Here is a 47,867-nt window from a genome sequence, read left to right on the forward strand (position 1 = left end):
TGCACGGGGTCGCCACGCCGGTCAACGAGACCCTCCAGCGGCTCGCCGACGCGTTCGCGGCACAGGGCCGCGCCGCCGGCTCCCTGCCGGCGGCCGAGCTGCGCGCCGAGGCCGACCGCTCGGCAGCGCCCGCCGCGGCGCGGCCCTGACCCGGACCGTACCGGCCGCCGGGGCTCAGGCGGAGCGCGGCACCGGGACGGGTACGCGCCCGAACGGGGCGGCGGCCAGGTGCGCCGCGGCCTGCTCGTAGCGGGCGAGCAGCAGCCGCGCCACCTCGGGCGCGGCCCCCAGCACGGGCGCGAGGACGTCGGCGCCCCCGGCCAGCGCCCCCTCGGCGATCCGGTCGGGCAGCCGGCCGGGTGCGAGCACATAGGGCGCCACGGCGACCCGGCGCGCGCCCGCGGCCCGCAGCTCCCGCACCGCGTCCTCGGTGCGGGGCGGGGACGCGGAGGCGAACGCGGGCCGCACCGCGAGCCAGCCCGCCCGCCGCCACTCCCGCGCGACCCCGGCGATCACCGCCCCCGCCTCCGGGTCGGAGGAGCCGGCCGACGCCAGGACCACCCCCGTCGAGGGGCGGTCGGCCGCGGAGAGGCCCGCCTCCGTGAGCCGCCGGTCGAGCCCTCGCAGCAGCAGCGGCGAGGGCCCGAGCACCGGGGCCTGGAGGATCCGCAGCAGCGGATGGCGCGCCGACGCCTCCCGCAGCACGGCAGGCAGGTCCGTCTTGGCGTGGAACGCCCGCGTCAGCAGCAGCGGCGACGCCACCACGGCGCGCGGCGCGCCGCGCTCGCGCGCCCCGGCCGCGAGCCGGTCGAGGAGCCCGGGGACCGAGGGCGCGTTGAAGTCGAGGAAGGCCGTCTCCACCCGCAGCTCGGGCCGCAGCGACCTGACGCGCTCTGCGAGCGCGTGCACGCTCGCCGCGTGCCGCGGATCGCGGCTGCCGTGGGCGACGAGGAGCAGGACGGGACGTGCGCGGTACATGGAGGCGATCAACCCTTGACGGCGAGGCCGCGGCTGCGGAGTACCCACCGCTCCAGCGGACTGAAGACCAGCAGGTCCACCGCGATCCCGACGATCAGGATCAGGAAGATCGCCAGGAACACCATCGACATGCTGCTGTTGGTCCGGCCGTTCTCCAGCAGCTGGCCGAGGCCGATGCCGAGGTCGGGGGAGGACGCGATGATCTCCGCGGCCATCAGGGACCGCCAGGAGAACGCCCAGCCCTGCTTCAACCCCGCCAGATAGCCGGGCAGCGCGGCGGGCAGCACGATGTGCCAGGTGCCCCGCAGACCGGTCGCGCCGAGCGTACGCCCGGCCCGCAGGTACAGCGGCGGCACCTGGTCCACGCCGGAGACCAGGCCGTTCGCGATCGAGGGGACCGCGCCGAGCAGGATCACCGCGTACATCATGCGGTCGTTGAGGCCGAGCCAGATCACCGCGGGCGGCACCCACGCCACCGAGGGCAGCGACTGGAGGCCCGACAGGATGGGGCCGATCGCCGCACGCACCGGCCTGATCCGGGCGACCACGAGGCCCAGCGGGGTGCCGATGACCAGCGCGAGCAGGAAGCCCAGCAGGCCGCGCTCCACGCTCGTCCAGATGTAGCCGAGCAGGGTGCCCTGCTCCCAGGCGCCGGTCACCTCGCCCCACACGGCGCCGGGCGAGGGCAGCTTGTAGGCGGGTGCGACGTGCGCGAGGACGAGCAGTTCCCACACCACGAGCACCAGGACGACCGCGACGGCCGGCGGCAGCACCTTGTCCACCAGGGTGCGGCGCAGCGGCGCCCTGGCGGGGCCCGCGCTGCCGAGCGCGTCGAGACCCGCTTCGAGGCCCGCCAGGTCCTGCCCGGCGGGGGCGGGGCCCGCCGCGTCGGGCCGTGTCGTGTCAGTGCTGGCCATGGCGGCGGATCTCCCCACGGAGTTGTTCGGTGATCTCGACGGACAGGGCGGCCACGTCAGGGTCCTCGATGCGGCGCGGGTGCGGGATGCCGACCTGCCACTCGCGGGCCACCCGGCCGGGCCGCGACGACAGCAGGACGACCCGCTGGGCGAGCCGCACCGCCTCGCGCACGTTGTGCGTGACGAACAGGACCGACACGTCGGTCTCCTGCCAGATCCTCGTCAGCTCGTCGTGCAGGACGTCCCGGGTGATGGCGTCGAGCGCCGCGAACGGCTCGTCCATCAGCAGGAGCCTGCTGTCCTGGGCGAGCGCCCGCGCCAGCGCGACGCGCTGGCGCATGCCGCCCGACAGCTCGTGGACGCGCTTGCCGTACGCGCCGCCGAGGCGCACCAGGTCGAGCAGCCGCTCCGCCTCCGGGCGCCGCTCGGCGCGCGGCACCCCGCGCAGCCTGAGCGCGAGTTCGATGTTCTTGCCCGCGGTCAGCCAGGGGAAGAGGGCGTGTTCCTGGAACATCAGGGCGGGCCTGCCCCCGGTGGACACGGACCCGGCCGAGGGCTCGTCGAGCCCCGCGACAAGACCGAGCAGGGTGGACTTGCCGCACCCGGACGCCCCCAGGAGGGTGACGAACTCGCCGGGCGCGACGTCGAGCGTGATGTCGTCCAGGACGAGCTGGCGGCCTGCGGCCGTACCGAAGGCCTTCGAGACGTGGTCGAGCCGTGCGGCGGGCTCCACCGCCGTGGTCTCGTCGGCGGCCTTGACGAGCGGGGACGCCATGGTCGTCACCTCCAGGGAGCGGATGCGGGGAAGGGGCTGGGGAGCGGGGGCGCGGACACGACCTAGCGGGCGCCGAGCCCCGCGTCGGACACGGTGGGCCGCCCCTCGGACGCGAGGACCTTGTTCAGCGGGTCCAGGTCGTAGATGCCCTTGAGGTCCGGCTTCTTCAGCAGGCCCGCCTTGACGGCGTGGTCCGCCTCCGCCTGGAGCGTGGACGCCAGCGGATCGTCGGTGATCTTGATGGAGGGCCAGGCCGAGTCCAGCACGGAGGGCTTGAGCGCCTTGCCGGACAGCGACTTCAGCGCGGCGTTCGCGGACGCCTTCGCCCGGTCCGGGTTGGCGTTGATCCACTTGTTGGTGTCGACCGAGCCCTTCAGGACGGCCTCGACCACGTCCGGGTGCGCCTTCAGGAACGACTGCGACACCACGATGTTGGTGATCACGAACTTCTTGTCCGGCCACAGGTCCGACTCGTCGATCAGGGTCTTGCCGCCCTCGTCGAGGAGTTGCGACGCGGTCGGCTCCGGCACCCAGGCGCCGTCGATCTGCCCGGTCCTGAAGGCGTCCACGGTGACGCTGTTGTCCTCGCGCACCACCGACACGTCGCCCTTGCCCGACTGCGGGTCGACCTTCCAGCCCTTGCCGCTGAGCCAGTTGAGGAACGCAACGTCCTGCGTGTTGCCGAGCTGCGGGGTGGCTATCTTCTTGCCCTTGAGCGCGGCCACGGATGCGATCTTCTTCGGGTTCACCACCAGCTTCACCCCGCCGGAGGCCGAACCCCCGATGATGCGCAGGCTCTTGCCCCCCGACTGGGTGTAGCCGTTGATGGCGGGGGAGGGGCCGATGAAGCCGATGTCGACGCTGCCCGCGTTGAGCGCCTCGATCTCCGAGGGCCCGGCGTTGAACGTGGTGGTCTTCACCCGGGTGCCGCCCAGGTCCTTCTGGAAGATGCCACGCTGCACTCCCACGAGGGCGGTGGCGTGCGTCAGGTTCGGGAAGTAGCCGATCCTGACCTGGTCCGCGGAGAGCTTCTTGCCGCCCCCGCTCGAAGCGGGCGCGGCGGAGGCGCCCTTGTCGGCCTTGGAGCCGTAGCCGCACGACGTGAGCAGCAGCGCGGTCAGGGGCAGGGCGGCGGCGACGGCGAGGCGGCGGCGCGCGGAGGTACGGAGAACGGACATCGGGAGGCTGGTCCTCTCGGTGGCCCGGAACGCGCGCCGTCCGTCAGTGCGGAGGGCGCGGCCGGTACGGCGGCGGATGGAGGTCGGTCGGTTCTGGGCGCGGTACGGCGTGGGCGCGCGGGCAGTGCGCGTACGTCACCGCACACATCGGGCCACGCCGCCGGTGCCGGAGCCGAGTGTGCCGCTGCCCACCCGGCCGCCTTCCTTGGCGAACGTCCCGAAGACGTCGCGCGCCGCCTGCCCCATCAGAAGTCCCAGCCCTCGTCGGCCGCCCCTGCGGCGCTCTCCGCCGCCCCCGCCGCCCGCTCGGCGAAGGCGGAGCCCGCCATGCCGGCCGTCAGCGTGGTGCCGTCCGCCGGGTCGATCAGCAGGAAAGAGCCGGTACGGCGTGAGTCGGCGTACGCGTCCAGCGCGAGCGGTTCCGCGGTGCGCACCACGACCCGGCCGATGTCGTTCGCCACCAGCTGTCCGGGCGCGGGGTGCTGGGAGAGGTCCGCGAGGGTCAGCCGCGACGGGATGTCCTTGACGATCGCCTTCACCGTGCGCGTGGTGTGCTTGAGCAGCACGCGCTGCCCCACCACCAGCGGGCGGTCCGCGACATGGCACACCGTCGCCTCCACGTCCCTGGTGGTGGCGGGCGCGTCCGCGCTCGGCGCGATCAGGTCGCCGCGCGACACGTCGATGTCGTCGGCGAGCCGCACCGTCACCGACCGCGGCGCCCAGGCCGCCTGCACGCTCTCGCCGAGCGCGTCGATGCCCTCGATCACCGAGGTGCGGCCGGACGGCAGCACCGTCACGGCGTCCCCGACGCGCAGCACGCCCGAGGCGATCTGGCCCGCGTAGCCCCGGTAGTCGGGGTGCTCGGCCGACTGCGGCCTGATCACGTACTGCACGGGCAGGCGGGCGGGGCAGTCGGCGAGGTCATGGCTGACCGGCACGGTCTCCAGGTGTTCGAGTACCGTGGGCCCGCCGTACCAGTCCATGTGCGCGGACGCCTCCACCACGTTGTCCCCGGCGAGCGCGGAGATCGGGATCGCCGTCACCTCGGGCACGCCGAGCGACTCGGCGTACGCGGTGAACTCGGCGGCGATCCGCGCGAACACGGGCTCCGCGTACTCCACCAGGTCCATCTTGTTGACGGCGAGCACCACGTGCGGCACCCGCAGCAGCGCGGCGACCGCGGCGTGCCTGCGGGTCTGCTCCACGACGCCGTTGCGCGCGTCCACCAGCACCACGGCGAGCTCGGCGGTCGAGGCGCCCGTCACCATGTTGCGGGTGTACTGCACGTGCCCCGGCGTGTCCGCGAGGATGAACCGCCGCCGCGCGGTGGCGAAGTAGCGGTACGCCACGTCGATGGTGATGCCCTGCTCGCGCTCGGCGCGCAGGCCGTCGGTGAGCAGCGCCAGGTCGGGCGCGTCCTTGCCGCGGCTGCGCGAGGCGTGCTCCACGGCCTCCAGCTGGTCGGTCAGCACCGACTTGGAGTCGTGCAGCAGCCGGCCCACGAGTGTGGACTTGCCGTCGTCCACGGAGCCCGCGGTGGCGAAGCGCAGCAGTGTCGTCGCGGACAGCTGCCCGGTAGCGGTCGTCATGGCTAGAAGTACCCCTCGCGCTTGCGGTCTTCCATGGCCGCCTCGGACAGCTTGTCGTCGGCGCGGGTCGCGCCCCGCTCGGTCAGGCGGGCGGTCGCGACCTCGGCGATCACGGCGTCCAGCGTGGCGGCGTCGGAGTCGACCGCGCCGGTGCAGGACATGTCGCCGACCGTGCGGTAGCGCACCAGGCGCCGTTCCACGGGCTCCCCCTCCTTCGGGCCGCCCCACTCGCCCGCCGTCAGCCACATGCCGCCCCGCCTGAACACCTCGCGCTCGTGCGCGAAGTAGATCCCCGGCAGGTCGATGTGCTCGCGGGCGATGTACTGCCACACGTCGAGCTCGGTCCAGTTGGACAGCGGGAACACCCGCACGTGCTCGCCCGGGGCATGCCGGCCGTTGTACAGCTGCCACAGCTCGGGGCGCTGGCGGCGCGGGTCCCACTGCGAGAACTCGTCACGCAGCGAGAACACCCGCTCCTTCGCGCGGGCCTTCTCCTCGTCGCGCCGCCCGCCGCCGAACACCGCGTCGAACCGCTCCGACTGGATGCGCTCGGTCAGCGGCAGCGTCTGGAGCGGGTTGCGGGTGCCGTCGGGGCGCTCGCGCAGGGTGCCCGCGTCGATGTACTCCTGCACGGACGCGACGTGCAGCCGCAGCCCGTGCTCGGCGACCACCCGGTCCCTGAAGGCCAGCACCTCGGGGAAGTTGTGCCCGGTGTCGACGTGCAGCAGCGCGAACGGCACCGGCGCGGGCGTGAACGCCTTGAGCGCCAGGTGCAGCATGACGATCGAGTCCTTGCCGCCGGAGAAGAGGATCACAGGGCGCTCGAACTCGCCGGCCACCTCGCGGATGATGTGCACCGCCTCGGACTCCAGCGCGTCCAGGTGGCTGAGTGCGTACGGCGCGCCGGTCCCCTCCTGCGCGCCTCGTACGGTCGTCGTCACGCCAGGCCCCTCTCGGTGAGCAGCGTGTGCAGCGCCGCCGCGGACTCCTGCACGGACTGGGTGTGGGACGCGATGCGCAGATCCGGCGCCGAGGGCTCCTCGTACGGGTCGTCGACCCCGGTGAGGCCCGCTATCTCGCCCGCCGCCTGCTTCGCGTACAGGCCCTTCACGTCGCGCGCGGAGCAGACCTCGACGGGCGTGGCGACGTGCACCTCCAGATAGGGGGTGTCCTCGGCCTCGTGCCGCTTGCGCACCGCCTCGCGGCTGTCCGCGTACGGCGCGATGACCGGCACGAGCGCCTTCACGCCGTGCGACGCGAGGAGTTCGGCGACGAACCCGATGCGCTGCACGTTCGTGTGCCGGTCCGCGCGGCTGAAGCCGAGGCCCGCGGTGAGGAACGCGCGGATCTCGTCGCCGTCCAGTACCTCGACGCGGTGCCCTTCGGCGGCGAGCCGCCCGGCGAGCTCTCTCGCGATGGTGGTCTTGCCCGCGCTGGGCAGGCCGGTGAGCCAGACCGTGGCGCCCTGGTCCGTCACGCTCAACTGGGTCTCCTGGTGGTGGTCGGTGTCGTCGGTACGGTGGCCGCCGTGCCGCGGGCCGGGACGCTCTGCGGTCATCCGTGGATGCCGCATTCCGTCTTGCCGAGCCCCGACCAGCGTCCGGCGCGGCTGTCCTCGCCCTCCAGCAGCCGGCGGGTACAGGGCGCACAGCCGATCGAGCCGTAGCCGTCCATGAGCAGCGGATTGGTCAGCACCCCGTGCTCGGCCACGTACTGTTCCACGTCTTCCTGTGTCCACCGGGCGATCGGAGCAATCTTGACCTTGCCCCGCTTCTCGTCGAAGCCGACGACGGGCGTGCCCGCCCGTGTGGGGGACTCGTCGCGGCGCAGCCCGGTGGCCCAGGCGTCGTACCCCGCGAGGGCCTGGTCGAGAGGGGCCACCTTGCGCAGCGCGCAGCACAGGTCGGGGTCGCGGTCGTGCAGCCGGGGCCCGTACGCGGCGTCCTGCTCCGCGACGCTCTGGCGCGGGGTCAGCGTGACGACGTTCACGTCCAGCACGGCGGCGACCGCGTCCCGGGTGCCGATCGTCTCGGGGAAGTGGTAGCCGGTGTCCAGGAAGACCACGTCGACGCCGGGCAGGGCGCGGGACGCGAGGTGGGCGACGACGGCGTCCTCCATGGAGGAGGTCACGCAGAAGCGCCTGCCGAAGGTGGCGGCGGCCCAGTCGAGGATCTCGGCCGCGGACGCGTCCTCCAGGTCGCGGCCCGCCTGCTCGGCGAGGCCCCTGAGCCGGTCCGTCTCGGTCGCCGTGGTCATGTCCTGTCCCCTCCGCTCGTCTTCCGTCCGTCGCGTGCGGCTGCCCCGCGGGCGAGCAGCCCGGTGAAGCTGAGCCGGAACGCGCGGCTGCACGCCGTGCACTCCCAGGCCCCGTGGCCCTCCTCGCCGGGGCGCAGGTCCTCCTCGCCGCAGTAGGGGCAGTAGAACGGCGCGGCACGGCCCGTCACGACAGGGCTTCCTCGCCGGCCCGCGCCGCCCAGGCGGCGAAGCGCTCGCCGTTCTCACGCTCCTTCGTGTAGCGGGTCAGCACCCGCTCGACGTAGTCGGGCAGTTCGGACGCGGTGACCTTGAGGCCCCGCACCTTGCGGCCGAAGCCGGCGTCGAGGCCGAGCGCGCCGCCGAGGTGCACCTGGAAGCCCTCGACCTGGTTGCCGTCGTCGTCCAGCACCAGCTGGCCCTTGAGGCCGATGTCCGCGACCTGGATACGGGCGCAGGCGTTCGGGCAGCCGTTCACGTTGATGCTGATCGGCTCGTCGAAGTCCGGGAGCCTGCGCTCCAGTTCCTCGATGAGGTCCATGCCGCGCCGCTTCGTCTCGACGATCGCGAGCTTGCAGAACTCGATGCCCGTGCAGGCCATCACGCCGCGCCTGAACGGCGAGGGGCGGACCTGGAGTCCGAGCGCGTCGAGCCCGTCGACCAGCGACTCGACCCGGTCCTCGGCGACGTCGAGGATGAGCATCTTCTGCTCGACCGTGGTGCGCAGCCGGTCGGAGCCGTGCGCGGCCGCCAGGTCGGCGACCTTCGTCAGGGTCGCGCCGTCGACGCGGCCCACGCGCGGCGCGAAGCCGACGTAGAAGCGGCCGTCCTTCTGCGGGTGCACGCCGATGTGGTCGCGCCAGCGGGAGACGGGCTCGGCCGGGGCCGGGCCGTCGAGCAGCGCGCGCCCCAGGTACTCCTCCTCCAGCACGCGGCGGAACTCCTCCGGGCCCCAGTCGGCGACCAGGAACTTCAGGCGGGCGCGGGTGCGCAGCCTGCGGTAGCCGTAGTCGCGGAAGATGCCGACGACGCCGGCCCAGACCTCGGGCACCTCGGCGAGGGGCACCCAGGCGCCCAGCCGTACGCCGATGCGCGGGTTGGTGGACAGGCCGCCACCGACCCACAGGTCGAAGCCGGGGCCGTGCTCGGGGTGCTCGACGCCGACGAAGGCGATGTCGTTGATCTCGTGGACCACGTCGAGGACGGGCGAGCCGGAGATCGCGGTCTTGAACTTGCGGGGAAGGTTCGAGAACTCCTTGGAGCCGATGTACCGCTCGGTGATCTCGTCGATCGCGGGCGTGCCGTCGATGATCTCGTCGTCCGCGACCCCGGCGACGGGGGAGCCGAGGATCACCCTGGGCACGTCGCCGCAGGCCTCGGTGGTGCTCAGGCCGACGCCTTCGAGGCGGCGCCAGATCTCCGGCACGTCCTCGATCCCGATCCAGTGCAGCTGGATGTTCTGCCGGTCGGTGAGGTCCGCGGTCCCGCGCGCGAACTCCTGGGAGATCCCGCCGATGACGCGCAGCTGCTCGGCCGTCAGGCGCCCGCCGTCGATCCGCACGCGCATCATGAAGTAGCGGTCGTCCAGCTCCTCCGGTTCGAGGATCGCGGTCTTGCCGCCGTCGATACCGGGTTTGCGCTGGGTGTACAGGCCCCACCAGCGCATGCGGCCGCGCAGGTCCGCGGGGTCGATCGAGTCGAATCCGGCGTGGGCGTAAATCGTCTCAATGCGTGTCCGCACATTGAGACCGTCGTCGTCCTTCTTGCTCTGCTCGTTGCCGTTGAGCGGAGTGAAGTGGCCCTTGGCCCACTGGCCCTCGCCGCGGTGGCGGCTCGCCTTGCGGCGCGGGCGTGCTGGGGAGGGCTTTTCCGGCATGGCGGCCATGGCGATTACGTCCTTCGGGACTGCGGGAGGGCGGCTCTCAGCCGGACGCGCGCGCTGGTGCGCGGCTGCGCGCGGCCGGGGTAGGGCGTGGCGGTCGGAAGCGGGTGCGCTGGGACTCTCAGCCCGCCGAACAGATGGCGCTGGACATGCGTCCGAGGTCGACGTGGAGCCGACTCACCAGGGCGGTACCAGCACGAGACATGGAGAAAGCGTGTCATGGCGCGATCCGGCGAGTCCACCATTATCCGCGATGTGGACTCATGAGTACCGCATTGTGAGACGCTCTGTTCGGGGTCACACACCTTCCGAGGGCCGTGCGAAGGCGCCGGGCCACGGCCCGGGAGCCGCCGCGTCCCGCTCCTCGGCGACCCGGGTGTCGTACAGGGAGAAGCCGCGCCGCAGGTAGTTGGCCTTCGCGTGAGGGCCGTCCTGCGAGCAGGTGTGGAGCCACACCGTCCGGGTGGCGCCGAGCCCCGGCCACCGCTCGCCCAGGTCCCAGGCGCGCGCCGTCGCGTACGACAGGAGACGGCCGCCGATGCGCCGGCCGCGGAACGCGGGCAGCAGCCCGAAGTAGACGATCTCCACCGCACCCTCGGCCCCGGCCGCGAGCTCCGCGTACCCGGCGGGCGTGCCGTCCTCGTAGGCGACCCACGTCTCCGTGCCGGGGGCGGAGAGCAGCGCGCGCCACTCCTCGTAGCCGAGTCCGAGGCGGTCCGTCCAGCGCACGTCACCGCCGACCGCCGTGTAGAGGAAGCGGCTGAACTCGGGCGACGGCACGCCCGAGCGCACGATCCGCACGTCCCCGGCGGGCGCCGCTGCCGGGCGCAGGTCGGCGGGGGAGGTCTGCCGCAGGAACCAGGTGGTCACGGTGGTCGTGCTCATGGCGCAAGACAATCACGCCGCGCGCCGAGCACCGCGGGCGCGGTCGAGTGCGGCAGCAGGTCCGAGGGGTCGGCGGGCGCCACCACCTCCACCTCGACTTCCTCGCGGAAGCGGTACGGACGGTGGTCGAGCACCCCGGACAGGTGCCTGCGCACCCGCGACATCTCCGCCCGCACCGTCACCGCGCGCGAGGGGTCCCCGAACACGTCCGCGGCCAGCTCCGCCGCCGTACGCCCCGACCGGTGCAGGGCGAGCACGTACAGCAGCTCCGCGTGGCGCGGTGTGAGCTCCTTGCGCCAGCCGCCCGCCGACCCCGACACCGCGACCCAGCAGCGCCGCGCCCCGCTCACGTCGAGGACCACCCGGCTCGCCGCCTCCCGCGGCCGCTCGGCCGCCAGCCGCAGCAGCCAGCCGCCCGGCAGCGGCTCCGCCGTGCACACCCCCAGCACCGGGTGCCACAGCCGGCCCGCGCCGAACGACTTCGGCAGCACGACCCGGTCCACCGGCGCCATGCCCGTCACCGCCGCGGTCCAGCCGTGCGGGTCCACCACCACGGCGCGCCCGCGCACCCGGCTCAGCAGCGGCGCGGCCACCGACCGCAGCCGCTCCACCGCGGCCCGGTGCCGCTCCCGCAGGTCGCTCTCGGCGAGCCGCGCCACCGAGGCGACGAGCGGCAGCGTCGACGGGTGGAAGCCGCGGGCGGGACCCGACACGTCGACCGTGCCGAGCAGCCGCCCGTCGCGCGGGTCGCGTACCGGCGCCGCCGCGCACGTCCAGCCGGCCAGCGCCGCCACGAAGTGCTCGGCCGCGTGCACCCGGAGCGCCTTGCCGGCCGCGATCGCCGTGCCGATCGCGTTGGTGCCCGTGGCGTGCTCGGCCCACACCGCCCCCTCCTCAAGGCGTATCCCCTCGGCCCTGCGCAGCACGCCCGCGTCGCCGGTGCGCCACAGCACCGTGCCCTCCGCGTCGGTGACCGCGACCATCTGCGCCGTCGTCTCGGCCAGTTCGGTCAGGGCCGCCTCCACGGTCGGCATCGCGCCGCCGAGCGCCGAGGAACGCCTGCGGTGCTCCAGCTCCTCGATCCCCACCTCAAGACGCTCGCCCTGCCGGTCGGGCCGCACGCCGAGCCGCGCCATGCGCTCCCACGAGGCGCCGATCTCGGGCCGGGGGGCGACCGGCGGACGCTCGCCGGCGAGTTCGGCCTCCCGCACCCGGTGCAGCAGGCGCAGGGCGTGCCCGGCGTCCTGGGCGACGAGCCTGGCCAGATCGAGCGGTGCGTCCTTCATCATGTCCCCTCGACGGATGACTACACGGCCGGGCGGCAGGCCGCGGAGCACCTCCGCGGCGCACGCGTACGTACCGGTAACGATTTCCATGCTGCAACGGTGTGCAACCCTGGCGTACCCGGGTCCCGGTGTAAGAGAGTTGAGGGTGCGTCAGGGGTGGTGCCGTGTCGGCGCGGCACCACCCCTGACGCGCCCGGCCGCTCAACTCGCCGCGGGAGCCGCCCGGTCCACCACCGACGCCAGGTCGAGGCCGTGCGGCAGGGTGCCGAACGCCGCGCCCCCCTCGCCGCCGAGGCGTGCCGCGCAGAACGCGTCGGAGACCGCGGGCGGCGCCCACCGCACGAGCAGCGAGCCCTGGAGCACCAGCGCCATCCGCTCCACCACGCGCCGCGCCCGGCCCTCCACACCCTCCAGGTCGCCGAGTTCGCCGAGCATGTCCTTGACCGCGGCGTCCAGCCGGTGGTCGCCGCCGCGCGCCGCGCCCAGCTCCGTCAGGAACGCGTCGAGCGCCCCGGGCTCCCGCTGCACCGCCCGCAGCACGTCGAGCGCCTGCACGTTGCCCGAGCCCTCCCAGATCGAGTTGAGCGGCGACTCGCGCAGCAGCCGCGGCATGCCCGACTCCTCCACATAGCCGTTGCCGCCGAGGCACTCAAGGGCCTCCGCGACCAGCGGCGTACAGCGCTTCGTCACCCAGTACTTGGCGACCGGCACCGCGATCCGCAGGAACGCGCGCGCCCCGGCAGCCTCCGGCCCGTCCGAGTGCGCCGTGTCGTAGGCCGCCGCGAGCCGCAGCGCGAGCACCGTCGCCGCCTCCGACTCGACCGCGAGGTCCGCCAGCACGTTGCGCATCAGCGGCTTGTCGACCAGCTCGCCGCCGAACGCCCGCCGGTGGGTGGCGTGGTGGACGGCCTGCGCGACCGCCTGCCGCATCACAGCGGCCGAACCCAGCACGCAGTCGAGGCGGGTGGCCGCCACCATCTCGATGATGGTGCGCACGCCCCGGCCCTCCTCGCCGACCCGGCGCGCCCACGTGTCCTCGAACTCCACCTCGGACGAGGCGTTGGACCGGTTGCCCAGCTTGTCCTTGAGCCGCTGGATACGGAACACGTTGCGCGCCCCGTCCGGCAGGACCCGGGGCACCAGGAAGCACGTCAGGCCGTCCCCGGCCTGCGCGAGCACCAGGAACCCGTCGCTCATCGGCGCCGAGCAGAACCACTTGTGGCCCGTGAGGAGGTACTCGCCCGCCGCGTCCAGCGGCCTGGCCGCCGTGGTGTTCGCCCGGACGTCGCTGCCGCCCTGCTTCTCCGTCATCCCCATCCCGAACAGCGCGCCCGGCTTGCGCTCCGCGGGCGCGAGCCCCGGCTCGTACGTGTGGGCCGTCAGCCGCGGCTCCCACACGGCCGCGAGCTCCGGCTCCGCGCGCAGCGCGGGCACCGCCGCGTGCGTCATCGACACCGGGCAGCCGTGGCCCTGTTCGGCCTGCGACCAGACGAAGAACCCGGCCGCGCGGCGCACGTGCCCCGCGGGCCTGCCCCAGGCGTCGGTGAGCCCGGCGGAGACCGCGTGCCCGAGCAGCCGGTGGTACGAGGGGTGGTAGGCGACCTCGTCGATCCGGTGGCCGTAGCGGTCGTGGGTGCGCAGCACGGGCGGGTTGCCGTTCGCCTCCGCGGCCCACTCCTGGGCCTGCGCGGAGCCCGCGGCCACGCCGAGCGCTCCGAGCTCCTCGCGCACTTCGCCGAGGAGGTCCGCGGGGGTGTGCCGCTCGACCGCGTCGGCCAGCGCGCGGTCCGTGCCGAACACGTCGTACCCCACCAGGAGCGGAACCTGGTTGGTCACTGTGTGGGTGCTGGGTGCCATACGGATACGGTAAGTAGGTGCAGGCAGCAAAAGAAACACCCGAGCCGCCATCCGGGCGGCTGCGCCGGGCCCGTGTGCTCTACCGCAATGTGCCGAAGCGGAAGATGGCCTGGCATCTCCTCAAGGACACGGTCAACTCCTGCATGGAGTACCGGATCCTGGGGCTCGCGGCGGAGGCGGCGTTCTGGACGCTGCTGTCGTTGCCGCCGCTGTTGCTGGCGCTGATCGGTCTGCTCGGCTATGTCGACGCGTGGACCGACACCCACACCGTGGCGTCGATCGACAAGAACATCCTCACCGCCGTCGGCACGGTCCTCTCCGACCGGGGCGTCAACCAGATCGCCAAGCCGCTGCTCCAGGACGTCACCGAGGGCGGCAGGCCGGACGTCGTCTCGATCGGCTTCGCGATCTCCCTGTGGTCGGGCTCCCGCGCGGTCAACGTCTTCGTCGACACCATCACCGTCATGTACGGGCTCGACGGCAGGCGCGGCATCGTCGCGACCCGCATCCTCTCCTTCCTGCTCTATCTGGCGGGACTGGTCATCGGGGCGATCGTGCTGCCGCTCGCGGTGGTCGGCCCCGACCGGCTCGTCGAGCTGCTGCCGTGGGGCACCGAGGTCATCAGCGTCCTGTACTGGCCCGTGGTGATCGTCCTGTCGATCGCCTTCCTCACAACGCTCTACCACGTGTCCGTGCCGGTCAGGGCGCCGTGGATCGAGGACGTGCCGGGCGCGCTGATCGCGCTCGCCATGTGGGTGCTCGGCAGCTTCGTCCTGCGGATCTACGTCACCAGCCAGATCGAGGGCCCCACCATCTACGGCTCGCTCGCCGCGCCCATCGCGGTGCTGCTGTGGATCGGTGTGTCCGCGTTCGCGGTCCTGGTGGGCGCCGCGGTGAACGCGGCGGTCGACCGGGTCTGGCCGTCCCTGGCCACCGCCGCGGCCCGCGCCTCGAACGAGCGGCTGCGCGCCGCCCAGTCCGCCGAGCTGATCTCCCGGGCCGCCGCCGCCTCGGCCCGCGCCCAGGACGCGAGCGACCCCGACATGCCTTCGGAGTTCCCCGAGCGCTGGTCGCGCTTCCTGCCGCCCGACGACCTCAAGAGCCGGCTGCGCGCCCAGGACAGGGACAAGGACCGCGAGCGGGACAGGCAGCACGGCCGCCACCGCGACCGCGGCGACCCGGACGGCTGACCGGCTGACCGCCGGGGCCGGGCCACGTGCGGGCGCCGGGGTCCGGGTCCGCGCCGCCCGGCCCGGCGGGGCGTACGTCACCGATACGTAAGGGGCGGCGCGGACCTGCGGGCCCCCGCCTGCGGGGACACTGGAGGGATGCACACCATCCTCGTCGTCGACGACGACCCGACCGTCGCCGAGGTCGTCACCGCCTACCTGGAGCGCGCCGGGTTCCTCGTCGACCGCGCGGCGGACGGCCCCGAGGCGCTGCGCCTGGCCGCGGCGAACGAGCCCGCGCTCGTCGTCCTCGACCTGATGCTGCCCGGCATGGACGGCCTCGACGTCTGCCGCAGGCTGCGTGAGCGCGGCCCGGTGCCGGTGATCATGCTGACCGCGCGCGGCGACGAGGACGACCGGATCCTCGGCCTTGAGATCGGCGCCGACGACTACGTCACCAAGCCGTTCAGCCCCCGCGAGCTGGTCCTGCGGGTCGAGTCGGTCCTGCGCAGGCGCCACGGCGAGCCACCGCAGGGGTCGGAGGGCGTGCTGCGCCTCGCGGGGCTCACCCTCGACAGGTCCGCGCGCAGCGCGGCCAAGAACGGCCGCCCGCTCACGCTGACCCTGCGCGAGTTCGACCTGCTCGCGCACCTGATGCGCCACCCCGGCGTCGCCATCGGCAGGGAGCAGCTGATGCGCGACGTGTGGGGCTGGGAGTTCGGGGACCTGTCCACCGTCACGGTCCATGTGCGCAGGCTGCGCGGCAAGGTCGAGGACGACCCCGCGAGCCCCCGGCTGATCAGGACGGTCTGGGGCGTGGGCTACCGCTTCGACGTGCCGTACGACACGGTCGGGGACGCCAGGCCCGGTGCGGGGCCGCTGGGAGCGGGGCCGTCGTGAGCATGCTGGTCATCGCCGGGTACGCCTTCTGCGGCGCGGCAGCGGCGGGGCTGCTCGGGGCGCTCGCGCTGCGGCTGCTGCGCGGCCGCAGCGTCGCGGTCGCGCTCACCGTCGTCGCCGCGGTCGCCGTCACGGCGATGCTCGCGGGCACGCTCGCCGTGGCGGAGGCGATGTTCCTCTCCGGGCACGACCTGTCCGTCGTCACCACCGTAGCGGCGATGGCCGCCGTCGTGTCGATGGCGACGGCGCTGCTCCTCGGCCGCTGGGTGGTCGCCCGCAGCCGTGAACTGACGCTCGCCGCCCGGTCCTTCGGGGAGGGCGGCTCCTTCGCCGCGCCCGGCGGCGCGTCCACGGCGGAACTCACGGCGCTCAGCGACGAGCTCGCCGCCACCAGCGAGCGCCTCGCCCGCTCCCGGGAGCGCGAACGCGCGCTGGAGAGCTCGCGTCGCGAGCTGGTCGCGTGGATCTCGCACGACCTGCGCACGCCCCTGGCCGGCCTGCGCGCCATGTCGGAGGCGCTTGAGGACGGCGTGGTCCAGGATCCTGCGCGCTACTTCCGGCAGATCACGGCCGAGGTCGACCGGCTGAACTCGATGGTGGGCGACCTGTTCGAGCTCTCCAACATCCACGCGGGCACACTGCCGCTCTCGCCGACCCGGATGTCGGTGTACGACCTGGTGGGGGAGGCCCTGGCGGGCGCCGACCCGCTGGCGAGGGAGCACGGGGTGCGGCTCGTGGGGGACCGGGTCGACTCCGCTCCGGTCGAGGTCGACGGCAAGGAGATGACGAGGGTCCTGGCGAACCTCCTGGTCAACGCGATCCACCGGACGCCGGCCGACGGCACGGTCGCGGTCGCGGCCGAACTGCGCGACGACAGCGTCGTGCTGTCGGTGACGGACGGCTGCGGCGGCATCCCCGCCGAGGACCTGCCCCGGGTCTTCGACACCGGCTGGCGCGGCAGTCAGGCGAGGACGCCCCCCGCGGGCGCCGGGCTCGGGCTCGCGATCGTGCGCGGGATCGTGGAGGCGCACCAGGGCCACGCCGCCGTGCGCAATGTGGCGGGTGGCTGCCGGTTCGAGGTCACGCTGCCCGCCGCCGCCACGGCGGGCGGCTGACGGCGGGCGGGGGCGGCCCTGTGCACCGGGCCGCCCCCGCCGTACGGGCCGTGCGCGCCGAGCGGCCGTCGCCGCGGGCCGTGCGCGCCCCGGCGCCTGCTAGAAGACGCTCAGGCCGTACGCGTTGAGCGCCTCGGTCACCGGCTGGAAGAACGTGGTGCCGCCGGAGGTGCAGTCGCCGCTGCCGCCCGAGGTCAGGCCGAGAGCTTTCGAGCCGTCGAACAGCGGGCCGCCGCTGTCGCCGGGCTCCGCGCAGACGTTGGTCTGGATGAGGCCGGAGACCGTGCCCTCCGCGTAGCGGACGGTGGCGTTGAGCGCCTGGACCGTGCCGGTGTGGACGCCGGAGGTGGAGCCGCTGCGGGTCACGCGCTCACCGACGGTGGCGTTGCCCGAGGTCGTGATGTCCTGGTACGAGCCGTTGTAGAGGTCGACCCGGCCGTCGTTGGCGGTGGCGGCGCTGCTGAGCTTGATCAGGCCGTAGTCGTTGCCGGGGAACTGCGAGTCCGCGGTGGTGCCGACGCGGGTGCCGCTCGTGGTGGACCAGGTGGTGCCGCCCTCCGCGGTGCAGTGGCCCGCGGTCAGGGCGTAGTACGTGCTGCCGGTGCGCACGTTGAAGCCGAGGGAGCAGCGGAACTCGGAGTTCTGGATGGCGTCGCCGGCCGCCACCAGCGGCTTGAACTGGCCGGACGCGTGCTTGACGGTGAGCTTCGAGGTGTCGGGGACGGCGCTCTTGAGCTTCGCCACCTCGGCGGGCGTCACCGTGCTGTCCACCGTGACGACGACCTTGCCCGACGCCGGGTCGGTGTACCAGGCCGTGCCGGCCGAGGCAGTCTGGCCGACGGCGGTGCTGGTGGCCGCGAGCGCCGCGGCGGTCGCGCTGGGGGTCGCGGCGGGGGCGGGCTGGGCGAGCGCCGAGGGCGCGGCGAGGGCGGCGACGGCCACGGCCGCCGCGGCGACGGCGGTGTAGCGGACGCGTCTGGAGACGGTGGAGCGGCTGGTGAGGCGCTTGCTGGTCACTGAGATCCTCCTGGGTGGGGGTGCTGACGGCTCGTCGGGTGGTCGGGCCGCGGAGGCGCGATCGTCCACGGCCGCTCGGGTTTTGGCTGTGAACCTGTCAATCGCATGGACTGAATCTTTGGGTCCGGTTGCCGCGGTGACAAGGCCGAGAACCGGACCCGCGCGGGCGCCCCGGCGGGCGGGGCCGGACGGGCGGGGCCCCGCGCGGCGGTCGGGTGTGTGGAGTGCGGAGAGCCCGTGCGGTGGCGGCGGGACCGCGGCCTGGCGGGTGTGCGTGACGAGGTGATTACGGGACGTATCGGCGCTTTGCCCGGTCGGCGATCTTGGCCGGATCGGCGCGTCACCGGTCTACGCGCGCTGACGCGGTCGCGCCGGCCCGCTCCGGTCGCGGCTCGCGGTGCGCGTGTGACACGCGTCACTCAAGGAATGCCGGCATATCGTTTATGTTTTAACCAATTGGTTGAAGCGTCATTCACTTGGATGGTGCGCTTCCCGCTGACCACTGGGCTGAGAAAGGCACTACGACATGACCGACCCCGTCAAGCTCGCCGTCGTCTACTACTCCTCCACCGGCACCAACTCGGAGGTGGCCAAGGCACTCACGGAGGCGGCCGAGAAGGCAGGAGCGGAGGTCCGCCTCCGCCGCGTCGCCGAGCTCGCCCCGCAGGCGGCCATCGACTCCAACCCGGCCTGGGCCGCGCACCACGCCGCGAGCGCCGACATCGCCGTGGCCGCGCCCGAGGACGTCGAGTGGGCGGACGCCGTGATCTTCGGTGGGCCCACCCGCTTCGGCAACATCCCCTCGCAGCTGAAGCAGTTCATCGACACGCTCGGCGGGCTGTGGGCGCAGGGCAAGCTGGCCGACAAGGTCTACAGCGGCTTCGCGTCCTCCGCGACCCTGCACGGCGGCCAGGAGTCCACGCTGCTCGCCCTGTACAACTCCTTCCACCACTTCGGCGGCATCGTCGTGGCGCCGGGTTACACCGACCCGGCGAAGTTCGCCGACGGCAACCCGTACGGCACCTCCCACGTCGACGCGCAGGGCAGCATCCCGGTGGGTGACGAGACCCGCGAGGCCGCCCGGGTGCAGGCCGAGCGCGTCGTCCGGATCGCCGGGCGGCTCAAGGCCACGGCCGGCGAGTGAACAGGCACACGCCGCTGCCGCGTTGAGTCGCGGCGGCGGTCGTGCCCGCCAGGGGCCGGCCGGTCGTGGCGACCCGCCGGCCCCTTCGCGTGCCGGGCGGTGCCCGCCGGGCCTGAGGCGTACCTTCCGGGGTATCCGGCAGGCGAGCCGGCGGAAGGGGCAGCCCGTGAGCGGCATCGGCATCGGCAGCGCGGGGAGCGCGGACGACGGCATCCTGATCCTGGCCGTGCTCGCGGCGCTGGCCGCCGCGGCCATGCTCGCCGCCGCGGTCGTCCTCGCCGTACGCCTGGTGCGGGCACGCCGCGCGCTGCGCAGGGCGGGCCTGCCCGCGGGCCGGCGCTGGGTGTTCTGGGCGGCCCTCGTCTACCTCGTGCTCCCCACCGACCTGCTGCCCGATCCGGTGTACCTGGACGACATCGGGGTGCTGCTGCTCGCCCTGCGCGCCCTGGCCGCGGACGCGCCGTCCGGCGCCGCGGTCCGCGCGGCGGCCTCCGCGCCGGTGCGGGCCCGGCGCAGGCAGCGGACGTAGCGGCCGCCGCGTCCAGCGGTCGCGCGCTCGCCCGCGATGTGCCGATGATCGGACGTGGAGCAGAGGACACGGGAAGACCCCCTGTTCGTACGGCCCATGCTGGCCGTCCCCGCGCCGGTCCCCGAGGACGGCGGATGGGCGTTCGAGGTCAAGTGGGACGGCGTCCGGTGCGTGGTCGGCGCGCCGGGCGACGGCACGGTCCGGCTCGCCGCGCGCACCGGCACCGACATCACGGGGCGCTATCCGGAACTCGCGCCCCTCGGTGCGCTGCTCGGCCGCAGGCCCGCCGTGCTCGATGGCGAGATCGTCGTACTCGACGCGTCCGGAGTCCCGGACTTCGGCCTGCTCCAGCGGCGGATGGGCGTCACCGCCCCCCGCCGCGCCGCCGCGCTCGCCCGCACCTGGCCCGTGCGCCTCGTCCTGTTCGACGTCCCGCGCCTCGACGGCAGACCGCTGCTGCGCGTCCCGTACGAGGAGCGGCGCGCCGTCCTCGCCGGGCTCGGCCTCGAAGGGCCGTACTGGTCCGTCCCCGCCCACCTCGCGGGCCGCGGCGGCGACGCGTGGCGGGCCACCCGCGAGCACGGGTACGAGGGCGTCGTCGCAAAGCGGCTCTCCTCCCCGTACGCCCCCGGCGTGCGCTCACCCCACTGGCGCAAGGCGCGCCATCTCGTCACGCTCGACGTCGTCATCGGCGGCTGGAACGCGGGCCGCGGCGGTCTCGGCGGCCTGCCGGGATCGGTCCTGGTGGGTGTGGACGAGGGTGCGGGCCTGCGGTACGCGGGCGCCGTGGGCTCCGGGCTCTCCGGCGGGGAGCGCGACGAGCTCGCCCGCTACTTCCGGGTGCTCGCCCGCGAGACCTCCCCCTTCGTGGGCCCGGTGGACGTGCCCGCGCCGCACTGGGTGGAGCCGCGGCTCGTCGCCGAGGTCACCTTCTCCGGCTGGACCGCGGCGGGGCTCGTGCGCCAGCCGGTCTGGCACCGGCTGCGGCCCGACCTGACCCGGCTCGACTGACCTGGCGTGTTTCGATCCCCGATTCGGGGTGACGCGGTGGATGACAGCACCTCTCCGAAACAGGTCAGGACGTGAACGGCATGACCGACAACCAGAAGTCGCAGGCCAAGGGCGAGCAGGTCAAGGGCAAGTCCAAGGAGGCCATGGGCCGCATGGTCGGCAACGAGCGGATGACGGCCGAGGGGCGTGCGGAGAAGGCCAAGGGCGACGCCCGCCAGGCCAAGGAGAAGGGCAAGGACGTCTTCAAGGACTGATTCCGCCGGAGCAGACGGCCTCCGGGGCCTCCCGGAAGACCGGCCGGGGGAGACATCCCCTCGCCGGTGACACGGCTCGGCGCCCGCCACGACGGCGGGCGCCGAGCCGTGTCACGGCGGCGGACGGGCGGCCCGGTGACGCAGCTCACCGACTGCCGCGCGGAAAGGGGCGCATGGCACCCCCGGAGGCGGGGCACCCGGCGCATCGAGCGCTCCGCTTCCCGCCTCTTCTGCCTCGGAGACCACCGTGCTGATGGCCCACCCCGCGATCCTGCGCAACCTCGTCGAGCAGTACCGGACCCTCCGCGCTCTGCACGCGGAGAAGGGCACCGCGGAGTCCCGCAGGCGCCTTGAGGACGTCACCTACACCCTGTGCGTCTCCACCGGCACCCGTACCCCCGAGGAGGCCCTGGTCGTCGCCGACCGGCGCCTCGCCCAGGAACGCGCGGAGGCCGCAGACCCGGCGGCCACCGCCGAGCCCGCAGCCTGAGAGCTCCGAAGAGTCGGGACAGCAGCAACAGCCTGGGACAGCCCGTCAGTTGAGGGTGTCCGGGTCGGGGCCCGTGCGCATGCCCCGGTCGAGGGCCGCGAGCGCGTCCAGCTCGGCGGGCGACAGCTCGAAGCCGAAGACGTCCAGGTTCTGCCGGATGCGCCCGGGTGTGACCGACTTGGGGATGACGACGTTCCCCAGCTGGAGGTGCCAGCGCAGCACGACCTGCGCGGGCGTCCTGCCGTGGCGCTCGGCGATCCGCGTGACCGCCTCCTCCCCGAGGAGGGCGCCCTGCGCGAGCGGGCTCCACGCCTCGGTGGCGATACCGTGTGCGGCGTGGAAGGCCCGCAGCTCCCGCTGCTGGAGCCCCGGGTGGAGTTCGATCTGGTTGACCGCGGGTACGGTCCCCGAGTTGTCGATCAGCCGCTCCAGGTGCGCGGGCTGGAAGTTGGACACGCCGATCGCGCGGACCCTGCCGTCGGCGAGCAGCTTCTCGAACGCCCGCCAGGTGTCCAGGTAGGCGTCCTTGGCCGGGGCGGGCCAGTGGATCAGGTACAGGTCGACGTGGTCGAGGCCGAGCTTCTCCAGCGAGGCGTCGTACGCGGCGAGCGCGGCGTCGTGGCCCTGGTCGGCGTTCCACAGCTTGGTGGTGACGAACAGGTCCTCGCGGGCGATGCCGGAGGAGGCGATGGCGCGGCCCACGCCGCGCTCGTTGCCGTAGACGGCCGCGGTGTCGATGCTGCGGTAGCCGGCCCTGAGCGCGGCGGTGACCGCCGCGTCGGTCTCGTCGTCCGGCACCTGGAAGACGCCGAAGCCGAGCTGCGGCATCGAGACGCCGTTGTTGAGGGTGATCGAGGGGATGTCCGTGGACACGGTGTGCTCCTTCTGGGAGATCGGAGACGAACGGGGGAGTGGGGGAGGGGCCGCGGGCCCCTTCGGACCGGCGCGGCGCAGCGCCTCGGGGGCTCGTCCTTCGGGGCCTACGCTCGCCGGCCGGCCGGGGGCGTCGCGTACGGCCGGGGGCGTTTCACGCGGCAGGGACCGCGCCTGGCGGCCCGCCCCGGTCAGCCGGCCGCGCGGCCCGGAGCCGACGCCGGCTCCTCCTGGGCGGCGGCGGGGCGGGCCTGGGCGGACGACAGGCCACCGCGCCCGCGCTCGACGGTGCGGCGTTCGAGGAGCGCCGACACCACGGCGAGCACCAGCGCGGAGGCCGCGAGGGCGGCGCCGACCCCGTTCGGGGCGGTGTAGCCAGCGCCCGCCGAGATGACGAGTCCGCCGAGCCAGGCGGACAGCGCGTTGCCCGCGTTGAAGGCGCCGATGTTCACGGCGGACGCCAGGGTGGGCGCGGCGTGGGCGTGGTCGAGGACCCGCTTCTGGAGCGGCGGCACGGTGGCGAAGCCGAGCGCGCCGATCAGGAACACCGCCACGGCGGACGCGGCCTTGTCGTGCGCGCCCACCGTGAACAGGGCGAGTACGACGGCGAGTCCGCCGAGCGCCGTGTACAGCATCGGCATCAGCCTGCGGTCGGCGAACCGGCCGCCGAGGAGGTTCCCCACGACCATGCCGAGCCCGAACAGCACCAGCAGCCAGGTCACGGACGACTCGGCGTACCCGGCGACGCGGGTCATCATCGGCGCGATGTAGGTCACGGCTGCGAAGACCCCGCCGAAGCCGAGGACGGTCATCGCCATGGCGAGCAGCACCTGCACGTTCGCGAAGGCGGCGACCTCGTGCCGCAGCCGCACGTCCGCGGGCTTCGGCACGTCGGGCACGAGCTTCGCGATGCCCGCGAGGCCCACCACGCCGAGCGCGGCGACGATCAGGAAGGTGACACGCCAGCTGGTGTGCTGGCCCACGAGGGTGCCGAGCGGCACGCCGACGACATTGGCGACGGTGAGCCCGGTGAGCATCATCGAGATGGCGCCCGCCTTCTTCTCGGGGGCCGCCAGTTCCGCCGCGACCACGGAGCCGATGCCGAAGAACGCGCCGTGCGCCAGCGACGCCACGACCCGGCCGGCGACCATCAGGCCGAAGGTCGGCGCCAGGGCCGAGAGCAGGTTGCCCGCGACGAACAGCACCATCAGCAGCATCAGCATCCGCCGACGGGAGACCTTCGTCCCGAGGACCGTCATCAGCGGCGCGCCCAGCATCACCCCGAGCGCGTAGCCGGTGACGAGGAAGCCGGCGGTCGGCACGGACACGCCGAAGTCGCCCGCGATGTCGGGGAGCAGCCCCATGACGACGAATTCGGTGGTGCCGATCCCGAAGGCCCCGACGGCGAGGGCCAGGAGCGCGAGAGGCATGGAGGACCTTTCTCCGGCGTGAGCTTTTTACGTGCGTTGACAATAATTGCACACGCTGACTAATGCAAACGCGGAGTAACGGTCTTCGCGGATAGTGCGTGGACGTCGGTGCATCCGGGTGCCTCGGCGCCTCCGCCGCCCCGCACCGGCGTTCCGCGCCCCCACCCCGATGTCCGAATCCCGCTCGTCAGGAGCCGGGGGCGGGGTCACACTGGACGGCATGACACAAGCGGCGATGGACGAGGACACCCGGTACGAGGCGGTCGCGGGCCGCGACGCGCGGTTCGACGGCGTCTTCTTCTTCGCCGTGGAGACCACCGGCATCTACTGCCGCCCGAGCTGCCCCGCCGTCACCCCCAAACGGCGCAACGTGCGGTTCTTCCCGACGGCCGCGGCCGCCCAGGCCCACGGCTTCCGCGCCTGCCGCAGATGCAGACCCGACGCCGTGCCGGGGTCGGCCGAGTGGAACGTGCGTGCCGACGTCGTCGGCCGCGCCATGCGCATGATCGGCGACGGCGTGGTGGACCGCGAGGGCGTCCCCGGGCTCGCGGACCGGCTCGGCTACAGCACCCGCCAGGTGCAGCGCCAGCTCACCGCGGAGCTGGGCGCGGGCCCCATCGCGCTCGCCCGCGCCCAACGGGCCCACACCGCGCGGATCCTGCTCCAGACCACGGGCCTTCCGGTCACCCGGATCGCGTTCGCCGCCGGCTTCGCCAGCGTGCGCCAGTTCAACGACACCGTCCGGCAGATCTACGCCCGCACCCCGAGCGAGCTGCGCGCCGAGGCGGGCACCGGCACACCGCGGACCGCGGCGGGCGCGGGCATCCCGCTGCGGCTCGCCCACCGCGGCCCCTACGCCGCCCGCGCCCTCTTCGACCTGCTGGCCCGCGAGGCGCTGCCCGGCGTGGAGGAGGTCACAGGCCCGCCGGGCGTCCGCACGTACCGCCGCACACTACGGCTGCCGCACGGGCCCGCGACGGCCGCGGTCGAGGAGCGGCGCCACGCCGGGCGGCCCGGGACTCCGGGGCCGTCGGGCTGGCTCGACGCCCGCCTCCACCTCACCGACCTGCGCGACCTCACCACCGCCGTGCAGCGGCTGCGCCGCCTGTTCGACCTGGACGCAGACCCGTACGCCGTGGACGGGCGGCTCGCCGCCGACCCCAGGCTCGCGGGCGCCGTCGCCGCAACGCCCGGACTGCGCTCGCCGGGAGCCGCCGACCCCGAGGAGTACGCGCTGCGCGCCGTGCTGGGACCCGAGGCGGCGGCCGCGGCCGTCCTTGCGCACCGCGAGGACGCGCCCGCACCCGGCGGCGGGCCCGCCCGCCTCTTCCCGGCGGCCGGGGCGCTGCGCGGCCACCCGCTGGCAGGACCGCTCGCCGCCGCCCTCGCGGACGGCACCGTACGGCTCGACCCGGGCGCCGACCGCGACGAGACGGAGCGCGCGCTGCGCGCGGTGCCCGGGGTGGACGCGCGTACGGCGGCGCTCATCCGGATGCGGGCGCTCGGCGACCCCGACGTGTGGCCCGCGGAACCCGAGGCGGACAGGGCGCACGAGGCGTGGCGGCCCTGGCGGTCGTACGCGGCGCACCACACCGGTCTGGTGTGACCCGCGCCGGGGCTCCGGTACGGCAACGCGGGACGGCCGCGCACGGGCGTGTGCCCGGAGCCGCCCGGCACACCGCGGGCCCCGCACGCCGGCCCCGGCGCCGGGCGGCGCTCCGTCAGGACACCGTCGCGCGGGCCGTGCCGCGGGTGTACACCTGCCGTCCGGCGAACCAGGTCTGGAGCACCTGCGTCGCATGGACCTCCTGCACCGGGATGTCGAACAGCGGCCGGTCCAGGACGATGAAGTCCGCGGAGAGGCCGGGCCTGATGCGGCCCGTCTCATGGGAAAGGCCCATCGCCTCCGCGGCGTTCACGGTGTGCGCGGCCAGCGCGGTCGCCAGGTCCACGGCCTGTTCCGGTGCGAGGCTGCCGGGGAACAGGGGGTCGGGGCTGCGGCGCGTCACCATCGTCTCGATGCTCAGCCACGGGTCGGGCAGCGCCGCCCCCACCGGCCAGTCCGAGCCCGCCGCGATGCTCGTGCCCGCCTCCCGCAGCTCCCGCAGCGGCCAGACGCGCTCCATGTAGTGTTCCTGGACCTGCCGGGCGATCACACCGTTCATCGGGTTCGGGAACCACAGCGCGGGCGACGCGTCGGCCACCACGTCGAGCTCCCGGAAGCGCGGCACGTCGTCCGGGTGCACGAACTCCGGGTGCGCGAGGTGGAACACCGGGCCCGCGCCGTGCCGTTCGCGCATCAGCCGGACGGCGTCCAGCGCCTGGCGCACCGTGCCGTCCGCCGTCGCGTGCAGCTTGGCGTGCAGCCCGCGCTCCACCGCGGCCTCCAGCAGCAGCGCCAACTCGTCGTCCGTGAAGAGGCTGTCGCCCGTGAAGCCGCCGTCCCCGCCCTCGTCGCCGCCGACCGGCCGGTACGGTTCGAGGAACCTCGACGTGCGCGTCATCGGTACGCCGTCGAGCACCGCCTTCACGAAGTCCGGCCGCACATGCGGCGAACGGCGCCGGGGCGCGCTGTCGAACAGGTCGGTGCCCACGGGCCCCGACTCGACGAACTCCCGCGCGGGCATCGACGCGACGACCCACGCGGACAGCTCGCCCGCCCGGTCGAGCTCCGTGAACACGTCGAGCCACGCGCCCATCATCGCCGCGTCCTGAGCCGCCGTCACCCCGACCGAGTTGAGGATCTCCACCGCCGTGCGGGCGGAGCGCAGGTCGCGGACGCGCGGGTCGGCCACCGCGCGCCGCGCGGCCAGCTCCGCGTCCGTGGCGGGCGCGCCGAGCAGCAGGCCCACGGCGCGGCCCGCCGCGTCCCGCACATACCGGCCCCCCGGCGGGTCGGGGGTGGCGTCGCCGGCACCGAGGATCTCCAGCGCCCGCGAGTTGACCCACCGGTTGTGCAGCGAGTCGTCCCGCAGCATCACCGGGCGCCCCTCGGCCACCTCGTCGAGCGCCGCCAGCATGCCGGTGTTGCCCACCGCCTGGAACACCGGGCTGGCCACCGTGCCCCCGACGACCCACTCGCCGGGACCCAGCGCACGCGCCTGGTCCCGCACGGCACCGAGGATCTCCGTCACACCGGACGCCGGCGGCAGCGTGAGCTCCCACGCCGCGGCCTGCCCGCCGAGGCCGAGGTGCGTGTGCACGTCGACCAGGCCCGGCACGACCATGCGGCCCCCGGCGTCCACGACCCGGGTGCCTGGGCCCACGAGCCGCTCGATGTCCCAGTCCGTGCCGACCGCCACCACCCGGCCGTCCCGCGCCGCGAACGCCGACGCGCGGGGCCGCTCGGCGTCGAGTGTGCGGACGTCCGCGTCCCGCACCACGAGGTCGATGCGGTGGTCCGTGTCCGGGAACGGGGAGGCGGTGTCTTCGGGCATGGCGATCCCTCGGTTCTGCGCGAAGGCGGCTCGGCTGCCGCGGGTCCTCTCCAGCGAGCGTAGGCCGACGCGGCGCGGCGCGCGTGTCGTGCGCGCATCTCACTCGATGCGCGACGCGTGCCACGCGTACCCCGCTCGGCGTGCGACGCGTGCCACGTACACCCCGCCCGGTGGGCGACGAGGGCTGCGTGTACCTGCCTAGCTCGGTGTGCGAAGAGCGCCACGCGTACCCGCCCGGTGTGCGACGGGCGCCGCGCGTACCTGCCTCGCCCGGTGTGCGACGAGGGCTGCGTCCAGCCCGCCCGGTGCGTGACGTGCCACGCGTACCCCGCTCAGCGTGCGATGAGTGCCGCCAGCCAGGCGGCCACCGCGAGCAGGCACGCGTACAGCTCCACGAGCAGCGGCAGGCCAGGGCCGCGCAGCAGCGCGCGGGTGGCGGCCCAGCCGTTGCCGTGCCCGCCGAGGCGGTGCCGCTCCGCCCCGTACACACCGCCCACGAAACCGACGACACCGCCCACCACGGGCAGCGCGAAGAACCCGGCGACCGCCCACGCGCCGCCCACCGCGAGTGTTCTGCGGGGCGCGCCCGCGCGGCCGGGGCGGCGCGACGGCAGCAGCGGACGCAGCGCCTGGCTCACCAGCAGCAGCGCCGTCGCCACCATCAGCACCACCCACGCCGCCCGCGAGACGTCCGACAGCGCCCACCACAGCACCGCGGCCCACACGATCGCCTGCCCGGGAACGCCTGGGGTGAGCACCCCGATCAGGCCGAGCAGCATCACCAGGCCGACCAGCACCAGCTGCCACACGTCCATGCACCCAGCCTGCAGGAAGCGGAGCGTTCCCGCAGATCAGCGGCCCGGCCCCGGCCGCACGCCACCCCGGGGCGCGTCCCGCGCCACCCAGCCGCGCTCGTACGCGTGCCAGCCGAGCTGGAGCCTGGTGGTGACCCCGCTCATCTCCATGAGGCCCTTCACCCTGCGCTGCACGGTCCGCAGCCCCAGGTCCAGCTGCTTGGCCACACTGGCGTCCGTCATCCCGGCCAGCAGCAGCGAGAGGACCCGCAGGTCCGTCGCGTCCGGCTCGGCCCGCCCCTCGGACCGCACGGACCCCCGCCTGTCGAGGGCCAGCGGCATCGACTCCCGCCACACCGCGTCGAACAGCGCGTACAGCGACTCCAGCAGGCCGCTCGCGTGCACGACCAGCGCGGTCGGCTCGGTGTCCGCGCCGGTGAGCGGCACCATCGCGAGAGCGCGGTCCGCGATCACCAGCTTCGTCGGGACCCGGTCGGCCACCCGCACCCGCTCGTCCCTGCCGAGCGCCGTCGCCAGCTCCTCGACCCCGCCGGGCGCGGCGAGCACCTCCTGTTCGACGACGACCCGGTAGCGCACGCCGCGCGTCGCGGCCTCCTCCTCCGCCGTGTTCTCCCGGCCGCTCACCACGATCGGCGCGCCGGTGACCAGGGCGCACACCTCTTCGGCCGCGCCGAGTTGCAGCTGCCTGAAGCGGTGGGAGACCGCGCTCGCGCCGGTGACGACCTCCACCAGGTCGTGCACGGCGGCCTCCCCGACCTCCGCGCGGTACTCCTCGGCCAGCAGCACGGCGGCCAGCTCCGCCTGCTCCAGCTCGTGGCGGTGCTGCGTCAGCAGCGCGCCGAGCGCGAGCGCGGGCGGCGCCGCCACCCACCGGCCCGCGCGGGACGACGACTGCGCGGCGAGGCCGTGCCGTTCGAGGCGGCGCAGCGCGGCCTCGATGTCGTGCTCCGGCAGCGCGAGCCGGTGGGCGAGCTCCGCGACCTCCGCGGCGCCGATGGCCACCAGCGCGCGGTACGCGGACTCCTGTCTCTCGTCGAGCCCTATGGCACCCAGCACCCGAAATCCCTCCCCTTGTCCTGGCCCCGTGCTCGCGGACAGTTCTACGCCCCCCCTCGTGGCGGAAAGCGGCCACGGCGTAAAACCGCCGCGCACGGCATGCCTGTACAGCCGGCAATTCTGCCAAGGTGGGCGGATCGGAGCAGCAACAGACCACGGTCATATGCCTCTCCGAGGTCGTCTGCCGCGCGTCCTTCCCGTGGGGGGTGGGGGTGCGACGGCGGACTTCGACCGGCCGGCCGCCAAGCGGCGCCGGGGTCGGCGACGGCCCTCGCCGACCCCGTGCGCGTCCCCGCGTCCCGGCCGGTCCTCATTTTTCCCGATGCCCGTTTTCGCACCCGGCGCGCGGTCGAAGATAGGGGCATGAACAACGAGGGGGAGCGTTCCGCTCCGGATGCCGGCGACGACTGGTGGAACCGGCTGTACGACGACACGTCAGCGGACACCGCGGCGGGCGCGCCGGCCGCGCCCGACACGCTCGACGACCGCTTCGCCTCCGCCTCCCGCACCTTGTCCGTGCCGCCCCCGCCCGAGGCGCCCCCCGGGGCGTACGGTCCCCCAGTGCGGGACGAGTCCTCCGGGAGGCCCCGCCCGGCCACCGCAGGAGACGGCTCCAGGGACGAGTACGGCCGCGAGGACGGACCGGACGCCGGCCACGGGCCCGCGGAGCCCGCGCGGGAGCCCGCGCCGCTCGACGGCGCCCGCAGGCCCCCCGCCTGGTGGGAGCACGCCCCCGGAGCGCCGTGGGAGGCGCCGCCGTACACCCCGGCGGACACTGTGCCGCTGCCCGCCCCGCGCCCCCAAGCCCCTGCGCAGGAGCCGCCGGAGCCCGAGCCCGTGGACGCAGGCGGCCCCGCGGCCGGCACCGCGGGACCCGATGCCTCAGGGCCCGGCACCGTGGACTCCCGCGGCGCCCAGGCCGCCTTCCGGGACACCCCAGGGCCCGCGGCTGAGCCGGACCAGGTGGCGGGGCGCGCCGGGCGGCGGAACACCCAGGCGGAGGCCAGGGACACCCCGCAGGAGGTCAGGGACGTCCCGGGCGGCGGGGAGCGGGTGCCGCCGCTGCCGCGGCGCCCGGCGCCGCCCGCCGTGGGGCACGGGGACGCGCCGGTGCCCGCGCGCCCGTGGGACGCGCCGCTGCCCGCTCCCGCCCCCCAGGACCCGCCCGCCGGCCCCGGCCCTCGCGCGAACACCGCCCTCCCGCCCGGGGCGCGGGGCGCCGGCGCCCCGCCCCAGGAGCCGCGCCCCTGGATGCCCCCCGCGCCCCCCGCGCCCCTCGAGACCGCCCCGCCCGCGCCGGCCGCCTCAGGGGCTCCCGCTGGGACCGCTCCGCTCGGCGCGGGGGTACCCCCGCCCCCGGTGGACACGGCGGCGCCCGCCCGGCCGGGTCCGGGCACGCACACCGCCCCCGCGCCCGGAGAGGCGCCCTCCGCGCCCTCCGCGCCCGAGGCCCAGCCGCAGCCGCAGCCGCGGCCGCGGGTCGGGTTCGTGGGGTTCAGGCCGCCGACGTACGACCCCGAGCCCACCGCGCTGCCGCTGGCGTCCTCAGGGACGCTCGACCGGGTCGTGCCCGACACCGTGCTCGACGGGGCCAGGTACGGCACGTACACACTGCGCGCCGCTTCCGTGCGCGGGGACTCGGCGCGCTACCGCGGCGAGCCCCGCAGGGACGCGCTGCTCACCGCGCGCTTCGGGGCGGGCGCCGACGCGCTCGTCCTGGTCGCCGTCGCGTCCGGCGCGCGGGCCGCGGAGGAGGCGTACCGGGCCGCGGCCGACGCCTGCCACTGGATCGGCGAGGCCGTCTGCCGCAGCCACCCCCGGCTCGCCGACGACATAAAGGACGGACGCGCCGACGCCCTCAAGTCCGGGCTGCACCGGCTCACCGACCGTACGTACGGCAAGCTGCGCGCCCGCGCCGCGGAACTGGGCCTCGACCCGGCCGCGTACGCGACGAGCCTGCGCTGCCTGCTGCTCTCCGCCGATCCGCGGGTCCGCCTGCGGGTCTTCTTCGGGGTGGGCACCGGAGGACTCTTCCTGCTCAGGGACCACGAGTGGCGTGACCTCGAACCGGGGCTGCCGACCTCCGCCGCCCGCGGGGCGTCGGCGGACGAGCCCGAAGAACCGGACGGGCCCGGCGTCACGGGGCCGCTGGGGCCCGGGCCGGGCGACGACCCGCGCACCCTCGGCCTCGGTGTCCCCACGGCCCGCACACCGCACACGGAGACGGCCGCCCCGGCGCCCGAGCAGATGTTCCGCTTCCACGCCGTTACGGCACGCGCGGGCGACACCCTGCTGCTGTGCGGCGACGGGCTCGCCGAGCCGCTGCGGGGCGAGCCGGGGCTCGCGGGCGCGCTCAGCGCGCGCTGGTCCGGGCAGGACCCGCCGGGCCTGGTGGAGTTCCTCGCCGACGTGCAGCTGAGGGCGAAGGGGTACGCGGATGATCGCACGGCTGTCGCCGTCTGGGAGGCGTAACGCCACCGGCCGTGGGTTTGATGGACTTCCCCGAAGGACGTCCCCTCCGTACGGAAAGGCGCACCGGCATGGTCAAGCAGAACGTCGCCGAGCAGTTCGTCCAGATCCTGGTGAGGGCGGGGGTCGAGCGGATGTACGGAGTCGTGGGCGACAGCCTCAACCCCGTCGTCGACGCGATCCGCCGCACACCGGGACTCGACTGGGTGCACATGCGCCACGAGGAGGCCGCCGCGTTCGCCGCGGGCGCCGAGGCGCAGGTCACCGGGCGACTCGCGGCGTGCGCCGGCTCCTGCGGCCCCGGCAACCTGCACCTGGTCAACGGTCTTTACGACGCACACCGGTCGATGGCCCCGGTGCTCGCCCTCGCCTCCCACATCCCGTCCGCGGAGATCGGCACCAGCTACTTCCAGGAGACCCACCCCAGCGCCCTGTTCGAGGAGTGCAGCCACTACAACGAGATGATCTCCAACCCGCGGCAGATGCCCCGGGTCCTCCAGACCGCCATCCAGCACGCCGTCGGCCGCCAGGGCGTCAGCGTGGTCACCCTGCCGGGCGACATCGCCTCGGCACCCGCCCCCGACCACGCGCCCGAGCAGGCCCTGGTCACCGGAAGGCCCACCGTGCGGCCCGGTGAGGCGGAGATCGAGCAGCTGGCCCGCATGGTCGACGCGGCCGACCGCGTCACACTGTTCTGCGGCAGCGGCACCGCGGGCGCGCACGCCGAGGTGATGGAGTTCGCGGAGAAGATCAAGTCGCCCGTCGGCCACGCCCTGCGCGGCAAGGAGTGGATCCAGTACGACAACCCCTTCGACGTGGGGATGAGCGGGCTGCTCGGCTACGGCGCCGCCTACGAGGCCACCCACGAGTGCGACCTGCTGATCCTGCTCGGCACGGACTTCCCGTACAACGCCTTCCTGCCCACGGACGTGAAGATCGTCCAGGTGGACATCAGGCCCGAGCACCTCGGTCGCCGGTCCAAGCTGGACCTCGCTGTCTGGGGCGACGTACGGGAGACGCTGACGGCGCTGATCCCCCGGGTGCGGGAGAAGCGGAGCCGCCGCTTCCTCGACCGGATGCTGAAGAAGCACGCGGACGCGCTCGAAGGCGTCGTCAAGGCGTACACCCGCAAGGTCGAGAAGCACACTCCGATCCACCCCGAGTACGTGGCGTCCGTGCTGGACGAGGTCGCGGACGACGACGCCGTCTTCACCGTCGACACCGGCATGTGCAACGTCTGGGCGGCCCGCTACCTCACGCCCAACGGGCGCCGCAGGGTGATCGGGTCGTTCAGCCACGGATCGATGGCGAACGCCATGCCGCAGGCCATCGGCGCGCAGCTCACCGACCGGCGCCGGCAGATCGTGTCCATGTCCGGCGACGGCGGCTTCGCCATGCTGATGGGCGACTTCCTCACCCTGGTGCAGCACGACCTGCCGGTGAAGGTCGTGCTGTTCAACAACTCGTCGCTCGGCATGGTCGAGCTGGAGATGCTGGTCGCGGGGCTGCCGTCGTACGGCACCGCCAACAGCGACACGGACTTCGCCGCGATCGCCACCGCGGCCGGTGCGTACGGTGTGCGCGTCGAAAAGCCCAGGGAACTGGAGAAGGCCCTCAAGGACGCCTTCCGGCACAAGGGACCCGCCCTGGTCGACGTCGTCACCGACCCCAACGCCCTGTCCATCCCGCCGAAGATCAGCGCGGAGATGGTGACGGGCTTCGCCCTGTCCGCGAGCAAGATCGTCCTCGACGGCGGGGTGGGCCGGATGGTGCAGATGGCGCGGGCGAACCTGCGGAACGTGCCGAGGCCGTGACCGGGCGAGCGGTGTGGGGCGGTGTGTCCCACGGCGGGCCCGCGAAGGTGTCGCGCGGGTTCAGCTCCCGCGCACGAAGCCCGTCGCGACCGCCACGGCGATCACCACGGCCATGGCAATGATCCAGGGGGTGTCCATGCCCCAGACCGTAACCTCCGTCTGGCCGAAAACAAACCCCCGTACGGGGCCCGGTGTGGACGTACGGCTCCGGTGACACCGCGGCGCGACCGCCTTCCACGGCACAGCGGAGGGCCGGTGTGCCGCAGTCACGTCACACCGGCCCTCCGCTGTCGTCGGCCGTGCCGGCCGCCCGCCGCCGGAGCGTCGGGCGGCCGGCACGGTCAGGTCAGCCGAACTGCTGCTCCAGATCGGCCAGCTTCCGCTCCAGCGAGTCAAGACGCGGCAGCGCCTGGGTGTCGTCCTCGGCCGTGAGGTCCACGGTCCGTGCGGCGGTCGCGGGCGCGGCCGTCTCCGCGCTGTTCTTCACGGGCTCCAGCGGGGGCCGGCCTGGCGCCGCGGCGCCCTGTTCCGTGAGGTCGGCTAGAGCAGGCTCCGCGGTCGAGGCGACGGCCTGCTGCTGGCCACCCGGCGCGCTGAGCGCCGGGATCTGCCGGCCGCCGCCGCCCCTCGGCCACGAACGGTGCTGCCGGTTGAGGGCCTTGATCTGCGCCCTGTCCAGCTTGCCCTGCTCGCGCCTGCGGTACCTGGCCTGTTCCTTCTGCCGCTTGTCGTCGCGCACCTCCTCGACCGCCTCGTCCAGGGTGCGGACCCCTTCGAGCAGCATCAGCGACCAGGCGCCGAACGTCTCGCGCGGGGCGCGCAGCCAGCGCACGATGCGGATCTGCGGCAGCGGACGCGGGACGAGCCCCTGCTCGCGCAGGGCGGCGCGGCGCGTCTGCTTCAGCGCGCGGTCAAAGAGGATCGCCGCCGAGAGCGACATCCCGGAGAAGAACTGCGGCGCGCCCGCGTGGTCGATGCCGCGCGGCGCGTGCACCCAGTTGAACCAGGCGGCCGCACCGGCGAACAGCCAGACCAGCAGCCGGGAACCGAGCGCCGCGTCACCGTGGCTGGCCTCGCGTACGGCCAGCACGGAGCAGAACATCGCCGCACCGTCGAGCCCGAACGGCACCAGGTACTCCCAGCCGCCCGACAGGTTCAGGTTCTCCTGGCCGAAGCCCACGAGGCCGTGGAAGGAGAGCGCGGCCGCCACCGCGGCACAGCAGAAAAGCAGGGCGTAGGAAGCGATGCCGTACACCGTCTCCTTGCGCCTGCGGCGCTCCTCGGAGCGCTCCCAGGAGTCCTCGGTGGCGGGCTTGTTGGTGCGCTTGCGCGTGATCAGGGCCACCGCCACCAGGATTCCGACGAGCAGCACGCCGCCGGGGAGCAGCCAGTTCAGCGATATGTCGGTCAGTCGCATGCGGTGTTCCTTGCATCGCAGGAGGAAGTAACGGGCGCCATAGTGGCGCAAACGAGGCGTCCCGCAGGTGTCGTTGGGACAACTGCACGCCAACGAGGCGTCAAGATACGCATAAAGGCGTGTTCAGTGAGAACTGCCGTTCGGTGACCGGCTGTCATGTTCGATTAATATCACCCTTCGGGGTGGTTCAGCGCTCGGGATGACACACTGTCAGGTGTGCCGACGCGCCGTCAGGAACCGCCCCCGTACCGGGAACCGTCAGGCCGAGGCGCGAAGTCTCCGCACCCGCTCGCCGTCACCTGTGCGGGGGCAGGTGACGCACGTGTCGTCAGGACGCAGAGTGTAGAACAGGCAGCAGGTGGTGCGATCCCGGGTCGGTACCGTACGCCCGTCCTCGGCCGTCAGCCGGCGGAACCCCGCGCTCCCGGCGTACGGCACGGACCCGGCGGGCAGCAGGAGTTCAAGCTCCGTGACGGCTCGCCGCTCCTCGCCGAGGAGATGGCCGATGTACCAGAGGCTCTCGACGATCTCGTCCGACGCCATGCCCCACAGCGCCCGGCCGCGCCTGCGCATCCGGGGGCCGAACGCGGCGAGCACCGGGGCGAGATGGTCCGCCACCGCCGCCCGCACCTCGGCGCGCAGGGCCTCCTCGTCCGGGACGACACGGGCGCCCGGCGCACGGGCCGCGGGGTCGTCGGGCAGGCACGCGAACTCCTCGGGGCACACGGAGATCCGGCCCAGTGCGCGCGGGAACGACACGGCGTCCGCGGGTAGCCGGGGCACCCTGCGGTCCAGGAACCAGGGGAGTGTCATCAACAGGCAGGCGGGCCAGGCGTAGCGGTGCAGCGCCAGGCCGGCGAGCACGTCGGGGCGGGCCGTGCGGCCCCCGTCGCGCTCGATCCGCCGGGCGTCCCAGGAGACGAACATGTCCAGCGCCCCGGGGTCGGTCGCGACCTCCCGCGCGGTCATCCAGCCGCCACCCCTGCGCGGCGGCTGTCCCGGTCCCCGCACCTCGACGCGGAGGGAGGGGAACACCTCGGTCAGCCGCCGGTAGGTCTCGGCGAAGGAGGACGCGGCGCCGGCGGGGCCGACGGCCACGGAGGCGGGGGAACGGCGCATGCGGGCAACCACCGAATCGCGATCGTTTCAGGTAAGCCTTACCTTATCCGAACTCCGCGGGGTGGGGACGCGACGCTCCCTGCGCCTATCGTGCACACCACGACCCCGGCCCGCCACCGGGCGGGCGGCAGCCGGAGGGAGGCGGAGTGGCACAGCGCGACACGCGCGGGAGCGCGGCACCGCGCCCGTACGGCGCCCGGGGCGCCGGCCCCTCGCGCCCCCCGGCGGCCGGCGAGGACGCCGGGCGTGAGCGCCCGGTGGGCGATGGGCCGCGTCCTGGCCGTGCGCGCCCCGCGGGCAGCGGCATCGGCTCCGGCCGCACCACGGGGGACGGCGGGGACGCGGCGGGGGACGGCGGGGCGGGCGGGCGCGCGTGGCCCGCGGCCTCGGTGGCCGCGGCGGAGCCGCCCTCGGTGCCCGCGCAGGTGCGGCGCCACTCCGTGCGCGGGCAGGTGCTCGACGCCCTGCGCACCGCCCTCGCCGAGGGCGAACTCGCGCCCGGCGAGGTCTACTCGGCGCCCACGCTCGGCCGCAGGCTCGGAGTCTCGGCCACGCCCGTGCGGGAGGCCATGCTCAGGCTCGCCGCCGAGGGCAGCGTGGAGGTCGTCCCCAACCGGGGCTTCCGGGTCGCCGAGCGCGACCCCGCGGCCCTCGCGGAACTCGCCGAGGTGCGGGCCCTCGTGGAGGTGCCCGTACTGCTGCGCCTCGCCCGCCTCGACCCGGCGCCCGACTGGTCCGCGCTGCGGCCCCTCGCCGAGCGGTGCGCCGCGGCCGCCGCGCGGGGCGAGCGGGCCGCGTACGCGGCACAGGACCGCGCCTTCCACCGGGCCCTGCTCGTGCTCGGCGGCAACCGCCAGCTGGTGCTCGTCGCCGACGACCTGCACCGGCGCGCCCAGTGGCCGCCCGCGGCCGGCGGGGCGGCCGGGCGCGCGGGCCTCGTCGCGGACGCCGCCGAGCACACCGCGCTCCTCGACGCGCTCGCCGCCCGCGACCTGCCGGCCGTCGCCGCGGTCCTGCGGGACCACTTCACGGGCGCCGGGGGCTGACGCGCGGGGGGCGTCGCGAGCCGCGGGGCACGGGCCGTCCAGACTCATGGGCATGATCCACGACACGGCACGGCCCCGCGGCACCGAGGACCAGCTGCCGCCCGACCACCGGGGGCCCGTGCGGTTCCTGTGGTGGCTCGTCGTCGGCCAGCGCCGCCGCACCGCGCTCGCCGCCCTGCTCGGCAGCGTGTGGATGGGGCTGCTCGCGCTGCCGCCCTACCTGCTCTCCCGCGCCGTGGACGACGGGCTGCGCGCGGGCGACGGCGGCGCGCTGCTCCGCTGGAGCGCCGCCCTCCTCGCCGTCGGCCTCGTGGAGGCATGGCTGTCCATCCTGCGCCACCGCACCATGACCCGGGTGCGCAACGACGCCGCCGTGCGCACCGCGCGCGCCGTGGCCCACCACGCGGCCCGCCTCGGCGCGAGCCTGTCCCACCGCGTGGCCGAGGGCGAGGTGCTGGCCATCGGCCTCGGGGACGTCGCGACCGTGGCGCAGTCCATGACGGCCGTGGGCCCCGGCACGGGTGCCGTGGTGTGCTGCCTCGCCGTCGCCGCTGTGCTGTTCTCGGTGTCACCGCTGATCGCGGCCGTGGTGCTCGCCGGCGTCCCTGCGCTGGCGCTCGCCGTGGGCCCGCTGCTCGGCCGACTGACCGGCGCGCTCACCGCCTACCGGGCGAGGCAGGGTGAACTGGCCCTGCAACTCGCCGACGTGGCGGGAGGGCTGCGGGTGCTCGCCGGGCTCGGCGGCAAGGAGGCGTACGCGCGACGGTACGGCAGGGCCTCCGCGCGGCTGCTCGAAGAGGGGTACCGCGTCGCGTCCGCGACGAGCTGGGTGGACGCCTGCGGTACGGGCGTGCCCGCGCTGTTCCTCGCCGTGGTGACCTGGCTCGGCGCGCGGACGGCCGCGGAAGGCGCCATCAGCGTGGGCGACCTCGTCGCCGTGTACGGGTACGTCGCCGTGCTGCTCGTGCCCGTCGCGTCCTTCATCGAGAGCGGCGGCGACCTCAGCCAGGCCCTCGTCGCGGCGCGCCGGATCGTGGCGTTCCTCGCCCTGGAACCGGAGTCCGCCGGCACCGCCAGGACAGGGCGGGCCCCGCACGGGCCCGCCGAGCTGTACGACCCCGTGTCCGGGGCGCGGATCGCGCCCGGCGCGTTCACCGCGCTCGCCTCCGACGCCCCTGCCGAGGCCGCGGCCGTGCTCGACCGGATCGGCGGGCTCGCCCCGTCCGCCGCGACCTGGGGCGGCGTCCGGCTCGACGCCGTTCCACTCGACGCCGTACGCGCCCGGATCCTCGTCGCCGACAACGAGTCGCACCTCTTCGCCGGCCCGGTTCTCGACGCCGTCGAGGGCCGCGCGCCCCGCGACCCGGCGGCCGTGCGCCGGGCGCTGCACACCGCGGCCGCCGAGGACGTCGTACGGGCACTGCCGCGCGGGCTCGACACACCGCTCGACGACGGCGGCCGCAACGTCTCAGGCGGCCAGCGCCAGCGGCTGCGGCTGGCGCGCGCCCTCCTCGCCGAGCCCGAGGTGCTGCTTGCCGCTGAACCCACCTCGGCGGTCGACGCCCACACCGAGGCGCGGCTCGCTGCCCGGCTGCGCGCCGCGCGCGCCGGCCGCACCACGGTCGTCACCACCACCTCGCCACTCGTCCTTGACGCCGCGGACACCGTCTGCCACCTGGCGGACGGGCGCGTGGCCGCCACCGGCACCCACCGCGCGCTGCTCGCGGCGGGCGGCGCGTACCGCGCCCTGGTGTCCCGCACGGCCGAGCCGCCCGCCGCGGACGGCGACCTGACGGCCGCGTCCGGCGGGACCGCCGTACGGGCGGCCGGGGCCGTGGGCGGAGACCTCCCGGACGGGACCGGCGCGGCGGAGGGCACCCGATGACGGACCGGAACGGCCCCCAGGACCGGCGACAGCCGCGGCGGCAGGACCGGGACGGCGAGCAGGCCGGGGCCCCCGGCAGCCGGGACGCGCAGGACCCCGCGCCCGCGGGCGCCGCCGTCCCGCCGCAGCGCCACGAGCCCCGGCCGGGACCGGGCGGGGACCCAGCGGGCGCGTCTTGCGGCAGTGGGCTGCCCGTGGCCGGGGTACGGGCCGTGCGGCGGGCCGGGGTGGGGCTCGTGCGGGCCGACCGGGCGGTGTTCGCCGGGATGCTGGGGCTCAACGCGGCGGCCGCGGCCGCCGGACTGCTCGCGCCCTGGCTGCTCGGCCGCGTCGTCGACACGGTCGTCACGGGCGGCGGCGGTGTGGCCGCGGTCGACCGGCTCTCCCTCGCCGTCGTGGCCTGCGCGGTCGGACAACTGCTGCTGACCCGCTGGGGCAGACTCCTCGCGCACCGCTTCGGCGAGCGCGCCTCGGCCAGGGTGCGCGGGCAGTTCACCGCGCGCGCCCTCGCACTGCCCGCCGCGACCGTCGAGCGCGCCGGGACCGGCGACCTGGCGGCCCGGGGCACGGGCGACGTGCCGGCCGTCGGCGCCGCCCTGCGCGACGTGGTGCCCGAGGTGCTCGTGGCGTCGCTCCAGGCGCTCGCCGTGCTGGCCGCGACCCTGCTGCTCGCACCGGCGCTCGGCGCCCTCGGCCTCGTGTTCCTGCTGGGCATCCCCGCGGCCGCCCGCTGGTACCTGCGGCGCGCCCGCGCCGCCTACCTCGCCCAGGGCGAGGCACAGTCCGCGCTCGCCGGGACCCTCGCGGCCACCGCGGCAGGGGCCCGCACCGTGGAGGCGCTCGGCCTCCAGCGCCGGCGCGCCGAGGCCATGGAGGCCGTCGCGGACAGCTGGGTCCGCAGCCGCGAACGCACCCTCCTCCTGCGCAGCGTGCTGTTCCCCGCCGTCGACGTGTCGTACGTCCTGCCCGTCGTCGCCGTGCTGCTCGCCGGGGGCGCCCTGGCCCGGCACGGCGCGGTGAGCCTGGGCACCGTCGTCACCTGTGTGCTGTACCTGCGGCAGCTGTCCACGCCGCTCGACGCCGTGCTCCAGCGGATGGAGGCGCTGCAGGGCGGCCTCGCGTCGTTCGCGCGGGTCGAGGGGCTCGCCGCCGCGCCCGCCTCGTCCGCGACGGCGGGCGCCGAGCCCGAGGGCGGCCTGGTCGAGGTGGCGGACGTGTACTTCGGGTACCCCGGCGCGGACCGCGACGTGCTGCGCGGTGTCCGGCTCTCGGTGCGGCCGGGGGAGCGGCTCGCGGTCGTCGGCCCGTCCGGCGCGGGCAAGTCCACGCTCGGGCGGCTCCTCGTCGGCATCGACAGGCCGCGGTCGGGCGAGGTCACCGTGGGCGGCGCCCCGGTCGCGGACCTCACCCCGGAGCGGCTGCGCCGCCAGGTCGTCCTCGTCACCCAGGAGCACCACGTCTTCCGGGCCGGCGTGCGCGACAACCTGCTGCTCGCCGCCCCCGACGCGGACGACACCCGGCTCCTCGCGGCCCTCGACGCGGTCGGCGCGGACTGGGTGGCCGCGTTGCCGGACGGACTCGGCACCGAACTCGGCGCAGGGCGGTACGAGGTGGACGGCGCGCAGGCCCAGCAGCTTGCGCTCGCCCGGGTCGTACTCGCCGACCCGGCGGTCGTGGTGCTCGACGAGGCCACCGCCCTCCTCGACCCGGCGACCGCGAGGAACGCGGAACGCGCGCTCGCCGCCGTCCTCGCCGGCCGTACGGTCGTCGCGATCGCGCACCGCCTGCACACGGCACACGACGCCGACCGGGTGGCCGTGCTCGAAGGCGGCCGGATCACCGAACTCGGCACCCATGACGCGCTGGTGGCGGCCGGCGGCCCGTACGCGGCGCTCTGGGCGGCCTGGCACGGCACCGGGGACCGTCCTGCCGGGCCGCCGCCCGGCCGGGTCAGGCCGGGGACGGCGGGCTGAGCGGCAAGGGCGGTACGAGCCGCTCGGCGAGCCACGTCGGCACCCCGCCGAGCAGCCGGACGAGCCGGCCGGCCTCGGCGCGCAGCCGGCCCGCCTCGGGCTCCTGCTCCGTCTCGGCGAGGGAGACCAGCGCGGGCGCGGTCCCCACGAGGAAGCCGAGCTCCTCGCGGATGCGCAGCGACTCGGCGAAGCCGTGCCTGGCCTCCGCCACCTCGCCCCTGCGCAGCGCGAGCCCGGCGAGATGGCGCCAGGTGAAGGAGAGCAGCAGGGCGTCGCCGCGGTCGGTGGCCGTCGCGTGCGCCCTGGTGTACGCGCCGCGCGCCGACTGCGGAGCGCCGGAGAGCTTCTCCGCCACCAGGCCCCTGCGGAAGTCGAGCAGGGCGCGCCCCCGGGCGCCGGGCGCCAGCAGGGCCGCGGCCCTGCCGAGCGCCGCGCGCGCCTCGTCGGTGCGGTCGTGCGCGCCGAGGAGTGTGGACACGTACGCGAGGTGCCCCCGCTCGCAGGCCGCCTCGCCCCGTTCCTCGTCGGTGTGCGCCGTCGCCTCCGCCGTACGCAGCGCGTCCTCCGCCTCCTCCCAGCCCCGTGCCGTGTACAGGCAGCGCTCGACGAGGAGCGAGGCACGCTGGAGCGCGGGGCCCGCGGCGTCCGCGCGGGGGGCGAGCAGGGCGGCCGCGTCGGCCCAGCAGCCCCGCGAGCGCAGCCGCCACACCGCGGTCTGGAGCGGATCGTCACCGGCAGTGCTTCCGGAACCAGACATCGCGGTATACGCCACGGAGCCCTCCCCTTGCGCGCCATCGTGCCGAGTGTGAGATGCATCTCAGCACGGATGGGGCGTCGGGCCAATACTTCTGGTGAAAGTTTTCACAATCTCGCGTCGGCGCGGGTGGCCCTCAGCTCATCCGCAGCGCGAGGAAGAAGTCGAGCTTGTCCTCAAGGCGCGCCAGGTCACGGCCCGTCAGCTGCTCGATCCTGCCGATCCGGTACCGCAGCGTGTTCACGTGCACGTGCAGCCGGGAGGCGCACCGGGTCCACGAGCCGTCGCAGGCGAGGAACGCCTCAAGGGTGGGGACCAGTTCGGCCCGGTGCCGCGTGTCGTAGTCGCGCAGCGGGTCGAGCAGCCGCGCGGTGAACGCGCGCCGCACGTCGTCGGGGACGAACGGCAGCAGCAGGACGTGCGAGGCCAGTTCGTGGTGGCCCGCCGCGCGCACCGGGCCCTGCCGGGCCGCGGCGACCCGCCGCGCGTGCCGCGCCTCCTCCAGCGCGCCGCGCAGGCCCTCGGCCGAGTGCACCACCGCGGACACCCCGAGCGTGAGCCGGCCGTCGCCGCCGAGCCCCGCGGCGAGCGGCTCGCGCACCGCGGCGGCGATCTCGTCGGCGAACAGCCCGGGGCCGCGTCCGCCCGCGCGCGCGTCCGCCCCCGCCCGCCCGGCCCCGCCCGTGTCCTGGCCGGCCTCCGCGCCCGGTCCCGCGGCCCCGTCCGCCCCGGTCCCGCCCGCACGCGCCGAACCGTCCGTCCCGCCCCCGCCCGTGCTCGCGGCCCCGGACACGTCGCGGGCACCTCCCGACCCGCGCACCCGCACCGCGCCGGCCGCCCCGGAAGCGCCCGCCGCGCCGCGCGCCGCCGCCGCGCCGCCCGTGCTCGTCTCACCGGACGCGTCGGCGGTGTCCCCCGCACCCGGGGCGCGTGCCGCGTCCGCCGCACTGCGCGCGCCCGCCGCGTCGCGCGCGGCCGCCGCGACCGCCGTACGGGACACGTCCGCCGCGTCACCCGGGCGGAGCGCCGGGTCCCCGCCGTCGTCGTGCGGCGGGTCCGCGTTCCCCGGCGGCAGCGGTACGAGCGCCACGGCCTCGTCGCCCGCGTACGCCACCGCGATGCGGTCGGACGCGCGGCCGTCCGGGTGACCCGCGGTGGCGAGGACCTCTTCCAGGAGCGACGTGAGCACCGCGGCTCCGCCCTGCGCGGGGCGCGGTCGCGACCACTCCAGGGCCGCCACCGCGATCTGCCAGTTCGGGGCGGGCCCGCCACCGGGCAGCAGCACCGGCGCCGCGACCCGCAGCCGCGCCGCGATCTCGGCGGGCGCCGCGCCCGCCTGGACCAGTTCGAGGACCTCCTGCGCCAGCCTGCGGCGCACCGCGCGCGCCGCGTCCCTGCGGTCCCGCTCCACCGCGATCAGCTGGGTCACGCCCTGGAGCAGGTCGACGCGCTCCGTGGGCCAGTCGCCCGGGTCCGCCTCGACCGCGAGCAGCCACTCCGCGAGCGCGGTCTCCCGCGGCTCGCGCGCCATGTGCTCCACGGGGCCGGCGCCCCGGCCGAGGGCGTGCACCGCGAACAGCGCGTACACCGTGGAGCCGAGTACCACCCGGTACGGGCCCCTGCGCCCGGTGCGGGCCACCGCCAGGTGCGCGGCGGCGAGCTCCGCCGCGCGGTCCTCGGCCAGCGGGGCGCCGGACCCCGCGATCCGCCGCCCGGTGGGCGAGAGCACCCAGGCGCGCAGGTCGAGGTCGGAGCCGAGCAGGTCGAGCACCGCGTCGGGGCCGCCGCCCGCGGGGCCCGGCGTCATCAGCCTGCGGTGCCGGTCCACCACGGCCGCCAGGTCACCCGCCCGCTCCCCGGAGACCTGGCGCACCACGTACTCCGTCACCGTCGCGAACGACACCGCCGTGTCCACTGCGAGCAGCGGCAGCCGGTGCCGCGTGCACGCCGCGACCAGGTCGTCGGGGACGGTGTGCATCTCGGCCTCGCCGACCGCGAGTGCCGCCACGCCCGCCGCCGCGAGCAGCCGCACGAACGGCTCGGAGTCGGCGCCGCCCCGGTGCCACACAAGACCCGTCAGCACCAGCTCGCCGCCGGACAGGTACCGGCTCGGATCGCGCAGGTCCGTCGTCATCACCCCGCGCACCGGGCGGTCGAGCTCCGCCTCGCCGCCCAGCAGCCTCAGGCCGAGCCCCTCGGTCTCCAGCAGTGCGCGCAGCCGCATCGTCTCGCCGCCGTTTCTCTCTGGTCGTGCGTCGTGCGCCGGTGGCCCCGCGGGTGCCCCGGGGTATGCAGAAGGGACGGGGAAGGAAAGCACCGCACGCTGCCGGGTCGGAAGGGGCCGTGTGGCGGCCGGGGCCCGTGGGCTCGGCGTTTGTTCGAATCTACAAGACCGGACGGCGGCCCGGCCAACCGCTTCATGGTTTCCGTGACTGCACCGGACGGAGCAGGGCTTGTGTACTGGGGCCATTCAGCGTGAACAGCTCATGAACACCCGCCGGGTGTTCCCCGCCGGGCCCGCGGCCCGCCGGGCCGGCCGTCCCCCGGACAGCGTTCGACCGACCACGAGGATTCGACCGACCACGAAGATGAGGAAAGAGCCCTTCATGGACTTCCTTCGCCCGGCAACGTGGGAGGAGGCGCTCGCAGCCAAGGCGGCGCATCCCACCGCGGTGCCCCTCGCGGGTGGCACGGACGTCATGGTCGAGATCAACTTCGATCACCGCCGGCCCGCCCAGCTGCTCGACCTCAACCGCATCGCGGACCTGACCGACTGGGAGGTGGGCGAGGACACCGTGCGCCTCGGCGCCTCCGTCCCGTACGCGCGGATCATGGAACACCTGCGCGCCGAACTCCCCGGCCTCGCGCTCGCCTCGCACACCGTCGCCTCCCCGCAGATCCGCAACCGCGGCGGCGTCGGCGGCAACCTCGGCACGGCGTCGCCCGCGGGCGACGCCCACCCCGCGCTGCTCGCCGCCGGCGCCGAGGTCGAGGCCGAGTCCGTGCGCGGCAGCAGGCGCATCCCGATCGACGACTTCTACACCGGCGTCAAGCGCAACGCCCTTCAGCCCGACGAGCTGATCAGGGCCGTGCACGTCAAGAAGGCCGCGGGCCCGCAGCAGTACTCCAAGGTCGGCACCCGCAACGCCATGGTCATCGCGGTGTGCGCCTTCGGCCTCGCCCTGCACCCTGACACCAGGACCGTGCGTACCGGTATCGGATCGGCCGCGCCCACCCCTGTACGCGCGCGGGCCGCCGAGGAGTTCCTCACCGCGGCCCTCGCCGAGGACGGCGGCTGGGACAGCGGCGCGCCGCTCGCCCCCTCCGTCGCCACCCGCTTCGCCGAACTCGTCGCGGGTGCCTGCAACCCCATCGACGACGTCCGCGGCACCGCCGCCTACCGCCGCCACGCCATCGGCGTCCTCGCGCGCCGGCAGCTCGGCTGGACCTGGGACCAGTACCGGGGCGCCCGTACTCTCGAAGGAGCTGCATAACCCGTGCGAGTGACATTCACCGTCAACGGCAGGCCCCACGAGGCCGACGACGTGTGGGAGGGCGAGAGCCTCCTGTACGTGCTGCGCGAGCGCATGGGCCTGCCCGGCTCGAAGAACGCCTGCGAGCAGGGCGAGTGCGGCTCCTGCACCGTCCGGCTCGACGGCGTGCCCGTCTGCTCCTGCCTGGTGGCCGCGGGCCAGGTCGAGGGCCGCGAGGTCGTCACCGTCGAGGGCCTCGCCGACCACGCCGCGCGGCGCGGCGCCGGCCAGGACGCCCGGCAGGACGGCATCCCGCTCGACGCCGCGCGCCGCTGGCAGGCCCGCCCCGGGCTGCCCGCCGACTCACAGACCGGCGAGGGCCTGCCGCTCTCGCCCGTGCAGCAGGCGTTCATCGACGCGGGCGCCGTCCAGTGCGGCTTCTGCACGCCAGGCCTGCTCGTCGCCGCCGACGAGATGCTGGAGCGCACCCCCTCACCCACCGACGCGGACATCCGCGAGGCCCTCTCGGGCAACCTCTGCCGCTGCACCGGCTACGAGAAGATCCTCGACGCCGTGCGCCTCGCCGCCGCCCGCCAGACCCAGGGGAGCTGACGATGCCCCAGCAACCGCGCGTCACCCCGGCGGGACTCGTCCAGGGCACCGGCGCCGAGGGCGGGATCGGCGCGTCCACCCTGCGCCCCGACGGCACCCTGAAGGTCACGGGCGAGTTCGCGTACGCCTCCGACATGTGGCACGAGGACATGCTCTGGGGCCACACCCTGCGCTCCACCGTCGCGCACGCCGAGATCCGCTCCATCGACACGGCCGAGGCGCTCGCCACCCCCGGTGTGTACGCGGTCCTCACCTACGACGACCTGCCGACCGACGTCACCCACTACGGCCTGGAGATCCAGGACACCCCCGTGCTCGCCCACGGCAAGGTGCGCCACCACGGCGAACCGGTCGCGCTGATCGCCGCCGACCACCCGGAGACCGCGCGCCGCGCCGCCGCGAAGATCAGGGTCGACTACGCCGAACTGCCGCTGGTCACCGACGAGGCGTCCGCCACCGCGCCCGGCGCCCCACTCGTCCACGAGCACCGCGACGACCACCATTCGGGCCACGTCCCGCACCCCAACATCGTCCACCGGCAGCCCATCAGGCGCGGCGACGCCGACGCCGCTGCGGCACGCGCCGACGTGATCGTCTCGGGCGAGTACCACTTCGGCATGCAGGACCAGGCGTTCCTCGGCCCCGAGTCCGGGCTCGCCGTGCCCGCGGAGGACGGCGGCGTCGACCTGTACGTGGCCACGCAGTGGCTCCACTCCGACCTGCGGCAGATCGCGCCGGTGCTCGGACTCCCGCCGGAGAAGGTGCGTATGACGCTCTCCGGCGTCGGCGGCGCCTTCGGCGGTCGCGAGGACCTGTCCATGCAGATCCACGGGTGCCTCCTCGCGCTCCGCACCGGCAAGCCCGTCAAGATCGTCTACAACCGGTTCGAGTCCTTCTTCGGCCATGTGCACCGCCATCCTGCCCGCCTCTGGTACGAGCACGGCGCCACCCGGGACGGCAAGCTGACGCACCTGCGGTGCCGCATCGTCCTCGACGGCGGCGCCTACGCCTCCGCCTCGCCCGCCGTCGTCGGCAACGCCGCCTCCCTCTCCGTCGGCCCCTACGTCGTCGACGACGTCGACATCGAGGCGCTCGCCCTCTACTCCAACAACCCGCCCTGCGGCGCGATGCGCGGCTTCGGCGCGGTCCAGGCGTGCTTCGCCTACGAGGCGCAGATGGACAAGGTCGCCGCCGCACTCGGCATGGACCCGGTCGAGCTGCGGCAGCGCAACGCCATGAGCCAGGGCGCCGTGATGCCCACGGGCCAGCGCGTCGACTCGCCCGCACCCGTCGCCGAGCTGCTGCGCCGGGTCAAGGCCCGCCCGCTGCCGCCCGAGCGCCAGTGGGACACCGCGGGCGAGGCGGCCGACGTGCGCGCGCTGCCCGGCGGCCTGTCCAACACCACCCACGGCGAGGGCGTCGTGCGGGGCGTCGGCTACGCGGTCGGTATCAAGAACGTCGGCTTCTCCGAAGGGTTCGACGACTACTCCACCGCCCGGGTGCGCCTCGAAGTCGTCGGCGGCGAGGCCGTCGCCGTGGTGCACACCGCGATGGCCGAGGTCGGGCAGGGCGGCATCACCGTGCACGCCCAGATCGCCAGAACCGAACTGGGCGTCTCCCAGGTCACCATCAGCCCCGCCGACACCCGCGTCGGCTCGGCGGGCTCCACCTCCGCGTCCCGGCAGACGTACATGACGGGCGGCGCCGTCAAGAACACCTGCGAGCACGTGCGCGAGCGGGTGCTGGAGAGAGGGCGGCGCAAGTTCGGCACCTACCACCCGGCGTGGGCCACGGCCGAGTTGCTGCTCGAAGGGGGCAAGGTCGTCACCGACGGCGGCGAGGTGCTGGCCGACCTCGTGGACGTCCTCGGGGACGAGGCCGTCGACCTGGAGCTGGAGTTCAGGCACCGCCCCACCGAGGCGTTCGACCTGCGCACCGGGCAGGGCGACGGGCACGTCCAGTACTCCTTCGCGGCCCACCGCGCCGTCGTCGAGGTCGACACCGAGCTCGGCCTCGTCAAGGTCGTCGAGCTGGCCTGCGCCCAGGACGTCGGCAGGGCGCTCAACCCGCTGTCCGTGGTCGGCCAGATCCAGGGCGGTACCACCCAGGGGCTCGGCGTCGCCGTGATGGAGGAGATCGTCGTCGACCCGAAGACCGCGCGGGTGCGCAACCCGTCCTTCACCGACTACCTGATCCCCACCATCCTCGACACCCCGACGATCCCCGTCGACGTGCTCGAACTCGCCGACGACCACGCCCCGTACGGGCTGCGCGGCATCGGCGAGGCGCCCACGCTGTCCTCCACACCCGCGGTGCTCGCCGCGATCAGGGACGCCACGGGCCTCGCGCTCGACCGGACCCCGGTCAGGCCCGAGCACCTCACCGGCACGGGCCCCGCCGCCTGACGGCCCGGTCCCGGGCCGCGCCGGCCGGGCGCGGCCCCGCCACCGCCCGGCGGCGCACCC

42 protein-coding genes (1 of these 42 only partly in view) are annotated in these 47,867 nt (G+C 74.9%); 18 read left to right on the forward strand and 24 right to left on the reverse strand.

Going from position 1 to position 47,867, the window contains the following annotated elements; genetic code table 11:
• Positions 1-149, forward strand: the 3' portion of a protein-coding gene (locus tag ABEA77_RS15840) for a ketopantoate reductase family protein (RefSeq protein WP_345647120.1). 868 nt of this gene lie to the left of the window's left edge; only the last 149 of its 1,017 coding nucleotides appear in the window; its start codon lies off the left edge, out of view; its stop codon occupies positions 147-149.
• A 25-nt stretch (positions 150-174) separates the two neighbouring features.
• Here ABEA77_RS15840 and ABEA77_RS15845 read toward each other — a convergent pair whose 3' ends face one another.
• The 14 genes from ABEA77_RS15845 to ABEA77_RS15910 all read right to left on the reverse strand — a co-directional run bounded on the left by ABEA77_RS15845 (position 175) and on the right by ABEA77_RS15910 (position 13,600).
• A complete protein-coding gene (locus tag ABEA77_RS15845) occupies positions 175-978 on the reverse strand; it encodes a sirohydrochlorin chelatase (protein ID WP_345647123.1) in 804 nt (267 codons plus the stop codon).
• A gap of 8 nt (positions 979-986) precedes the next feature.
• Complete coding sequence (locus ABEA77_RS15850; RefSeq protein ID WP_345647126.1) at positions 987-1,895, reverse strand: ABC transporter permease; 909 nt, start codon at positions 1,893-1,895, stop codon at positions 987-989.
• On the reverse strand, positions 1,882-2,670 hold the full coding sequence (locus ABEA77_RS15855) for an ABC transporter ATP-binding protein (protein ID WP_345647129.1): 789 nt from the start codon (positions 2,668-2,670) through the stop codon (positions 1,882-1,884). Before ABEA77_RS15855 ends, ABEA77_RS15850 begins: the two co-directional genes overlap by 14 nt.
• A 62-nt stretch (positions 2,671-2,732) precedes the next feature.
• Positions 2,733-3,848 carry an aliphatic sulfonate ABC transporter substrate-binding protein gene (locus ABEA77_RS15860; protein WP_345647132.1) on the reverse strand — a complete coding sequence of 372 codons (1,116 nt, stop codon included), beginning with the start codon at positions 3,846-3,848 and terminating at the stop codon, positions 2,733-2,735.
• A gap of 245 nt (positions 3,849-4,093) precedes the next feature.
• A complete protein-coding gene (locus ABEA77_RS15865; RefSeq protein WP_345647135.1) occupies positions 4,094-5,437 on the reverse strand; it encodes a sulfate adenylyltransferase subunit 1 in 1,344 nt (447 codons plus the stop codon).
• 2 nt (positions 5,438-5,439) lie between these two features.
• Entirely contained in the window at positions 5,440-6,378 is a 939-nt protein-coding gene (gene cysD, locus ABEA77_RS15870; protein WP_345647138.1) for a sulfate adenylyltransferase subunit CysD, read from the reverse strand.
• Positions 6,375-6,920: an adenylyl-sulfate kinase gene (cysC, locus tag ABEA77_RS15875; RefSeq protein ID WP_345647234.1), complete on the reverse strand. Its 546-nt coding sequence runs from the start codon at positions 6,918-6,920 to the stop codon at positions 6,375-6,377. The genes cysD and cysC overlap by 4 nt, the downstream gene beginning before the upstream one ends.
• Positions 6,921-6,991: 71 nt before the next feature.
• Positions 6,992-7,693, reverse strand: a complete 702-nt coding sequence (locus ABEA77_RS15880) for a phosphoadenylyl-sulfate reductase (protein WP_345647141.1) — start codon at positions 7,691-7,693, stop codon at positions 6,992-6,994.
• Positions 7,690-7,881 carry a hypothetical protein gene (locus tag ABEA77_RS15885; RefSeq protein ID WP_345647144.1) on the reverse strand — a complete coding sequence of 64 codons (192 nt, stop codon included), beginning with the start codon at positions 7,879-7,881 and terminating at the stop codon, positions 7,690-7,692. Before ABEA77_RS15885 ends, ABEA77_RS15880 begins: the two co-directional genes overlap by 4 nt.
• Positions 7,878-9,575, reverse strand: coding sequence for a nitrite/sulfite reductase (locus ABEA77_RS15890; RefSeq protein ID WP_345647147.1), 1,698 nt, complete (start codon positions 9,573-9,575; stop codon positions 7,878-7,880). Before ABEA77_RS15890 ends, ABEA77_RS15885 begins: the two co-directional genes overlap by 4 nt.
• A 118-nt stretch (positions 9,576-9,693) precedes the next feature.
• Positions 9,694-9,777, reverse strand: a complete 84-nt coding sequence (locus ABEA77_RS15895; RefSeq protein ID WP_425588283.1) for a putative leader peptide — start codon at positions 9,775-9,777, stop codon at positions 9,694-9,696.
• Positions 9,778-9,869: 92 nt separating this feature from the next.
• A complete protein-coding gene (locus tag ABEA77_RS15900; protein WP_345647150.1) occupies positions 9,870-10,457 on the reverse strand; it encodes a GNAT family N-acetyltransferase in 588 nt (195 codons plus the stop codon).
• The gene (locus ABEA77_RS15905) at positions 10,454-11,743 is read right to left on the reverse strand and encodes a helix-turn-helix domain-containing protein (protein WP_345647237.1); all 1,290 of its coding nucleotides are present in this window, start codon (positions 11,741-11,743) and stop codon (positions 10,454-10,456) included. Before ABEA77_RS15905 ends, ABEA77_RS15900 begins: the two co-directional genes overlap by 4 nt.
• A 201-nt stretch (positions 11,744-11,944) precedes the next feature.
• Positions 11,945-13,600: an acyl-CoA dehydrogenase family protein gene (locus tag ABEA77_RS15910; RefSeq protein ID WP_345647153.1), complete on the reverse strand. Its 1,656-nt coding sequence runs from the start codon at positions 13,598-13,600 to the stop codon at positions 11,945-11,947.
• 17 nt (positions 13,601-13,617) lie between these two features.
• Between ABEA77_RS15910 and ABEA77_RS15915 the strand changes: the two genes are divergently transcribed.
• The 3 genes from ABEA77_RS15915 to ABEA77_RS15925 all read left to right on the forward strand — a co-directional run bounded on the left by ABEA77_RS15915 (position 13,618) and on the right by ABEA77_RS15925 (position 16,784).
• Positions 13,618-14,790: a YihY/virulence factor BrkB family protein gene (locus ABEA77_RS15915; RefSeq protein ID WP_345647156.1), complete on the forward strand. Its 1,173-nt coding sequence runs from the start codon at positions 13,618-13,620 to the stop codon at positions 14,788-14,790.
• Positions 14,791-14,928: 138 nt separating this feature from the next.
• Entirely contained in the window at positions 14,929-15,669 is a 741-nt protein-coding gene (locus ABEA77_RS15920) for a response regulator transcription factor (protein WP_345647159.1), read from the forward strand.
• 2 nt (positions 15,670-15,671) lie between these two features.
• Entirely contained in the window at positions 15,672-16,784 is a 1,113-nt protein-coding gene (locus ABEA77_RS15925; protein WP_345647240.1) for a sensor histidine kinase, read from the forward strand.
• Positions 16,785-16,883: 99 nt separating this feature from the next.
• On the opposite strand, the gene ABEA77_RS15930 is transcribed toward ABEA77_RS15925, so the two are convergent.
• The gene (locus ABEA77_RS15930) at positions 16,884-17,801 is read right to left on the reverse strand and encodes a S1 family peptidase (RefSeq protein WP_345647162.1); all 918 of its coding nucleotides are present in this window, start codon (positions 17,799-17,801) and stop codon (positions 16,884-16,886) included.
• A gap of 526 nt (positions 17,802-18,327) precedes the next feature.
• Between ABEA77_RS15930 and wrbA the strand changes: the two genes are divergently transcribed.
• From wrbA to ABEA77_RS15955, 5 genes are all read left to right on the forward strand, one after another.
• A complete protein-coding gene (gene wrbA / locus ABEA77_RS15935) occupies positions 18,328-18,945 on the forward strand; it encodes an NAD(P)H:quinone oxidoreductase (RefSeq protein WP_345647165.1) in 618 nt (205 codons plus the stop codon).
• Between the two features lie 253 nt (positions 18,946-19,198).
• Positions 19,199-19,474: a DUF1232 domain-containing protein gene (locus tag ABEA77_RS15940; RefSeq protein WP_345647243.1), complete on the forward strand. Its 276-nt coding sequence runs from the start codon at positions 19,199-19,201 to the stop codon at positions 19,472-19,474.
• 96 nt (positions 19,475-19,570) lie between these two features.
• Positions 19,571-20,485, forward strand: coding sequence for a non-homologous end-joining DNA ligase (ligD, locus tag ABEA77_RS15945; RefSeq protein ID WP_345647246.1), 915 nt, complete (start codon positions 19,571-19,573; stop codon positions 20,483-20,485).
• Positions 20,486-20,565: 80 nt separating this feature from the next.
• A complete protein-coding gene (locus tag ABEA77_RS15950; protein ID WP_345647168.1) occupies positions 20,566-20,739 on the forward strand; it encodes a CsbD family protein in 174 nt (57 codons plus the stop codon).
• Between the two features lie 247 nt (positions 20,740-20,986).
• The gene (locus tag ABEA77_RS15955; protein WP_345647171.1) at positions 20,987-21,229 is read left to right on the forward strand and encodes a DUF5133 domain-containing protein; all 243 of its coding nucleotides are present in this window, start codon (positions 20,987-20,989) and stop codon (positions 21,227-21,229) included.
• Positions 21,230-21,274: 45 nt separating this feature from the next.
• Here the strand turns inward: ABEA77_RS15955 and ABEA77_RS15960 are convergent, their stop codons facing one another.
• Together ABEA77_RS15960 and ABEA77_RS15965 are read right to left on the reverse strand one after the other, a co-directional pair.
• The gene (locus tag ABEA77_RS15960; RefSeq protein ID WP_345647249.1) at positions 21,275-22,057 is read right to left on the reverse strand and encodes an aldo/keto reductase; all 783 of its coding nucleotides are present in this window, start codon (positions 22,055-22,057) and stop codon (positions 21,275-21,277) included.
• Between the two features lie 236 nt (positions 22,058-22,293).
• Complete coding sequence (locus ABEA77_RS15965) at positions 22,294-23,532, reverse strand: MFS transporter (protein ID WP_345647174.1); 1,239 nt, start codon at positions 23,530-23,532, stop codon at positions 22,294-22,296.
• Positions 23,533-23,752: 220 nt separating this feature from the next.
• Here ABEA77_RS15965 and ABEA77_RS15970 point away from each other — a divergent pair, with 220 nt between their 5' ends.
• Positions 23,753-25,138, forward strand: coding sequence for an AlkA N-terminal domain-containing protein (locus tag ABEA77_RS15970; RefSeq protein WP_345647177.1), 1,386 nt, complete (start codon positions 23,753-23,755; stop codon positions 25,136-25,138).
• Positions 25,139-25,253: 115 nt separating this feature from the next.
• Here the strand turns inward: ABEA77_RS15970 and ABEA77_RS15975 are convergent, their stop codons facing one another.
• The 3 genes from ABEA77_RS15975 to ABEA77_RS15985 form a co-directional block, all read right to left on the reverse strand.
• Positions 25,254-26,969, reverse strand: coding sequence for an amidohydrolase (locus tag ABEA77_RS15975; protein WP_345647180.1), 1,716 nt, complete (start codon positions 26,967-26,969; stop codon positions 25,254-25,256).
• Between the two features lie 332 nt (positions 26,970-27,301).
• Positions 27,302-27,784 (reverse strand): DUF456 domain-containing protein, encoded by a 483-nt coding sequence (locus tag ABEA77_RS15980; RefSeq protein WP_345647183.1) that lies wholly within the window; start codon positions 27,782-27,784, stop codon positions 27,302-27,304.
• 36 nt (positions 27,785-27,820) lie between these two features.
• The gene (locus ABEA77_RS15985; protein WP_345647186.1) at positions 27,821-28,840 is read right to left on the reverse strand and encodes a helix-turn-helix domain-containing protein; all 1,020 of its coding nucleotides are present in this window, start codon (positions 28,838-28,840) and stop codon (positions 27,821-27,823) included.
• Positions 28,841-29,203: 363 nt separating this feature from the next.
• Between ABEA77_RS15985 and ABEA77_RS15990 the strand changes: the two genes are divergently transcribed.
• Entirely contained in the window at positions 29,204-31,312 is a 2,109-nt protein-coding gene (locus tag ABEA77_RS15990; protein ID WP_345647189.1) for a protein phosphatase 2C domain-containing protein, read from the forward strand.
• Positions 31,313-31,380: 68 nt separating this feature from the next.
• Positions 31,381-33,123, forward strand: coding sequence for a pyruvate dehydrogenase (locus ABEA77_RS15995; protein ID WP_345647192.1), 1,743 nt, complete (start codon positions 31,381-31,383; stop codon positions 33,121-33,123).
• 346 nt (positions 33,124-33,469) lie between these two features.
• Here the strand turns inward: ABEA77_RS15995 and ABEA77_RS16000 are convergent, their stop codons facing one another.
• A complete protein-coding gene (locus ABEA77_RS16000) occupies positions 33,470-34,540 on the reverse strand; it encodes a DUF2637 domain-containing protein (RefSeq protein WP_345647195.1) in 1,071 nt (356 codons plus the stop codon).
• 258 nt (positions 34,541-34,798) lie between these two features.
• On the reverse strand, positions 34,799-35,659 hold the full coding sequence (locus tag ABEA77_RS16005; protein ID WP_345647198.1) for a (2Fe-2S)-binding protein: 861 nt from the start codon (positions 35,657-35,659) through the stop codon (positions 34,799-34,801).
• A gap of 146 nt (positions 35,660-35,805) precedes the next feature.
• Here ABEA77_RS16005 and ABEA77_RS16010 point away from each other — a divergent pair, with 146 nt between their 5' ends.
• From ABEA77_RS16010 to ABEA77_RS16020, 3 genes are read left to right on the forward strand one after another with little or no spacing between them, the layout of a single operon-like run.
• Positions 35,806-36,705 carry a GntR family transcriptional regulator gene (locus ABEA77_RS16010; protein ID WP_425588282.1) on the forward strand — a complete coding sequence of 300 codons (900 nt, stop codon included), beginning with the start codon at positions 35,806-35,808 and terminating at the stop codon, positions 36,703-36,705.
• Positions 36,706-36,757: 52 nt separating this feature from the next.
• A complete protein-coding gene (locus ABEA77_RS16015; protein WP_345647204.1) occupies positions 36,758-38,590 on the forward strand; it encodes an ABC transporter transmembrane domain-containing protein in 1,833 nt (610 codons plus the stop codon).
• On the forward strand, positions 38,587-40,563 hold the full coding sequence (locus ABEA77_RS16020; RefSeq protein WP_345647207.1) for an ABC transporter ATP-binding protein: 1,977 nt from the start codon (positions 38,587-38,589) through the stop codon (positions 40,561-40,563). The genes ABEA77_RS16015 and ABEA77_RS16020 overlap by 4 nt, the downstream gene beginning before the upstream one ends.
• Here ABEA77_RS16020 and ABEA77_RS16025 read toward each other — a convergent pair.
• Positions 40,541-41,335 (reverse strand): hypothetical protein, encoded by a 795-nt coding sequence (locus ABEA77_RS16025; protein ID WP_345647209.1) that lies wholly within the window; start codon positions 41,333-41,335, stop codon positions 40,541-40,543. The genes ABEA77_RS16020 and ABEA77_RS16025 overlap by 23 nt on opposite strands.
• Positions 41,336-41,453: 118 nt before the next feature.
• A complete protein-coding gene (locus ABEA77_RS16030; RefSeq protein WP_345647211.1) occupies positions 41,454-43,541 on the reverse strand; it encodes a PucR family transcriptional regulator in 2,088 nt (695 codons plus the stop codon).
• 382 nt (positions 43,542-43,923) lie between these two features.
• On the opposite strand from ABEA77_RS16030, the gene ABEA77_RS16035 reads away from it, so the two are divergent.
• Genes ABEA77_RS16035 through pucD form a run of 3 tightly spaced genes read left to right on the forward strand, consistent with a single transcriptional unit; the run spans position 43,924 to position 47,807 of the window.
• Positions 43,924-44,811 carry an FAD binding domain-containing protein gene (locus ABEA77_RS16035; protein WP_345647214.1) on the forward strand — a complete coding sequence of 296 codons (888 nt, stop codon included), beginning with the start codon at positions 43,924-43,926 and terminating at the stop codon, positions 44,809-44,811.
• Between the two features lie 3 nt (positions 44,812-44,814).
• Complete coding sequence (locus ABEA77_RS16040; RefSeq protein WP_345647217.1) at positions 44,815-45,402, forward strand: (2Fe-2S)-binding protein; 588 nt, start codon at positions 44,815-44,817, stop codon at positions 45,400-45,402.
• A gap of 2 nt (positions 45,403-45,404) precedes the next feature.
• Positions 45,405-47,807, forward strand: coding sequence for a xanthine dehydrogenase subunit D (gene pucD / locus ABEA77_RS16045; RefSeq protein ID WP_345647220.1), 2,403 nt, complete (start codon positions 45,405-45,407; stop codon positions 47,805-47,807).
• Positions 47,808-47,867: the final 60 nt, after the last annotated feature.

The organism is Streptomyces tremellae (genome assembly GCF_039540215.1).
Taxonomy (GTDB): domain Bacteria; phylum Actinomycetota; class Actinomycetes; order Streptomycetales; family Streptomycetaceae; genus Streptomyces; species Streptomyces tremellae.

Coding starts and splice junctions, on each gene's coding strand:
- ABEA77_RS15845 (WP_345647123.1), bottom strand. CDS start 978: ATGTACCGCGCACGTCCCGTCCTGCTCCTCGTCGCCCACGGCAGCCGC.
- ABEA77_RS15850 (WP_345647126.1), bottom strand. CDS start 1,895: ATGGCCAGCACTGACACGACACGGCCCGACGCGGCGGGCCCCGCCCCC.
- ABEA77_RS15855 (WP_345647129.1), bottom strand. CDS start 2,670: ATGGCGTCCCCGCTCGTCAAGGCCGCCGACGAGACCACGGCGGTGGAG.
- ABEA77_RS15860 (WP_345647132.1), bottom strand. CDS start 3,848: ATGTCCGTTCTCCGTACCTCCGCGCGCCGCCGCCTCGCCGTCGCCGCC.
- ABEA77_RS15865 (WP_345647135.1), bottom strand. CDS start 5,437: ATGACGACCGCTACCGGGCAGCTGTCCGCGACGACACTGCTGCGCTTC.
- ABEA77_RS15880 (WP_345647141.1), bottom strand. CDS start 7,693: ATGACCACGGCGACCGAGACGGACCGGCTCAGGGGCCTCGCCGAGCAG.
- ABEA77_RS15890 (WP_345647147.1), bottom strand. CDS start 9,575: ATGGCCGCCATGCCGGAAAAGCCCTCCCCAGCACGCCCGCGCCGCAAG.
- ABEA77_RS15895 (WP_425588283.1), bottom strand. CDS start 9,777: ATGTCTCGTGCTGGTACCGCCCTGGTGAGTCGGCTCCACGTCGACCTC.
- ABEA77_RS15900 (WP_345647150.1), bottom strand. CDS start 10,457: ATGAGCACGACCACCGTGACCACCTGGTTCCTGCGGCAGACCTCCCCC.
- ABEA77_RS15905 (WP_345647237.1), bottom strand. CDS start 11,743: ATGAAGGACGCACCGCTCGATCTGGCCAGGCTCGTCGCCCAGGACGCC.
- ABEA77_RS15910 (WP_345647153.1), bottom strand. CDS start 13,600: ATGGCACCCAGCACCCACACAGTGACCAACCAGGTTCCGCTCCTGGTG.
- ABEA77_RS15920 (WP_345647159.1), top strand. CDS start 14,929: ATGCACACCATCCTCGTCGTCGACGACGACCCGACCGTCGCCGAGGTC.
- ABEA77_RS15925 (WP_345647240.1), top strand. CDS start 15,672: ATGCTGGTCATCGCCGGGTACGCCTTCTGCGGCGCGGCAGCGGCGGGG.
- wrbA (WP_345647165.1), top strand. CDS start 18,328: ATGACCGACCCCGTCAAGCTCGCCGTCGTCTACTACTCCTCCACCGGC.
- ABEA77_RS15940 (WP_345647243.1), top strand. CDS start 19,199: ATGCTCGCCGCCGCGGTCGTCCTCGCCGTACGCCTGGTGCGGGCACGC.
- ligD (WP_345647246.1), top strand. CDS start 19,571: ATGCTGGCCGTCCCCGCGCCGGTCCCCGAGGACGGCGGATGGGCGTTC.
- ABEA77_RS15950 (WP_345647168.1), top strand. CDS start 20,566: ATGACCGACAACCAGAAGTCGCAGGCCAAGGGCGAGCAGGTCAAGGGC.
- ABEA77_RS15960 (WP_345647249.1), bottom strand. CDS start 22,057: ATGCCGCAGCTCGGCTTCGGCGTCTTCCAGGTGCCGGACGACGAGACC.
- ABEA77_RS15965 (WP_345647174.1), bottom strand. CDS start 23,532: ATGCCTCTCGCGCTCCTGGCCCTCGCCGTCGGGGCCTTCGGGATCGGC.
- ABEA77_RS15970 (WP_345647177.1), top strand. CDS start 23,753: ATGACACAAGCGGCGATGGACGAGGACACCCGGTACGAGGCGGTCGCG.
- ABEA77_RS15975 (WP_345647180.1), bottom strand. CDS start 26,969: ATGCCCGAAGACACCGCCTCCCCGTTCCCGGACACGGACCACCGCATC.
- ABEA77_RS15980 (WP_345647183.1), bottom strand. CDS start 27,784: ATGGACGTGTGGCAGCTGGTGCTGGTCGGCCTGGTGATGCTGCTCGGC.
- ABEA77_RS15990 (WP_345647189.1), top strand. CDS start 29,204: ATGAACAACGAGGGGGAGCGTTCCGCTCCGGATGCCGGCGACGACTGG.
- ABEA77_RS15995 (WP_345647192.1), top strand. CDS start 31,381: ATGGTCAAGCAGAACGTCGCCGAGCAGTTCGTCCAGATCCTGGTGAGG.
- ABEA77_RS16000 (WP_345647195.1), bottom strand. CDS start 34,540: ATGCGACTGACCGACATATCGCTGAACTGGCTGCTCCCCGGCGGCGTG.
- ABEA77_RS16005 (WP_345647198.1), bottom strand. CDS start 35,659: ATGCGCCGTTCCCCCGCCTCCGTGGCCGTCGGCCCCGCCGGCGCCGCG.
- ABEA77_RS16015 (WP_345647204.1), top strand. CDS start 36,758: ATGATCCACGACACGGCACGGCCCCGCGGCACCGAGGACCAGCTGCCG.
- ABEA77_RS16020 (WP_345647207.1), top strand. CDS start 38,587: ATGACGGACCGGAACGGCCCCCAGGACCGGCGACAGCCGCGGCGGCAG.
- ABEA77_RS16030 (WP_345647211.1), bottom strand. CDS start 43,541: ATGCGGCTGCGCGCACTGCTGGAGACCGAGGGGCTCGGCCTGAGGCTG.
- ABEA77_RS16035 (WP_345647214.1), top strand. CDS start 43,924: ATGGACTTCCTTCGCCCGGCAACGTGGGAGGAGGCGCTCGCAGCCAAG.
- pucD (WP_345647220.1), top strand. CDS start 45,405: ATGCCCCAGCAACCGCGCGTCACCCCGGCGGGACTCGTCCAGGGCACC.